The organism is Candidatus Kuenenia sp., from assembly GCF_027493735.1.
GTDB classification, from domain to species: Bacteria; Planctomycetota; Brocadiia; order Brocadiales; family Brocadiaceae; genus Kuenenia; species Kuenenia stuttgartiensis_A.
The window spans coordinates 1-57,671 of the sequence record NZ_JAOSKF010000021.1 but is presented as its reverse complement, the minus strand read 5'-3'; the positions used below and the strand labels follow the sequence as shown (position 1 = coordinate 57,671).

Genomic DNA, 57,671 nt, shown 5'->3' with positions numbered 1-57,671 from the left:
CACGTACAGTTAATTCTTTTATGCCGGTAGGGAAATAGCCTAATCCGCGGATTTTAGAAATCGCCTCCTCCGATGATGCCGCTTCTATCCTCTCCTTTATCTTCTTTCCTGTACTGTTTACCGCATAATATTGAAAAATGGACATTACATAATCTCTCAATTTAATTTAAAGAAACAACCCCCCTAAGCGGGTGCATTCCTGATTTTTTGCGACTTCCGCCATGTTTTAATAAAACGTTACCGTAGTGTTAACCCTGACAGGGTTTGTAACCCTGTCAGGGTTGTTTCGTCCTGACCCCATGAAATGAATGTCGGAGGATAAGAAAACTTCATAATTCGAAATTCCTTGTTCGATATTCGTTTTTCATTAGCGTCTATTTGCGTGTATTCACGGTTAATAAAGGAACCGCCAATGACGCTAATAAACGCGAATATGTAAATTTCATTACACGGTTAAATTAATCCGTAATGTTAACTTAGCGCTTATGTGGAAATGGTTTCACGTACAACCTCTTCAACCGTTGTTTGCCCCTCAAAAATTGCTTTTAGTCCGTTTTCGCGCAATGTATTCATGCCGTTTTTTCTTGCAACATTCCTTATTACATTTGTACTTGCCTGTTCGGTAATTAAACCCCGTATTTCTTCATTGACAGGCATTATTTCATATATACCCATACGTCCCCTGTATCCGATTTTTCTGCAATCACTACACCCTCTCCCCCGGAAAAATCTTTTTCCCTCCGCTATGGCTTTTGTGAGATTCAACTCATTTAACAATTCATCGGAAGGCTCATATTCTTCTTTGCATGATGCACATATTTTCCTTACCAACCGCTGGCTGATGACACATTCCAGTGTTGAAGCAATCAAATAAGGTTTAACACCGATATCAATTAAACGCGTTATCGTAAGCGGGGCGTCGTTTGTGTGTAACGTACTAAAAACCAAATGACCCGTCAATGAAGCCTGTATGGCAATCCTGGCCGTTTCCTCATCCCTGATTTCACCAACAAGTATAATATCAGGATCCTGGCGCAAAATAGACCGCAGGCAACTTGCAAAGTCAACGCCTATCGACGGGTTTACCTGCACCTGAATAAGCCCGTCAACATCATATTCTACAGGATCTTCAGTGGTTATTATCTTAGTGGTTATTTCGTTCAAATAGTTTAATGCGGCGTACAATGTAGTCGTCTTGCCAGACCCCGTAGGGCCTGTAACGAGAATTATACCATTCGGGATATTCAGCAATTGATAGATATTTTTTAATTCTTCAGACCTGAACCCCAGCTTGTCCAAACTAAGTGATACCGCCGACTTATCGAGCAGTCGCATCACAATGCTTTCCCCGAATTTTGTCGGAAGCGTAGAAACACGCAAATCTATTGACGCGCCGCCAACATTCAGTTTTATCCTTCCATCCTGCGGCAGTCTTCTTTCCGAGATATCCATTCCCGCCATTACCTTTATCCTGGAATTAATAGGAATGCCAAGCTCTCTGGGTGGGGACACCCTTTCATACAATACGCCGTCTATCCGGTACCGTACCCGAAAGCTATCCTCAAAAGCCTCATAATGAATATCGCTTGCTTTATCCAGAACCGCATATAAAAACATAAGGCCTACCCATTTCTTCACCGGGGCGGTAGACGCCATTTTCTTTAGTTCTTCAATATCTATGTAATTCCCTGAAACAGATTGCGCATATGACTTATCCTCCTTAAACTCCAGTAGCAACTGCTCCACAGACTCATGTTTTTTGGGATAATATTTTTCCAGGGCGCGGGCTACGGAATCTTTGTGGCAAAGTACCGGTTTCACGTTGAGTTTCAGCACCAATCGTAAGTCATCCAATGTTTCAATTGCAAGGGCGTTCGCCTGGGCAATCGTAATAACCTGTTTCTCCTGTTCATAACTTATAGGGATAATTCTATACAATTGCGCAATGGCAGCGGGCACTAAATTAATCACATCTCCCGGCACTTCTCTATCTTCTATATTTACAATTTCCACTCCCAGGTATTCGCTCAACACCTGCATTATTTGCGGATCCGTCACATAGTTCATGCTAATAAGAATATCTCCCAGCAACCCCCCATTCTGCTTTTGCACTGCAAGGGCTTCCTGGATTTGATCTTCTGTGGCAAACCCATTTTCTTTCAGCAATTGCCCAAAGAGTCTTCTTTGTGCGTCGCTTTTTGCATCCGGTTTTGATTTACTTTTTGCCTGCATCGTTTTCACTCTTCCGTTCCGGTCACCCTGAATATCTCTTCCAGGGTGGTCCTGCCTTCTTTTGCCTTCCTGATGCCGTCCTCTTTCAGCGTGGTCATTCCCGCTGTTTTTGCCGCTTTTCTCATTTCATCGGTAGAAGCTGCGTTGTACGCCATATCGCGCATGGTCTCATTCATCTCCAAAAGTTCGTATATGCCGATCCTGCCTTTAAAACCAATATTATTGCACTTCTTGCACCCTTTTCCCTTATAGAAATAATATTCCGTAAACATGCCTGGATCGAAACCCATTTGCGTGATTTGTTCCGGCGTATAATGCGTCTGTTCCCTGCAATCGTGGCATATCGCCCTCACCAGCCGTTGCGCCATGATTCCCTGCAAAGAGGTCGAAACAAGAAACGGTTTAATGTTCATATCAATGAGCCTGGTAATGGCGGAGGGTGCATCGTTCGTATGAAGGGTGCTGAGGACAAGGTGTCCTGTCAGGGCGGAAGCAATTGCAATATCCGCAGTTTCTGTATCACGGATTTCCCCGACAAGTATAACATTTGGGTCCTGACGGAGCATAGTCCTTAAAATCTTTGGGAAAGTAAAACCGATTTTATCATGCACCTCGCTTTGATTAACGCCTTTTATTGTGTATTCAACGGGATCTTCCGCCGTAACAATTTTTACGCCCGTCTGGTTGAGTTCATTAATAATTGCGTAGAGCGTTGTCGTTTTCCCGCTGCCGGTAGGGCCTGTAATGAGAAATATACCGTTTGGCATTTTAATAATCGATTGAAAACGCTGAAAATCACTTGTGCAAAGTCCAAGATTTTTAATACACATCAGCGTTTGTGATTTTTCCAGTAAACGCATAACAATGCTTTCACCGTAAATGGAAGGTAGGCATGATACACGTATATCCATATCCTTCCCTGAAAGATAAAGGCTTATCCTTCCGTCCTGCGGCCTCCTTTTTTCAGAAATATCCATATCGGTAAGTATTTTTATGCGGGAAATAATTGAATCCTGAAGATTTTTTGGTAAGACTTCCGCCTCCTGGCATACGCCATCAATGCGATAACGGATGCGCAGCTTGCTTAAAAGCGGCTCAACATGGATATCGCTCGCACGTGCAACAATGGCTTTATTTATAATAAGCGAAACTAATTGTATAACAGGGCTGTCGTCTTCTGCGGATTTGGCTTCACTCCGATATGCCCCGCCAGATTCACTCTCCGTTTGAACTATGGTGACATCGCCCATCCTTATTTCTTTCAGCAACGAACCTACCATTTCAGTTGATTCATTATGACAGTTTTTGCGAAAGGCATATGCAATCTGTTCAGCGGTGGCAAGAATAAATTTAATATCCGAACCCAATATAAACCGTAAATTATCCATAAATCCAAGGTCGGGAGGCCGACTCGTTGCTATGGTTATCACGCCGCTTTTTTTTGATATGGGTAAAATACCGTTTTTTTAATAATGTGCGTGGGCAGTAAATTAATTATTTCGTCAGGTATCTCCAGGTTCGCAAGATCAAGCACCGGCAAATCATAATGCCATGATAAACATTTAATTATCTCCTTATGGGTGGTATAGCCAAGCTCCACCAGTGCATCTTCCAGCCCAATTAGTTTTTTAGACTGTATTTCTTTCGCCTTTTTTAACTGGTCTTTATCTATTATCTTGTTGAGTAAGACCTGCTCTATTAAATGGGTAGAATTCTTCATGACAAATATGACTTGAATTTATTTACTGATATATATTAACATAGCGCAGCAATGCCGCATCAGATAAGATTTCAAACACAAAGCACACTGGGCAGGTAAATAAAAACCTTACAAAAAAGGCATTCTTCCGTGGCAATTCCATAAGTCTCACTATAAAAAAACTTACAACCGAATGCAACATATATACCCGCAAATGCCATATCTAAAACAAACTATCGAAAACATAGAAACCGTTCTAATTGACCCGCAGGGGCACATTAAGGCCAGGTTTGATACTCTTGCTATACCAAGGGGAAGTTTGGGAAGGCTGGAAGAACTGGCAACCATATATTATTCAATAAAAGGAAGCCTCTCTTGCGGAATAAGGCATAAAAAGATATTTACACTTGCAGGGGATCATGGTGTTATTGCGGAAGGGGTAAGCGCATTCCCTCAGCAAGTTACCCGCGAAATGGTACAAAATTTTATTCGTGAAGGGGCAGCTATCAACGTCCTGGCAAGGCAAACCGGTGCAAAGGTAATTGTGGTGGATTGCGGCGTCGCCTCAAACATTCCTCCTTCTCCGGGTCTCAAGATAAAAAAATGGAAACACGGCACAAATAATATGGCGTTGGGGCCGGCAATGTCCAGGGAAGACGCTGTTAAATCCATTGAAATGGGCATAGAACTCATCGAAGAAGAACTTCAGGACGGATTGGACATTATTGGACTGGGCGACATGGGGATTGCCAACACGACTCCCAGCAGCGCCATCTTTTCCGTTTTAGGGAATGTTGATGTTTCCGTGGCAACCGGACGCGGAACCGGACTAAATGATCAAGCGGTACAGAAAAAAATCGCTGTCATAGAGAAAGCAATCGCCATTAACCGTCCCGACCCGAATGACCCGATTGATGTCCTGGCAAAAGTGGGAGGCTACGAAATAGGCGGCATTGTCGGTTTGTGTCTTGGCGCTGCCCGCCATCGCATCCCCATCGTTCTCGACGGTTTTATTTCCACAGCAGGTGCAATAATTGCCAGTGCCTTAGAACCAAAGGCAGGCAATTATTTTATCGCATCCCATGTCTCCGGGGAACAAGGCCACAAACACATGTTAAAGTTTTTGGGAAAAGAACCATTATTGAATTTAAATATGCGCCTGGGAGAAGGAACAGGTGCAGCACTGGGAATCAATCTGATAGAAGCCGGCGTAAAATTATTAAATGAAATGGCAACCTTTCAGGATGCCAGTGTATCAGACCCTTATTCCTGATTGATGTTTGTTTTGCGATGATTTTCTAAAGGATTTTATAGTAATCATTTACTATGAAACATCCATGATCAGTTGCTCACAAAAGGGAATGAAAATAAACAATCCACAGATTAGTAAAAGATTAAAGAAGTAGGGTGGCGTATTCGGGGCATTCCCGATTTTTTGTGACTCATCTAATTCCCCTCTTGGGAAGGGTTAGGGGTGGATAAAAATGAATGCCGTTGGATTTTTGCATTTTAAAAACCCAACCTAATTTAAAGTGCGTACAATATAGGCTTCCATTACTTAGCTGGTGTTTTATGCGATTAAAAATATCCCTACTATCGGACAAAGAGATTATTTTACCAAAGGAGTTTAACGCTATAACCCAGGCATTGATCTACCGGCTTATCGACAGGGTACCTGCTCAATGGCTGCATGAAGGTGGTTTTAAGGTGGAAAACCGTTCCTTTAAGCTATTCACCTTTTCCTCCATTATTGAAAAAGGCAGGTATCAATCATCAAAGGAATTATTCATCTTTCCCCACATGGTTAGCTTTTACGTATCTTCCCCTGTCTTTTGGATTCTGGAACAGGTTGCAAAGAATACCGTTTTCAGTGAAAAGTTACTGTTTGGCAAGAATCTAATGAACATCTCATCGGTGGAGGTTATCAAGGATGAAGATATTAAGACAAATAAGATACGGGTCAATGCGCTAACACCCATAGAAACACATTCAACCTTATTAAAGGGGGATGGTACGAAAAAAACGTATTATTACTCTCCGACGGAATCTGAGTACAGCACATTAATAAATGAAAATCTCAGGAAAAAATGGTGTGCGTATCATAGAAAAGAATGTCCCTATAGCATTAAGACCGAACCTGTTCAAATGAAATATTGCAGGGAAAGGATAAGGTCTTTTAAGGATACCGTTATAAAGGGATGGACCGGCCATTTCTGGCTGGAAGGCGAGCCTGAGTTTCTGCAGTTTGCACTGGCGGCAGGATTGGGATCGAGGAACAGCGGAGGGTTTGGGTTTATTGAAAAGGTGAGGGAAAGAAAGGATATTTAAAGAATGCTGAAAGAAATTGTTGAGTTTTCAAAACAATTAGAGGATGCAGGAATTTATGCACTGGTGAATGAAGTAGAGAGGAAACTTGATAAACCTGTTATGGTTATACCGGTTAACGAGGATATGGCGACTATAAAACCTGATGATGCATATTTTGTTTTTAAAGATATTATTGAGAAAGATGCGGTTGAAAATGGGATTACTATAATAAAACAGTATGTTACCTTAGATGGAAAAAAGGGAAACGACATTTCATGGGAAATCAAAAATACTGGCGAACATCTATTAACCTTGAAGAAACTTTCTGATGCAAATATAGAATGGCAAGAGATTCTAAAATCGTTATCTCTTTACACAAAAAAACCTTCTGATGATCCTAAAGGTAATAAAAGTATAGGAAGCAACAAAGGCACAAATTCGTACAACCTGCTTATTTTTGAAGGCAAGTTTGATAGCGGCACATTAAGTACCGGGAGGTTTAAAGGTGATATTTTTAATTGCAAAGAAGGTTTTGCACAAAAACTTACAAATACATACAGAAAATCAAACATTCTGAAAGGTCTGCCGGAAGATTTAGATGACGAGTTGAAGGATAATTATATAAAGTTATTTGATTCTATTGGGTCGGACATCAACGTTACAAAGATATGGAATAAAATAGAAAATTTAAAAAATATTTTATCTGTTTTTGATGAAAAAAAGAATGAGTGGAAATTTCCAGGTAATTCAATGTTTGTAGTATTTAAGTTTCAGGAAAGCTTTTATGTAAATTATAAAAAATGGTATGAAAGGTATCTTTCAAAAAAATATTTGCAGAAGATAAACCGGAAAGATATTCAAAAGGGAAATGTTCTATTTGTAACAGAGAACATGTAAGTATATATATACCAAATGCATTTCATAATCTTGACTCAGGAAAACCTTTCTTAAGACACTGTAATAGATATATTGATTACAACATTGAGGTATGTGAAACATGTTCGCTTGATATTTATAAATTTCAGGAATATTTCCTGAATAAGCTAAGCATTACTTTATTCCCCTTATTTATTGATACAAAAGAAAGAGCCGCGATTGTTAATCTTTTTAAAAACGAAGGCAGATTAGAGAAAAAAGGATTCAAAGAGATTATTCAGGAAGTATATAGAACCAGTTCAAATGAAGAACTGGACTTTTACTTGATTATATACAATCGTGGTGAGAACATACTCGCTTTTGACTATATTACCGGTTTTAAATTTAAGATGTACGGAGAAAACCTGTTCACCATTGAAGGTTTAATAAATAGATATTTTTTTACCTATCAGCTTGAAAAAAGTTACTTCGTAAAAGATGTGGATACAGGTTCACCCCATATGAATATCATAATACACAAATACAGACAGCCGCTTTTTGACTATTTTTATAGAGCAAAATATGCGGGGTTATCACAAAAGATTTTGGCTGATATCTATTTTGATTCTTTGAAAGCTAGACTTAAAGAGTTTTTTGATAAGAAAAAAGATAATACAAAAACCTATTATAGCCTTAAAGAAATGAGCGATGTTTATCTTGACTTAGACAATATCTTTAGCAAAAGGGAGACAAAAATGGAAACTGTAGAAAGGATTAAAAGGGAAGGAAAGATTACGGATAAAGAGAGTTTCGCTTATTATGCAGGACAAATTGCCTACTATCTTTTAAACCAGTCAAAATCCTCCGAGAAAACACATACCATGATCGAACCTTTCATAAATATGCAAAATTTTGCATTGCTTGCGGAAAGAATTGAGAGTTTATTTAAAGCATACAAACATGCTATTCCGCTTAATGTTAAAAAATTCAATGAAACGTTTTCTGAAATGTGGGGGTTTCTTTATGATAACAAAGAAGAGAAATTCACTAGGGATTTAAAAACACTTTTTTATGCCGGTTATTTCAATAGTAACGAAAATATTTTCTATGCCAAATCAAAGGAGGATAAAAAATGAGCGAGATAAAAGAAGAAACAAAGGTAAAAAAACAAGATAACGGCGAATTCAAGAATAGATGTTATGGAATTGTCCTGATAAAAAGTGAAAACAGCAACTTCAATGCGGATTTTACGGGCAATCCAAGGAGACTGCCTGATGAGAACGGGACTATCTACGCAACCGATAAGGCTCTGAAATATGCCATGAGAAAATACTGGGTAGATAACAAAGAGAATGTCTTTGTGTGGAAAACCTTTAAAGAAGATAACGGAAAGTATCTGCCAAATACCCTTGAAGAAAGATACAACAACATGAAAGCTAAACTAAATAAAAACACTCCCTTGGAAGTTTTTTCTGAATGTATCGATACAAAACTATTTGGAATAACTTTCGCTATGAAATCTGGTGTGGAAGAAGATAATAAGAACATATCTCTAACGGGACCGGTTCAGATAAGTTATGGCGTAAATAAGTACGAAGAAAACATTATCTTCGCAAACGACATACTCTCTCCATACGCGACAGATTCAGGAGACAAAAGCTCAACAATAGGCAACGAAAACAAAGCAAAGGAAGTTTGCTATGTGTATGATTTTGTTATAAACCCACAAAATATACTTAACCACTATGAAGATAATTCAGAAGTGCAAGAAAAGATGAAGATTAATACCACAGATATAGACAAGCTAAAAGAAGCCTTGAAGAATGCTGTGACAAACCTGAATACCGCATCAAAAATAGGGTCTGAAAACATCCTTACTCTGTTTATAAAAATGCTTGAAGACTCAAAGAAACAGATACCAACCTTAAAAAACTTTGTTAAGATATCAAAGGAAAAGGGTAAAACATCCGTTGATTTGTCTACAATTGCTGCAACCCTTGGAAAATACCGCGATGATATTGAAAATGTTGAATTGGTTTACGATAACGATATGATAACTGTTGAAGGCCGTGACAAAATTATTAAAAAGGATCAATCCAATAATACGCATTAATTTTATTTCAGCTTTATATTGGAGGTGAACTTTATGGCTATTACGGCAATACAGGGAGTTTGTCATGATGGGAAAATAGAACCATTGGAAAGAATTCCTTACAAAACAGACAAGAAGGTAATTATTATCTTTCTTGATGACGAAGAAGACAGGCTATGGGAAGATACTGTTGCCGGGGATTTTATGAAAGGATATTCCGAAAAGGATGCCGCATATGACAAACTATAATTTTGGCGAGATATTACTACTGAAATTTCCTTATAGCGATGGAAAAGGAGATGCGAAAAGACCAGTAGTTGTCTTAGCACAGACAGATTTAGAAGATATTGTGACCGCAAAAGTGACCAGTATGGAACAAAGAGGCGAATATGATATAGCAATAGATGCTTGGAAGGATGTGGGCTTGTTATACCCATCCGTTGTTAGAATAGATAAATTGGCAACCCTTTCAAAACAGAGAGTGGAAAAGAGATTTGGAACGCTGGTGGGCTCATATAAACCCGAAATAATATCCAGGATAAAACAATTATTTAAAATAGAGAAATAAAACGAATACCGGAGAAAATCAATGAATGTATTTTCTTTTGAACTTGCGGGTGATATGGCTTTCTTCAAGAAAAACGATGCCAATGATATGGTGTATATAAGCTATAATTTTCTGCACAAACCGGCTGTGTTAGGCATTATCGGCGCTATCCTCGGAATACCCGGTTATTCTGAATCTAAGGCAAAGCAACATCCTGACTTTTATACAAATTTAAAGGATATGAAAATTGCAATACTTCCCCATTATGAGAAACCCTTGAAAAAAGTTATTACGGGTTTTAATAATGCCTCTTGCCTTGCATCCAAAAGCTCTGGCGGCCAGGGACAAACATGGCAGATAAGAGAACAAATCCTCATAGGAGAACAAGAAATCAGATATACGGTATTTGTTCTTGATAATAACGCAATTCAGGATGGCCTGATTAGTAAGCTAAAGAAACTTTTAATAAACAGAGAATCCGAATACCCTCTTTATTTCGGGAAAAATGAGTTTTTTGCTTATCATGAGAATTATCAGGAATATGAAGCAGCACCATTGTCTGCTTCCGAAGCATCTGTATGCGGGTTAGTTAAAGCGGGAGATAAGAACACAAATATTTTACGTGAATTCTCTTTTGAGGATTTCGACCCCTTTGAAAAAAAATTAAATGAAGGTTACACAATATATGAACATCTGCCATACGATTTTGATGCGAGAGGTTTTTATAAAAAGGATGTGTTCGTTCTGACTCAGCGGGAAATTATCATAAAAGATAAAACAGGTTTTTATACGCTTGTAAATAAAAACGAAGGAGAACCGTTCAATGTCCAGTTTATTTAATGTAGTTTTAAAAGATATTAAAGCATTTGCCCATTCAAAAACAGATAGCGTAAAGGAGCCTTTTCATACACATTGTGACAAAACATTATTTTATTTTGACAACATAATACAAACGTATGAAATTGAGGACATCTTCCACCGGTTAATAACAGATATAGATGTGGACAATAGTGTTGACAATGAAAAGCTATTAAAGATCATGCGGGAATTTGTGTTTTTTCATGATATAGGCAAATTAACTCCTGAATTTCAGGCAAAGCTGGATGGAGAAAAGAATAAAACGACACATAGTGATAAGAGTTTTTTTGTACTGGTGTATGCTGTTCTGAAATTGAAAAAAACTGATACGGTCAACAACAAAGAGTTCATGATTCTTTTTTTACTGCTTTATTCAGTATACAAACATCATGGCAGATTAAATGACATACTTAATGATATACAAAACTTTTCATGCAGAGCTGATGTAAAAGTTTTGATTGATATACTTCAACAGCTTAATGAAATACCTGACAATAATATTCTTGAAGCAGTGTCTGCGGGAGGATTCTGGAAAAAATGGAACGATCGGGGCATGAGAGAGCTTGTAAGAAAACTGTCGAAAGAATCCATGTCATTCTTCATTCTTGTAAAAATGTTTCACTCCTGTCTCATTTCGTCTGACTATTTTGCCACAATGGAGTTCAAGACAGGGCAAAAATTCAATCACGATATTCTACGCAATGAAATTAAAGAGGAGGTTTTTAACAATTTCCATAAAGTTGATGAGTTTGAAATTAATCAAAAAAAAGAAATAAATTTTAATGTAAATATTAGTAAAGATAGAAACTCCCTCAGGAATGTTAATATTGAGGATATTAAATGGTCAGATAATCAAAAAAGGAAAGAAGCCCTTAACAAGATTCGTTCAATTTTAAATGTTGTTACAGAAAACAATCTTGAGAATATCCTGGATGAACAATCTGATATCAGAACATTCTTTCTTAATATACCTACGGGTGGTGGTAAAACAAATATTTCACTTCGTTTAGCACTAAAGATTATGGAGAAAAGAGAGATTAAAAAACTCTTTTATGTCTTTCCTTTTATTAATTTGATTGAGCAGAGTTACGAAGTACTTGGAAAATTTATAGGTTTAAGAAATATGGCACGGCTGGATTCGCGGTTCATAGATTCGTCTGACAATGAAGACAATTATGAGGATGATACCTCTGTATTTGCAAATTATGTTGATAATTTGTTTTTCAACAAACCTGTCCTTTTCCTAAGTCATGTGAAATTCTTTGACCTTTTCTTTAGAAACGACAAAAACTCCAATTATAACTTTTACCAAATAGCTAACAGTGTCGTTATAATAGATGAAATTCAGGCTTATAAAGATACAGTTTGGACGGAAGTTGCTTATATGTTTGATGTAATAGGCCGATTTCTCAATACCCATTTCATTGTAATGAGCGCAACACTACCAAGGTTGGATATTCTCACAAATTCAACATTTCATCAAATCATACCTGAAGATACATCCAGCAAAGTATTCAAACATGAAGTATTTAACAGGACAAGAATAACACCTGATAAAAAACTAAAAATTAACGAATCAAATGACAAAAACAGATTCGACAAATTGGTAAACCGGATTAAAAAACTTAATAAAGAAAACAAGATTCTTATCGTTCTAAATACGGTAAAAGATTCTTTTGATATATACATAAAAATTCAAAAGGAAAAAACAATCTCTGAAGAATTTGAGGTGTACCTTCTTAATTCAACAATTATAGAAGCAAGGAAAAAAGACATACTTATAGCCTGTAAAGATGCAAACAGGAAGATTGTACTTGTATCGACTCAGTCTGTTGAGGCTGGTGTTGATATTGATTTTGATGTGGGGTTTAGAGCTTATGCGCCTTTTGACAGCATCGTTCAGGTAGCAGGCAGGATAAACAGGAATAGCGGCAAAGAGTGTTGTGAAATGTTTGTATTCGAAGACGACGCAAGTGAAAAAGTTTATGGAAAAGATTTAAAATCAAGAGAAACAAATAAAGAAGCGTTCTTTAGTAAAAAAACCATTGACGAAAATAGTGAATTACAAGAATTCTACAAAAGAGTTATAAATGGAATAGATCAAAAGAACAAGATGTCCTTTGTTGACAGTTCTCAAACAAACATATCAGACATAAGAAATCTATTTTTAAAACAGGTAGACCGAAATGTACATCTGATTGATGGCGATACGATTTCCATTTATATTCCTTATAATGAGAAAGGTGAAACATTATGGATCGAATACATGTCGCTTTTTGATGGAGAAAAATCCTTAGAGAATGCAATTAGAATCAAGGAATTTAAAAAGAAATTGATACCTTATTCAATAAATGTTTTCAACTGTTATACGAAACATGGAAAACTTAGAAAAATAATCGATGAAGAGATAAGGCACGGATTTTACTATTGTGAAAACTGGCATCAATTTTATAGCATAGAAAAAGGACTTGATCAGGAGGGATTTAAAAAGACTGTCGGAGAAAGAGAGGCTATTTTTGTCTGACCAGCTAAAAGTAACAGGGTCAATATTGCAGGCATATGTTGTTTGCCAAAGACAGGCGTGGTTGATGTCCAGGAATATATCGGGTAATCAGTATAATGAATTTATTGCTATCGGTCGCCTGCTTTCAGAAGAAACATACAAAAGGGATAAAAAGGAAATACTGATAGACGGTAGTAAAATTGACGTTATCAGACAGAAAGATGGCATTATTACCTTAATTGAAACGAAAAAGAGTTCCAGGATGATTGAGGCTTCCCAAATGCAATTGCTCTTTTATCTTTATAATGTTTCAAGAAAAGATCGAACCATCAAAGGGGAGATCCGGATACCAAAAGAAAAAAAGGTAGTGCCAGTAGAATTAACAGATGAACGCATAATAGAGGTCGAAAATTTAATCGCAAAAATCAAATATCTGATTCAACAAGAATCTGCCCCGGAAAAAGTTTGGGTAAAGTTTTGCAAGACGTGCTCATATCTTGAATTTTGCTGGTCGTAAACAATCATGAAAGAAACTGTATATATATTTTCAAACGGACGCCTTAAACGGAAAGACAATACCCTTTTCTTTGAAACCGAAGATGGAAATAAGAAATTTATTCCCGTTGAGAACACAAAGGAAATCTTTATGTTCGGAGAGACGGATCTGAACTCGAAGGTGCTTAACTTTCTATCCCAAAACGAAATCGTCCTCTCCTATTTTAATTACTACGGCTATTATGCCGGCAGTTTTTATCCCAGGGAGCATTACAATTCAGGCTTTATGATTCTAAGACAGGCAGACCATTATACCGACGAGACGAAAAGACAGTTTATTGCAAAGAAGTTCATTGAGGGCGCCGTAAAAAACTGCCTTAAGATTCTGAAGTATTATGAAAGACGGGGGAAAGACCTCACGCAGTACATAAACGGGATAGAAGATATTCTTTCAAAACTTGAAGAACAGGAAAGTATTGAAAAGGCAATGGCCATTGAAGGCCAGATAAAGCAATTATACTACAACGCCTTTAATTGTATTATTGACGATCCGGAGTTTTCCTTTGAAAGGCGTACAAAAAGGCCGCCCAGAGATTTTTTAAACACCCTGATAAGTTTCTCTAATTCAGTGATATATTCCTATGTGCTTTCCGAAATATACCAGACACACCTTGACCCGCGCATAGGGTTTCTCCACACAACCAACTTCAGGAGATTCACACTTAACCTGGATGTGGCAGAAATATTTAAGCCCGTTATAGGTGACAGGACAATTTTTGCCGTACTCAACAAAAAAATCATTACAGAAAACGATTTTGAAAAACAGTTGAACGGAATACTATTAAAAGACTCCGCAAGAAAACGATTTCTTCAATACATGGAAGAACGTCTGAAAGAAACGATTAAACATTCCGGGTTGAATAAACAGGTAAGTTATCGAAGACTCATGAGGCTGGAGCTTTACAAACTGGAAAAACATCTTATGGAAGAGGAAACATACAAACCCTTTGTTATGGATTGGTAATGTTTGTTATATTGTACTATGATGTCAACAGTAAGCATTGCGGAAAAATGGTGAAGGCTTGCCGTAAGTATCTTCAATGGGTTCAAAATTCGGTTTTTGAAGGTGAAATATCAGAAGCTGCATATGAAAAAATGATTTTAGAACTTAAAAAAATAATTAAAAGTGAAGATAACGATTCAATTATCGTTTATAAATTCAGACAAATGAAATACTATGATAGATGTGTTTATGGCATGGATAAAAAGGATGATATTCAATTTATTTAACATCTGTCGACCTTTGATACAGAAAAATCTATTAAAGATCGACAGAAAATGTATAACATTTTTAGAAATTTATGGCATTTTTCCTTTTAAAATTGTTTAAAAAGCGCTGCAGAACGTCTTATCTCGCTTAAATGGCTGGTTTTCATTCTACCTATGAGGAATTGAAACATATGCCTCCAGTAGGAGTAGGAGCGGCTGCGATAGCGTTTTCATTCTACCTATGAGGAATTGAAACTTTCCTGAACTGTAAGCAGTGAAACTTCGTACCGTGTTTTCATTCTACCTATGAGGAATTGAAACAAAATTGTTTAGAGCATATGTAAGAGATACGGCAATAAGTTTTCATTCTACCTATGAGGAATTGAAACATATTATTATATCTCCGGTCTGTATTGATTTTACTACGTTTTCATTCTACCTATGAGGAATTGAAACTCAAAACAATCTTGACAATAATCTTCCCCATCATGCGTTTTCATTCTACCTATGAGGAATTGAAACTTAGGCTTTTTCTCCTTTTTAAGATATTCTCTAACGTTTTCATTCTACCTATGAGGAATTGAAACCTAGTTTTGCAAAAACTTTTTGCTTTTCTAATAATTTGTTTTCATTCTACCTATGAGGAATTGAAACTGCTGTTGAAAAACCCCATGAAAAATGCGATTTTTTGGTTTTCATTCTACCTATGAGGAATTGAAACGGGTTTTCGGCATAGGCTTTTTTTGCCTTTAGTTTAAGTTTTCATTCTACCTATGAGGAATTGAAACAAAGCATCCGCATTGTATTCTTGCAAGGTTATATAGGTTTTCATTCTACCTATGAGGAATTGAAACCAAATATTTAGCTTTTCTTTCCTGCGTTTCTTTAAGGTTTTCATTCTACCTATGAGGAATTGAAACGTGCTTCAGTGCTACGCACTGCACTGCACTGCACTGGTTTTCATTCTACCTATGAGGAATTGAAACAAGAAACCGAACCATTTTTAAGACTTTTTAATGGCTTGCGTTTTCATTCTACCTATGAGGAATTGAAACAACATAATCTCCTTCTTGCGCAAATTTGACAAAACCGTTTTCATTCTACCTATGAGGAATTGAAACTGTAAATTTTTCGATCTTCTTTATGCGCAGCATACCGTTTTCATTCTACCTATGAGGAATTGAAACTAGACTATAATTATGAACAAACCAGAAAATATGTCCGTTTTCATTCTACCTATGAGGAATTGAAACCTGCTACCCTCGATGGTTTTCACCACTGAGTGAGTTGTTTTCATTCTACCTATGAGGAATTGAAACCTTTTCCATACTTCTCAAAAAGCATACCATTTTCATCTGTTTTCATTCTACCTATGAGGAATTGAAACTCTTGCAACTGAACCCAAACATAATCTCCTTCTTGGGTTTTCATTCTACCCTATGAGGAATTGAAACATATTAAAATAATAAAATAATAAAATAATTTAAAATGTTTTCATTCTACCTATGAGGAATTGAAACAAAAAATGGCATGCTTTGAACAAAGAAAAAGCAAACGTTTTCATTCTACCTATGAGGAATTGAAACTAAATATTACCGCTCAAAATCTCGCCAGAGTCTAAAAGTTTTCATTCTACCTATGAGGAATTGAAACTCGTACATCCTGTCTAATGCCGGCACCGGCACAGATAAGTTTTCATTCTACCTATGAGGAATTGAAACAACTTCCAACGGCAGCATTAACCCTTGCGTCTGTGTAGTTTTCATTCTACCTATGAGGAATTGAAACCCCGTAGAAGTACTTGTTCCGGTTACGCCAGAACCAAGTTTTCATTCTACCTATGAGGAATTGAAACCACCACAAGCACGCTTAAAATACGGTACGATTTCAATGTTTTCATTCTACCTATGAGGAATTGAAACCAAAGCGTGACTGGTAGCGGTACTACGGGATATTTATCGTTTTCATTCTACCTATGAGGAATTGAAACTTAACCCTTGCGTCTGTATAATATTTATTTGTACTGCCGTTTTCATTCTACCTATGAGGAATTGAAACTCGATTTTGCCGCTTCCATCTGCGATAGGGATACCAGTTTTCATTCTACCTATGAGGAATTGAAACGAGTGCAAGATCGAAGCAAAAAGTTTATTTAATTTGCGTTTTCATTCTACCTATGAGGAATTGAAACCCCTAAGTCCAAAGAATGGTTGTTTACTATCGGGGGTTTTCATTCTACCTATGAGGAATTGAAACACATAATAATTGGTCATTGCCATTCAAGTGCAATAAAGTTTTCATTCTACCTATGAGGAATTGAAACAATGCCTACAACAAAGTTAGGTGGAAAAACCATTCGTTTTCATTCTACCTATGAGGAATTGAAACTTTAATCTTTCTTTAGGAAAATCTTTTTTAGAATTGTTTTCATTCTACCTATGAGGAATTGAAACATATGTTTAATGTGGTTATTTGGGTGTCCAAAAAGAGTTTTCATTCTACCTATGAGGAATTGAAACAAAGACAATAAAGTCCCTGATGTAATGTTCCCTTGAGTTTTCATTCTACCTATGAGGAATTGAAACTAATTAATTCCACTAATAGTTTTAATTCCAATATCTAGTTTTCATTCTACCTATGAGGAATTGAAACAGGGAAGAAATCCGGTCTTGCAGCTCCATTCGGATTTGTTTTCATTCTACCTATGAGGAATTGAAACTCATAAAATTCCATATCAACCACGGCGTGAGAATTTGAAGGTTTTCATTCTACCTATGAGGAATTGAAACACAACCCGAAATCTATTATACTGGATTCTTTTGCCACAGTTTTCATTCTACCTATGAGGAATTGAAACTTGAAGTAATCTTCTACTTCTTTTTGAAATGCCGGTAGTTTTCATTCTACCTATGAGGAATTGAAACCCGCAAGCGTTGCTAATGCCTTTTCGCGGAATTGAGCGTTTTCATTCTACCTATGAGGAATTGAAACTTTTTCCTAAAAACCATTCTTGTGCGTGCAATGCCCGTTTTCATTCTACCTATGAGGAATTGAAACCCAGTCTTGCGGCTGTAAGCGTAATACCTACGCCAGGTTTTCATTCTACCTATGAGGAATTGAAACCCGCAATGCTTTTCTTTTGGCAATCTTTGCAGCAGGTTTTCATTCTACCTATGAGGAATTGAAACTCTAGATGTGCTGGAAAAGCTGTATCAAGCGTTTCCGTTTTCATTCTACCTATGAGGAATTGAAACATCGTTTGGGCGATAATGTTACTGTTTGTAATTATGTTTTCATTCTACCTATGAGGAATTGAAACTTTATTTCCAATTTATCAAAGAGTTCTGCATAATTCCAAGTTTTCATTCTACCTATGAGGAATTGAAACCTGGTATTATCCATTTGTACCTTAGTTACCATTTTAGTATGTTTTCATTCTACCTATGAGGAATTGAAACCTTGTTAATCTTAGCATGATTCAGCGAATCCGGGTACAAGTTTTCATTCTACCTATGAGGAATTGAAACTTCTTCCCCCTCAGCGATAATGTTGTGTTTGTAGTGCGTTTTCATTCTACCTATGAGGAATTGAAACAAAAACATAATATATTATGTTGGAGGAAAAGATATAGGTTTTCATTCTACCTATGAGGAATTGAAACAGTGTTAAAGAAAAAGACATATAATGTAGAACTGCCGTTTTCATTCTACCTATGAGGAATTGAAACTAAATTATTGCCGTGGCCGAAACAATGTTTGTTTTTGTTTTCATTCTACCTATGAGGAATTGAAACAATTCCTTTTGCCAATTCGAGCAAACTTTAGTTTTCATTCTACCTATGAGGAATTGAAACTAAGAATTATTCAAAAAATAAAATGATATAATATGATATGGTTTTCATTCTACCTATGAGGAATTGAAACAGAACCAAAATTTGACGAAATCCCAATGTTTATTTTTGTTTTCATTCTACCTATGAGGAATTGAAACATATTCCCTTTGCGAATTAGGCAATTCGGACATACTTTAGTTTTCATTCTACCTATGAGGAATTGAAACGGTTTGAAGGATCGGTTTAAAGGATGATTGCAGGGTTTTCATTCTACCTATGAGGATGTTGTAACATTATTATACTAATGCAAGAGGTTAACCCAGTTGGTTTTCATTCTACCTATGAGGAATTGAAACCTTCCTCTATCCCCCAAAATCTATTATACACTTCTAAAAGTTTTCATTCTACCTATGAGGAATTGAAACTTATCTTTTCACTTTTTTCAAGATAGGTGGAAAAGCAGTTTTCATTCTACCTATGAGGAATTGAAACGAATATTTTCAAGCATGGTACTTGATAGACGGTGGAAATAGCGTTTTTTTTTCCTTTGGGGAATTGAAACTAGTCCACCTCGCAACGTATTGGTACTGCATAGCCGTTTTCATTCTACCTATGAGGAATTGAAACAAGACAGAAACAGAACGAAAAGCTGAACAGAGGCGGGTTTTCATTCTACCTATGAGGAATTGAAACTATATTGATAATGATATATTAATGTTATGTGATTTATGTTTTCATTCTACCTATGAGGAATTGAAACGGGTCAGTACCCTGCCTGTTGCTAATGCCTCTTTACGTTTTCATTCTACCTATGAGGAATTGAAACTCGGGAAAATATTGGTAAAGAGATTCAGGATTTGTCTGGTTTTCATTCTACCTATGAGGAATTGAAACGCCTATCATACCACCTATCCAATCGTTGTTGTCTCAGTTTTCATTCTACCTATGAGGAATTGAAACCCTCACAGACGCGCTAAAAATTTCTTCAATTAATAAGTTTTCATTCTACCTATGAGGAATTGAAACCGGGGGAAATGAGCGGAGAGGAAAAACAAGCATCGGGTTTTCATTCTACCTATGAGGAATTGAAACCGATAAGGCGCAAAAGTGGTATAGTCCCCAGCAGTTTCGTTTTCATTCTACCTATGAGGAATTGAAACTTGGAAGATTGCATTGAAAACGCCTATACATGGAATACAGTTTTCATTCTACCTATGAGGAATTGAAACGAAGTTAAATCCCTGCGTCCTGGGATTTGAACTGGGGTTTTCATTCTACCTATGAGGAATTGAAACAGACAATGGACTGCAAACTTGAAAAGAATGGAGTTTATGTTTTCATTCTACCTATGAGGAATTGAAACATTTGTTCAAAAGCCAGTGCCCTGCCAAACCCAATCCGTTTTCATTCTACCTATGAGGAATTGAAACGCAATGGCTGGTTGATTATTTTACTGGCGGCACAAGTTTTCATTCTACCTATGAGGAATTGAAACTTCGTTCGGGGGAGGATGTTAGCGAGTATTTGTTTGTTTTCATTCTACCTATGAGGAATTGAAACTGGATTCTTAGAGACAACGCCGGGGAACGCAATCGAGTTTTCATTCTACCTATGAGGAATTGAAACCGAAGGGCATCTATTTTTGCCTTGAATCCTGCATCGTTTTCATTCTACCTATGAGGAATTGAAACCACCTTGCGCGTGTGAATAATTTTCCACCCCCGGCACGACGTTTTCATTCTACCTATGAGGAATTGAAACAGAGTTCGATTTTTCTTTTCTGAACTAGCCATTTTTCGTTTTCATTCTACCTATGAGGAATTGAAACCAGTGTAAGTAGTTTTATTATTCGCTATGATTTTAATGTTTTCATTCTACCTATGAGGAATTGAAACAAAGACAATAAAGTCCTTGATGTAATGTTCCCTTGAGTGTTTTCATTCTACCTATGAGGAATTGAAACCCATGTTTCTCGTAAAAATTTGTTTTACAGCGGTTGGTTTTCATTCTACCTATGAGGAATTGAAACAATGCAATGTCCAGTTTCCCAACATCTCTACAGTTTGGTTTTCATTCTACCTATGAGGAATTGAAACGCGCCTTTTCAAATTCCTTTTGCGCCTGGCATTCAGGTTTTCATTCTACCTATGAGGAATTGAAACTCCAACAAACTCTGTAACTGTCCAAATCCAGTTAAAAGTTTTCATTCTACCTATGAGGAATTGAAACGACACTTCCAGTTTTCGAGACGTCAAAAAAATCCTTGTTTTCATTCTACCTATGAGGAATTGAAACTTAAATGTTGCATTAGGGAATTTACCAAATATGCATGGTTTTCATTCTACCTATGAGGAATTGAAACTTTTTCAAAAGGAAATGCAGAAGCATTTGATTTTTGGTTTTCATTCTACCTATGAGGAATTGAAACTTCTGAGAATTCATTTTAATCATAATGCTTAATTCATGTTTTCATTCTACCTATGAGGAATTGAAACTACATTGCAGGGATATTAAGTGTCTCTCTATGTGAATGTTTTCATTCTACCTATGAGGGATTGAAACAGCCGCAAAAAGGACAGCAATGGATACGGACAGACGTTTTCATTCTACCTATGAGGAATTGAAACTAACTTTGTCCTAGTCCATACATTAACTCTAAACGAGAGTTTTCATTCTACCTATGAGGAATTGAAACAGATAGACGAATACAGGGAAATACGAGAGAAAGACGAGTTTTCATTCTACCTATGAGGAATTGAAACGTGCAAAAACCATTCGTTAATTTATGTTGACAGTTTTGTTTTCATTCTACCTATGAGGAATTGAAACGGATTATCCCAAAGCACATTGGATCGATGCCGCCTGGTTTTCATTCTACCTATGAGGAATTGAAACCGGGTACGTACCAGAGCACCGTCTCGTCATGGAAGTGTTTTCATTCTACCTATGAGGAATTGAAACTTTCCCATATCTCCTTTATAATGTGGCCTCTCCAGCGTTTTCATTCTACCTATGAGGAATTGAAACGCGTGCGCCGCGACATGCCTTGCCCATTCGAGCTGCGTTTTCATTCTACCTATGAGGAATTGAAACAAGATGGCGAAATCCACTTTCCAAAAGCGACAGGATGTTTTCATTCTACCTATGAGGAATTGAAACCAATAACTTGTTCGTCTTCTGCAACACAAAGATCGCGGTTTTCATTCTACCTATGAGGAATTGAAACAAACTTTCCCGATTGATACAACTTTCCGGCAACTTGTTTTCATTCTACCTATGAGGAATTGAAACAGGCCTTCACTAACTGTATTATTAATCTGCACGTTTGTGTTTTCATTCTACCTATGAGGAATTGAAACGGGTACGGGAGAATTACAAGTTGCACTATTATAATGAGTTTTCATTCTACCTATGAGGAATTGAAACCAACTATTTGAGTGGCTGTACCTTACCCGCCGCGAGTTTTCATTCGTAACTATTCAGCGTAATTTATTAAACTACCGGAGATCAGAACGTAATTGCACGGGAAACTTTGTTTCCGGTGAGGGTCTGACTTTACAAATTACAAACTGTCTTAACCCTGTGATTTTATTCCCTATCTATCAGCAAACAGGCGAGAAACCGGAGTTTCTCGAACAATTGCGTTCCCAAACTGGAGTTTGGGAACGAGCCGTGTATCGTTTACGCTGAATAGTTACTTTCATTCTACCTATGAGAATTTGAAACTGGAAAAACCCAGCCGCTATCCGCCCTCGTTTTCATTCTACCTAGTATGGCATTTCATTAAAATATCTACATTGATACCGTCATTGCAAGCGACAGCGAAGCAATCTTAAGTTTTTTGGGAACAAGAGATTGCTTCGTCGCTCCACCCCTCGCGATGACATTTTTTTACGTACACATTTTAACGAAACGATGTACTAGTATATCACATAATCGACTTCCATCCCCCACCCAATGCCTGGTAAATATTAACCATTGCGTTCATTTGCTGTACTTTCGTTTCAATCAGTTCCATTTTCGCTTCCAACGCATCACGTTGGGTCATTAACACTTCCAGATAATCGGCCCTGGCTGATTTGAACAGGTTATCTGCAATAGTAATCGACTGGGTAAGCGCCTGCACCTGCTTTGCCTTCAGGTCATAATTTTTTCCCAGGTTACTGATCTTTGACAGTTTATTGACAACCTCAATGTAAGCGTTCAGAACGGTACGTTCGTAATTGTAAACAGCCTGTATTTGCTTTGCGTTTGCATTGTTGTAAGTCGCCTTTATTGCGTTTCTGTTGATCAGGGGTACCGCCAACTCTCCGGCCAGGTTATACAGTATGGATTCTGGCGTTCTTATTAAATACTTCAGATCAAATGCCTGGTAACCTACACCTGCAACAATGTCTAAAGAAGGGTAAAACCGTGCTCTCGCCACTTTCACATCCAGCTTTGCTGCTGCCAGCTCCAGTTCTGCTTGTTTAATGTCAGGACGGTTGGTCAATAATTGTGATGGGAGACCGGCATGGATCGTGTCTGGCACCAAATCATTATATCCCTGAGAATTTCGCTGAACAGGCTGTGGGAATCTACCCACCAGGAAATTGATCCTGTTCTCCGTTTCCGTGATCTTTTGTTCAATATTGTACTGATAACTTTGGTTTTTGAGCACCTCTGCTTCAAACTTACGCACTGCCAGTTCGGTGGCTTTAGCTGCTTCTTTCTGTAGCTTTACGGTTTTCAGGGCATTTTTTTGGATTTCAATGTACTTTTTTACTACTTCAAGCATGTTATCGAGCGCCATCAGTTCGTAATAAGAACTGGATATTTCGGCAATCAGCTTAGTTACTATGAAATTTTTCCCTTCAATTGTGGACAGATACCTCAATGCTGCTGCTTTTTTGGCATTCCGCAACTTTTTCCATATATCCACTTCCCATGAAACATTGGCAGATATCAAATAATCCGGCAGTGGTTCAGGGAACTCCTTACCGGATTTAATATCAAGGTTTTCTTCAACAGCCCCATTTCTGGTAAACTCGCCCACCTTTTCAGCCCCGGCTCCCATCTTAAGATTTACAAAAGGCAGATATTCCCCTTTTCTGGCTTGTACTTCATTTTCGGCAATGATAATTTCCTGCAAAGTGATATTCAGTTCCTGGTTGTTTTGCAGTGCGGTATCAATCAGGGCTATAAGACTGGTATCGGTGAAAAATTTCATCCAACTAACCTCTGCCGTATTGACTGTATCCTGTACATTATTATAACTTTCAGGAACGCTGCTATTTTCTGTTTTTTGTGACAACATAGGCGCACAGCCTTTGAATACCAGCGAAATACAGATTATCCCTATATAGCTCAATATGCTGTTTCTTTTCATTGTCTTTAATTTCTTTGATTACTCTTTATTTCGACCTTAACAATTTTTTAATTAGCTTGTTAGAAGCCTTCCGCAGGTTTTTTGAGATCATGTTCTAACTTTCTTTTGTATGTTCATTTTCTTCTTCGTTCAGGCCTGTGGGAAAACCAGTACAAACGCTGAGATATTTGTCTCTTGAATGCACATATTCTTCGCTCAGGGGTTCTAAATATTCATCTTTTATGAGTTGACGGCCTTCTATGAGTTTACCGAATATGTAATACAATCCGGGAATAACGATTACCCCGAAAACGGTTCCAATAAGCATACCCCCAAGAGAAGATGAGCCTATGGTACGATTACCAATGGCGCCAGGACCGGTGGCAGTAACCAGGGGTATCAATCCCGCACAAAAGGCAAAGGAAGTCATCAGGATCGGTCGAAAACGCATCCTGGCACCTTCTATAGCCGCATCGATTATGGTCGCTCCCTGATGATGGTTCTGAACGGCAAATTCCACGATCAGCACAGCATTCTTTGTCAGCAAGCCGATCAACATGATCATCCCTACCTGGGCATAAACGTCGTTGGCCAATCCCGTGAGTTTGAGCAGTAAAAACGAACCAAATATTCCGATCGGCAGGGAAAAGATTACCGCTAAAGGCAAGACGAAGCTCTCGTACTGTGCGGCAAGCACCAAATAGACAAAAATGAGCACGATAGCAAAGATATAAATCGCTTCATTTCCCCGTGCGGCTTCATCAAACGAAAGGCCTTCCCAGGCGATGTCATACCCTATGGGCAAAACTTCCTCAGCTACCTCCCGTATCGCTTGTATGGCCTCGCCAGTAGTGTGCCCCCGTGCGGGAAACCCCCTGATGGCAGCCGAATTGTATAAGTTGTAACGGGTAATTTCATTGGGGCCCTGTGTTTTTTTCATCTTCATAAATGATGAATAAGGCACCATCTCATCATATTTATTTTTTACATACAGTTTCTCAATATCCGATGGGAACCTTCGGCTTTCCGGAACCGACTGTGTGTAAACTTTGAAAAAACGGCCAAATCGAATAAACCCTTGCTCATAAGTACTCCCTATCAGAATGTTGAGGTTTTCTATTGCTCTTTCGATAGACACCCCTTTCTGCATAGCAGCTTTGTTGTCTATCTCCAACTCATATTGAGGATAATTGGCCGCATAAAAAGTAAATAAGCCGGACAGCTCTTTTCGCTCGCGCATGGCGTCCATAAATTCACTATTTATTTTTTCAAATTCATGGTAATCTGTAGAATTGGTTTTATCGAGCAGGCGCAGAGAAAAACCGCCGGAAGAACCAAATCCCGGCACAGGAGGTGGTTCAAAAAACTCTATGATGGCTCCAAGATCCTTCGTTTTTTCTTCCATTTCCTCTATGGTCTCACGAACCGATTGTTTACGCTCCGACCAGTCTTTCAGGCTGATCAGGCATGTCCCCGCATTAGAGCCTCGTCCTTCTGTCATGATCTCATAACCGGCCAATGAAACAACCGATTCAACTGCATCAATTTCTTTGCAAACTTTTTGCAGTTCTTGGGCTACCTGATAGGTTAATTCCAGAGTGGAGCCTGGAGGGGTTTGTATAATGGCATAGATTGTACCCTGGTCTTCACCGGGAACAAATCCTGTTGGAACAACTGTGCTTTCCAAGAATATCCCGACACCAAATACCAGCAATATCCCGAAAGTGACCAATCTTCTGTTTGCTATTAATTTCAGCAATCCTACATATCTTCCTGTCAGCTTTCCGAACCCCTTGTTAAAATAGCCTAGCAACCACTTAATCGGTGATCTTTTTCTCGGTTTACCGTGCGTATTCTTCAATATAATGGCACACAGCACCGGTGTAAGCGTAAGTGCAACAATACCCGAAATAACAATGGAAGCGGCCATCGTAATGGAAAACTGCCGGTAGAATACACCTACCGGGCCCGACAAGAATGAGACAGGGATAAATACTGCTGTCATTACCAGCGTAATTGCAATAATGGCGCCACTGATCTCACGCATCACTTGTTGGGTGGCATTGTATGGCGACAGGTTTTCCTTTTCCATTTTGGCATGTACGGCTTCTACCACCACAATGGCATCGTCAACGACAATACCAATGGCCAGCACAAGGGCAAATAAGGTGACCAGGTTGATGGAAAGTCCGATAAACTGCATAAAAAAGAAGGCGCCGATCAGGGATACAGGAACGGCCAGTGTTGGAATTAACGTGGAGCGCCAATCGCCAAGAAAGATAAATACGACTAAAGCTACCAATATAAATGCGTCTCGTAACGTATGCATCACTTGTTCAATAGAGGCACTCAAAAATTGCGATACATCATAACTGATCTTATAATCCATTTTAGGTGGGAATTCCGCTTTTAATTCTTTCAGTTTGGCCTTTACCTGCTTAATGACCTCTTTGGCATTACTGCCGACTGTTTGTTTTAAAACAATGGATGCCGCCGGATGACCGTCAATGTTGGAATAGATGTCAAAAAATTCGCTTCCGAGCTCTACATTGGCTATATCTTTAAGGTAGAGTATTTCGCCTTTTTCATTGGCCCGAATGATGATATTCCCATATTGTTCCGGCTTGTTATACCTTCCCTGATATGTCAGCACATATTCCATCGATTGTGCATGTATTCCTGAACTTTGCCCTAATCTTCCCGGCCTGGCTATGATGCTTTGCTCCGACATTGACTTCATCACTTCTTCTGCCGAGATGTTATATGCACGCATCCGATCAGGTTTCAACCAGATGCGCATGGCGTATTTCCGGCTCCCCAGTATTTGCGCCATCGCTATACCGTTAATTCGTTGTATTTCCGGTATCATTTTGGTATAGGCGTAATTGTAAAGGAGCTTTTCATCGGTATTTTCATCTTCACTGTATAAGTTCACATACATCAACATACTGGGTTGTATAGGTGTGATGATAACTCCTTCCCGCTGAACCAGCGGAGGAAGAAGGGGCATCACCTGATCCACCCTTGTTTTCACCCTTATAACCGCTTGATTAGGATCAGTACCGGGTTCAAATATTATCCGGATGGTAGCTTCTCCTGCACTGGTAGCGTCAGATGCTATGTACCTCATTCCCTGAACACCATTGATAGCCGTTTCCAATGGAATAAGGGTGGATTTAACCAACACATCGGCATTGGAGCCAGGATAGGCAATAAAAATATTTACCGTTGTGGGAGCAATTTCAGGAAACTGTGATATAGGTAGCTGTGTTATGGACAATCCACCCATGAAAACAATGACGAGCGATATGACAATTGCAAATATGGGCCTGTGAAGAATGTTACTGAACATGTTTTTTTTCTTTCTTCTCTTTTCTAATACTTACATTATTCTGCATATAAATCCAGATGTGCCATTACCGAATCTGGATCCATAAATTCATAAGTTATTTCTTCCTTATCTCTTACTTTACGCAAGCCTTCTAAAAGTATCTTATCGTTTTCAGTTAAACCTTCTTTTACCACAAATAGGTGTGGCATTTCCGCTCCTATGGTAATGTGCCTTGTTCTTACTACATTGTTTTCATCTATCACAAAAACATATTTCTTATCCATGATCTCAAAAGTGGCTTTCTGCGGAATCAGCAGTGCGTTTTCGAGCGGTTTGGTCATTAGGATATTACCTGTTTCTCCATGCCTTAACAGCCCTTCCGGGTTGGGGAATGTTGCCCTGAAAGCAATATTACCTGTTTCGTTGTTAAAATCGGCTTCAATGGTGGTAACCACTCCGGGGTATTCAAAAAGCTGATTATTTGCCATTAGTAACTTTACTTGTACCTGGTTGTCTTTATTTATCTTTGTTTTGTAATCCAAATATTCCGCTTCCGGCACATTGAAATACACCCACATTTCACTGTTATCCGATAAAGTGGTAAGCAGTTCGCCTTCATCCAAAAGGCTTCCAAGCCTTACATGGAAGTGATCCATCAAACCATTAAAGGGAGCTCTGATATCCGTAAACCCTAAGCGTGCCTTAGCCAATGCCTGTTCAGCCTTTGCTTTATCAAATCTGGCCTTAGCCAGTGCCAATTCATTAGGAGATACTATATTGTTGTCTGCAAGCGATTTTGTATTTAAGTATTCAATTTCTGCCCCCTTTGCTTCGGCCTGTGCTTTGTGAAATTCGGCACGGTATATGACGGGCAGGACCTGGAACATAAGCTGCCCTTTCCTGACCAACTGCCCTTCATCCACAAAAATCTTATTTAAGTAGCCTCTTTCGAACGTTCTTATTTCAATATGTTGTATGGCATGGATTTGGCATACGTACTCCGTGGTGAGGGAAGTGTCTTTTCTCAACGGGCTGGTAACCAGAAATTTGACTTCCTCTTTTTTATGTTCTTCGTGTTCTGTTCCACAGCCTGCATGGCATAACAAAGCAATCAGGCTTACGAGTATGAGCATTCTTTTCATCAATACTCCAGACATTGAAAATCTTTATTATTAAACAATTAGAAAATTAAAACGGGTATATTTTGTGCTGAGTTTGTAAGCAAAAAGGGTAGATAGAGCCTCAACTTGAAAACCAGCTTAACCTGTTTACATCACCGATGCGTCCACATACTAAATGTAGCGCTTTAAGCAGTAAGTAAATTAATTAAACGCCAAGTAGCAAAGGCTCCTTGATTCAGAAAGAATCAAAGTAGGAATACTTCAAAAAGAAGGTAAAGGGAGGAATGGTAAAGGTAGCACGTTGATAAGGGGACAGACCGGAACGATGGTGCATTTACATTATGTGTTAATTGCTCCTCGTTGGAATAATATCCTCGAAGATTCTCTCGTTTCTTTTTCGCTTTTTTTTCTTCCAGTCCACATTCGTCTCCAGGAAAAGATGTGAAATAGATGTTCAGAGGATCACTGTGGTCACTAACAATAAAACCGGAAAAGCTATCCAGATGTGAATCAAGCGAAATCTCAACTTGATGATGATTTGACTGAGTATTAAAGGTAAAAGACTCTCCAAATCCAAAAAAGCAGAGAGTGCTACTTATAAAAATTAATGAAAGAATTATTTTTGAGAATTGTTTATCCATAAATATGCAACAGTGGCTTTTACTAAAAGTGTAAATAAAATTATTTTCATGAGTGTAGTAAAATATTCTCACAATTCAACTATTTTTTAAAATTATGCACGGTAATGAAACGACGGTAATGAAACGGATGACTTTCATCTCACAGCTACATTTTGGACAACATAATGGATCGATTTCACATATCTTTCCCCGCTGAAATACTGCGAGGACAAGCTTGATACAATCTCCCTGTTAACCCGACTTTCGCAATTCGCACCGAAAAACGATGATTTTTAGACATATATCGCCTTGAAACCCTTGATTTTGCTAAAGTAGGTTTTCAAAATGCGCTGTAGTGCCTACCGACCCTCTTGACGAGTCCAATAAAAACGGAGAAAATGCTTTCATGCTTTTACGAGCGAAATCAAGGATAAAGGATGGCAAAATGTACCGTTATTGGAGCGTAGTGGAGACCCGTCGAGTGCCTGGCATTGTTTCCGGATGACCCTAAAGAATTGCTCATAATGACCTGTGAGACCATCCATATACAACTGGACAAAAATGGAGGATATTCTTGTTTCTTCCGCCAATGCCCTCAATTCCGGTTTGGTTGCGGTGTATTTGCGCTTGAAGGTGGCAAAATGGGATAAATAAGTTCGGGTTGATCACCGGTCAGTGTTTTGAGAAACGCAACAATCCTGCTTGTTTCATTTTCAGTAAGTTTTATGCCTAACTGATATTCCGCCATCACATTCACCGCCTCACTCAAACTCCACGTGCTTGCATCATGAAAATAGGGCGCTGTGAGCTCAATATTTCTGAGCAGCGGCACCTTGAAAACGTATTTATCATTCTCATCCTTTGTCACGTTATAGCGTCCGAGCGTCTGGGTGTCTTTGTCATAGGGTTTTGCAATGCCAAATTTCTCAAAAGAGTTTCCTCCCACCCCGAATCCGTTATGGCAGCCTATGCATCCTTTTTCCTTAAAAAGGTCGTACCCCGCCTTTTCCTCAGCGGTGATTTTTTCGTCATAACCGTTTAGCCATGAATCGAACCGTGAGTTTGGAGTAGTCAGCGTTTCTTCAAATGCTGCGATGGCATCCGCAACGTTATCTATAGTAATCTTTCCCTCTCCATAGACATCCTTAAACCACCCCACATATTCCGGGATCGATTGCAATACATCTACCGCAAGTTGATAGTTCGAAGCCATTTCCATAGGATTGGCGATAGGGCCTTTTGCCTGCTCCTTCAAATCCTTGGCGCGTCCATCCCAGAATTGCGCCAGATTAAATTTTGAGTTCAGGACGGTTGGTGAATTTATAGGACCAAGCGTCCATTTATGTCCAATAGAAGTCGGCAGATTATCCGTACCGCCCGTAGAAAGATTGTGGCAGGAATTGCACGTAATCCATTCGGATTTAGACAACCTTGGTTCAAAGAATAACTTTTTCCCTAAATCCGTCTTTGCCCTGTTATCGTCAAAATTAATCGGGATCGGCTTGATGGGTTCTTTTGACCGTGAAGATACAGCGCCTCCCTGCATTCTTCCGCCTCTGCCATAGCCGATATTCCGGGGCGGTTCCTCCGCAGAAACCAGTACAGGTAATACAAAGGTAATAGCAGCAAATGCCAACAAACAACACATGGTAGCAAATCTAGTAATCTTCATATATCATCCTTTTTCGTGTGTAATGAAAACGTAGCCATTAAGTGATCCATAACAACATAATCCCATGTTACCTACAACGATTTTTATTTAATAATATTTATCAAATGCAAAATTGTCAACAGCATTTATTTGTATTCATAAATTAGTTACGTCACTATTTACCTGACTTCGAAGCTAATTTTATACACTACATTGAATATATATGCGGAAAGCCTGTATATTCAATAGTTTTCGCTTCCTTTAATAAAAACATAAACTATTCGTGTAGTGTATACAATATACACTATACATAATTCAATTAGTCGAAAAGACATTGATTTATCTTACTTTATTGCTCTTTATAATTTGTAGTGTATAAATTGAGCTTGGAATTTGGGTATTTAAATAAACAAATAAGATGAACCAAAATACAGAATAAAGAGACAAGGGAAGAATCATTTGTGCGTATACTATAGTATTTGGCGAAGCCGGAAGAATTAAAAACTTGCTATCTTTAACCTTTCTGATTTAATATCCCCCACACAAAAATATTCATATTGGCATTACCAGCAGCAAAAGTCCCCCCTTAAAAAGGGGAGGAAGGGGGTTGTTTTACGTATGACGAACCGTATATTTATAGTCAAAGAAATCAGATTTTGGAAATTCCTGGTAACCCGGCGTTTAATAAACATCCCGTCAGCTCCGCTGCCACCCTCTTTTTAGAGAGAAAAACGGGAAGTCCCCCCTATCAATACGCTTTTGACTATAGTTAAAGAAGATGCGACGGATTTAGAGCATCTGAGTCCGGAACGGTTTGCCTACATAAACTATATTTTTATTGTGGTAAACAACACACCGGAGGCATACCTTTCGGCGCATGAACTAGCTACAAGATTAGGCTTCAAGGAATCAGGAGATATAGAATACAGCGCAGACAATGCCATGTTCTTAATTCACGAGTGGAACACCCTGGTCCAGCATCTTCATTGGATAAAAAGAGCTTTTTATGGCTGGTTGCCAGCCGCGAAAACAATCCGGGCAAAATTGCCACTTATCAGTTAGAATACCCCTATTGGAGCTTTAAGGAGATGTAATTATGTTAAACAAAATCAACCCGATAAAGACAAAAAGCTGGAACAGCCTCGCTGAACATTTCAAAGATATTCAGCATATTCACATGAAAACGCTTTTTGCTAAAGACCCTGACAGATTTAAAAAATTTTCCATTAGATTTAACGACATACTTGTTGACTATTCCAAAAATATCATAACGGACGAAACCTTAAGACACCTTATCGCTCTTGCAAGAGAAACCGGACTCGAAGACGCTATCGAAAAAATGTTTTCCGGCAATGCAATAAATGAAACGGAGAATCGCGCCGTTTTGCATACCGCCTTACGAAACAGAGAAAATACACCCATCTATGCTGACGGCAAAAACGTAATGCCACAGGTAAATGCGGTGCTAAAGAAGATGGAAGCATTTTCGCGCAATGTCATTTCCGGAGAGTGGAAAGGATTTTCCGGCAGGAAGATTACTGACATTGTAAATATTGGCATTGGGGGTTCTGATTTAGGACCGGTAATGGTCACAGAATGTTTGCGTCCCTATGCCAAAAAAGGTCTATCGGTTCATTTCGTTTCAAACATAGACGGCACGCATATTGTGGAAACACTAAAAACACTGAATCCTGAAACTACCCTGTTCATGATTGCATCCAAGACATTTACAACACAGGAGACAATGACCAATGCGTTCTCCGCAAGGGAGTGGTTTTTACAATGCGCAAAAGATCACGCACATGTTGCAAGGCATTTCGTTGCAATTTCAACAAATACGGAAAAGGTGGAAGCGTTTGGCATTCACAGGGACAACATGTTTGTATTCTGGGACTGGGTTGGGGGCCGTTATTCGCTCTGGTCGGCAATTGGCTTGTCTATAGCCTGTTTTATCGGTTATGAAAATTTTAGTGAATTGCTGCACGGCGCCTTTGAAATGGATAACCATTTCAGAACTGCTCCGTTTGAAAAAAACATTCCTGTAATACTTGCGCTTATCGGGATATGGTACAACAATTTCTTTGGCGCACAAACAGAGGCTATTCTGCCCTACGACCAATACATGCACCGGTTCCCCGCATACTTCCAGCAAGGCAATATGGAAAGTAACGGGAAATCTACAGACCGGAGCGGCGATAAGGTAAATTATCAGACAGGACCCGTTATTTGGGGCGAGCCGGGGACAAACGGACAACACGCCTTTTATCAGTTAATCCATCAGGGTACAAAATTAATCCCTGCTGATTTTCTAGCACCTGCAATCAGCCATAACCCTCTTGGAGAACACCATAACATTCTTTTATCAAACTTTTTCGCACAGACGGAGGCGCTTTTAAAAGGAAAAACAAGAGATGAAGTCCTCGAAGAATTAAAGAAGGAATGCAAGAGTGATAATGAAATACAAAGGTTAGCCCCGCATAAGGTATTTGAAGGAAACAGACCCACCAATTCCATACTCTTCAAAAAACTAACCCCCACAGTATTAGGCAGTTTAATCGCCCTGTATGAACACAAAATATTTGTACAGGGTGTTATCTGGAACATTTTTAGTTTTGATCAATGGGGGGTTGAGTTAGGAAAACAACTCGCAAAAAAAATATTACCGGAATTAACGGATAACAAACCGATAGCCACTCATGATTCGTCAACAAACGGTTTGATTAATGCCTATAAGGAAATGAGGTAATATAGTTCACGCATAGTACCCTAAAAGGTATTTCTTTGCACTTTTTGGCAAAATATTTAATGGAGGAAACCGAATTTCTAAATTTGAAAATAATGAAATTGCAAAAATATTTAATCATGGTTATTCTTCTGTCAGCAAACAAGTAAGTAATATAAAGGTTTAGTTGAGCAAAAGAACCGCAAATAAAAAAAATATTAACCAAAATTAATTCACTATTCAAAATGTGACATCGGCTTTCCCTAATTCTCTATGAGAAGCATTTCCAAATATTTGTAAATTTAAAAATAGGATCACAACTCGTTCCAAAGCTCCAGCTTTGGAACGTAATTGCTTTAGAAGCTCTGCTTCTAAAATAGAAAGCATGAGCTTCCTTTACAATTGGTAAGATTTTAGTTTTTTGAAAAAACTCAATAAAATTAAGGATTCTGTATTAGTTTTGTTTTTTGAAAAAGATATTCACGTGTGCCTGTTATATAACAGGCACAAAACATTTTCCTTGTAGGCAAGGCGCGCACAGACTGGGTCAAATGAACTTTGTTATCTCAAAAGTGGTGGCAACTCCTTATATTTTACCTGTTTCATGCCCTATTTATTACTGTTTTTCCATTAAAGTAGGAAATGCATATCTCGAAATAGAGGAAAATTGCCCATTTGACCCAGTCTGAGGAGATCGAGAACAAGGATGGGGGATCTACAAATATTTGGGAATGCGCCCTTCTCTATAGGTCAACCTTCGTGAAACGACAGCGACTTCTCTGGAATGCTAATAGGCGGATACGAATGAAATCAAATGCACCAGGTCAGTTACTAGGGTATACAATTCAGTTTCCACGTGCATTGTACCACCTTCTTAGGAGTGGCCCAGGCGATGCTGTTTGTGTTGAAGTTCGGGGCGATGTAGCAACTCTTAAACCAGATGGAGGGGTAATTACCGAGGAAGACAAATCTTCAATAGTTGGAAATCCCCTGACCGACAAATCGACCGATTTGTGGAAAACATTTTCAAATTGGATAAAAGCAATCACAAGTAGAAACCTAGGTGTAGGAAAAACAAAATTTATCCTGTATTGTAATCAGTCTGGAAGAAGCGGTATTGTCGATAAATTTAGTTCTGCGCGAAACCAAAAGGAAGCGCAATCTGCAATTGATGACGCAAAAAAAGTGCTTAATGATATAAAAAAGGACCATGATATTTGGGAATACTATGATTTAGTGGTTAATCAAAACGAGTCTTTGCTGGTAAAAGTTGTGGAAAGATTTGAGCTTCAAATCGGAAGTGACACTGGTTATGATAACGTGCGCTACGAAATTCGGCGCAAGCATGTTCCAGTAAGCCAAATTGAATTTCTTATGGATCAAATCAGTGGTTGGTTACAGAAAGTAATCACTGAAAAAATTGCAGCACGGGAACTAGCAATCATAAGTTGGGAAAAATTTGATCAACAGTTTTTAGTTCTGTTTAATCGTGCTCGTTGTCGAGAACTTGTTGATTTTACATTGCAGTATCCTCTAAAGGACGAAGATATCCAAAGCCAGGTAAAAGTTCGTCCGGTATATCTGAAACAGCTTGATGTAATCGGCACTACTGATGATGATATATTAGAGGCAGTGTCAGATTTTTTGAGAGCAGATGTAAATCGTGAACGGTGGATAGAGAGCGGCATCATTGACGAAGATATTGCTTCTGATTTTGAGACAAAGTTAAATAACTTTTGGAAAAACCAAAGAATAAGAATAGACATTACTGAAAAAAGTTTAAGTGAAGAAGATAAAGGACAATTGCTTTTCAGAGATTGTAAGTCAAGGGCGGAAACAATCAGAGATATGTCGCCCCCATGCTCAACGATCGCTGGGACATATCATGCTCTGACTAATAAACCAGTTCTTGGCTGGCATCCTAATTGGGAAAAACTATTTCCAAAACAAAAGGAGGATTGATTATGGGACAATTAGTGGAGGAAGTAAAACTCTGGAACACTCCTCTGGTAGGTGCCTATTTGCTTTGGAGGTTTACTCAAGGATACTGCAATGGACATCCGCACGGGGATGCTCCAATTGGGCTGTTACATTTTGTGGCTAGTGCCATACTGACGAATAAGACACTTCTTAAACCAATAAGCAATAAAAGAAACGATCTACAATCATTTGCTCGTAGCTTTGAAGTCTCAAAAGACTCAGACATATTGTTAACCATACAGGAGCGGGCAAGAGAGAAGCGTGAGTATACCTTGGCGGCAATTGATATTGCTATTGCTGAAGGATTAATGGTCTGGGATGCTGATAGTGGCAAATTGTATCCTCGCAATTTAACACAACTCCCTGGTCGCAAAAAAACTTTGAAAGGGCAAATCAGGGATGATGGGAATAAGGCTGAGATTCTTGGGAAGTGGTTTTCTAAACACGACCTGCCTACTATTGCAGCTTATCTTAAGGTGGTATTCTGATGAAATTTCAACTATTAAAATTAATCGTTTGGCCAAGGTCTGATGAATTTCCGCCAAGAATTGTAGACTTTAAACCGGGAAAAGTGAACGTCATAACAGGGGCGTCACGTACAGGGAAATCTGCGATTATTCCAATTATTGATTATTGTTTAGCTTCAAGTGATTGTTTTATACCTATAGATACTATTCGTAATTATGCATCTTGGTATGGGGTTGTTTTCCAAACAGAAACAGAACAAATTCTGATTTCCCGAAAAATCCCTCTTGGCAATAAAGTTTCAAATGATTTTTATCTTTTGCGTGGATCCATAGTAAGCATTCCTCCTGCAATCAAAAAGGCAAACGAAAACACTGACGGAGTAAAGCATATTTTGAACACCATTTCATCTGTGCCCTATCTTCCCTTGGATGGTGGGGATGGGGAAAGAGCTTATCAAGCTCGATTAGGGTTTCGAGATCTGATGGCATTGGTTTTTCAAAACCAGGACATTGTGGCCAATCAAAACATACTGTTTTATAAAACTCATGCACATGAACATCGGGAACGGTTGCGGAATTGGTTTCCTTTCATCTTGGGTGCAGAGAATATTGAAATTTTAACGGCAAGACAACGTCTTCAGATTGTCGAAAAGCGGCTCAACCAATTGAGGAGAGAGTTTGAAAAATCTAAGGCAATATCTGCTTCCTGGATGGCTAATATGCTTGGTCATATAAAAGTAGCAAAGGAATATGGAATACTGGAAGAAGATGTTTCAGATGCGACTAGCCCAGAAGACTTGTTAGCGGCGGCAAAACGTATCTTTGAGCATATTCCTGAACATTCGCAGACAAAATTTGAAAATATCGAAAAGGCGAATAAAGAAGTCTTAGAATTGGAACTTGAAGAGGAACGGATAAGTGCAGAGATTGGTGTTTCCAAAAAAAGACTTAATGATGTTCAACGCTTAAAATCTAGCTTGCTCGATTATGGGAATTCTGTGCGAAAGAGGGTCGATAGATTACATATTTCACAATGGTTGGAAAATATAGTATCAGAATCGCAGGGATGTCTCGCCTGCGGGAGTTCTGAACACCCCAATAGCACCTCTGAATTTTTTAGGATTTCCTCTGCATTCAAGAAGTATGAAGATGAAGCAAAAAGCGTAGCGGCAGTGCCTACTTCATTTGCAAGAGAAGAAGTGCGAATCGAATTTGAATTGAAGAACCTTTTAGATCAAATGAAAAAGCATCAGAAACGATTTGATTTGTTGATGGCACGGGATAAAAAAGCGCAGGAAGAATTTCAGCGCAGGAAAAATATGTTTCTATTTCTTGGACATTTAAAAGCATCTATGGAAACATTTGAAAGTCTTGCAGATGGTGGTGAGTTTCAAAAAGATATATCCATCTTGCAAGAGGAATATAAAGGTCTGATAAATTTGGTCGACCCCAAAGGTGTACAACGACGTATTGACAACGCAACGGCCCACATCTCTCAGGGGATTCTTAACCATTTAAAGTCTTTGGATGTAGAGGATAAGTATCGAAAGATTGCCCCTAAATTTAGTGTTAAAGATTTAAATATTTCAGTACTGAGTGATGATGGTCATTGGCATTTTCTTGCTGAAGTTGGTAGTGCTTCAAACTGGGTGTCTTTTCATATTGCTTTAATGTGTTCTTTGCAAGAATATTTTTTGGAGCAAGCGACATCGTGTGTTCCTAGTTTCGTAATTTTTGATCAACCCAGCCAGGTATATTTCCCCAAAGTAAAGAGAGGTGTTGAGAATGTGGAAAATGATCCTAAATATGAGGGTGATGAAGATGTTGCCGCAGTAAAGAGCATGTTCAAAACTCTCGCCAAATCGGTTTTAGATAAAGAAGGCGCATGGCAAAGCATCATTCTTGATCATGCAGACAATAGTATATATGGTGGGATTGAAGGTGTCCATGAAGTCGAGGAATGGCGAAATGGGAAAAAGTTGATTCCAGCAGAATGGATTGAATGAACAAGAAAAAGAGGAAAATGGTGTCACATCTTGAGGCATATTATAATGCCCTGCCATGACAAGGCCATTGTGCATTGAATATTTAGGTGCTTTTTATCCTGTCCTATCGCCAAGAAATGAGCGAAAAGTGATCTTCCGGGAGGATAAAGCTAATAAGTGCGTTTAGGGAAATACATGGAGAAATGTCTTCAAGATTTTCAGTTGACATCTTTACTTATTTACACATGGGCAATCACTACCATTTATTGTCCATGAATATTTTAAAATCCATACAGTAGCTGGGAGTTACCTAGACACGATGGTTTAACATTAGGCATATACGTAGCGAGCATTTGTTTCATGGTTGGTTCAAATCATTTCTCGTTGAAAACGAGAAATACCTTCAGAACTCCTGAAGTTGAAGTTAAGCAAAGAACCATAAACAAAAAAAATATTTAGAAAAGCTAATTCACTATTCAAGATGTAACGGCGGCTAAAATGGGAAGGTTAAATGAATAAATTAAGTGGTCGAAGTGAAAAGCAGTTTCAATTGATATTAATCATCCTGTTATCAATAAGCTCTTTCCTGTTTATCTGCTATGTTTATTGGTTTGGCCAAACACGTTATTTTACCATTGATGAATATCAATATGGCTGCATGACTCATCTTGTTTCACAGGGAAAATTACCATATGTCGATTTTTATGAACATCATCCCCCATTTAGTCATTTTTTACACTCCCTTATACTAAAGCTTAATAACGGCAATTTTCAGGAAAAGGCGCTTCTTTTACGAAAAATATCATTTTCTTATTTGGTGTTGCTTTCTGTTTCACTGTTTTTCTATTTTTACCATGTAACTAAAAGATATTCTTATGCTTCGCTGGGCACTATTGTGCCGCTTAGTGTTGGATTTGGACTTCTTTCATCCATAGATTATAGGACAGACTGTTTCGGCGCAGTTTTTTTAACCATCTCAATACTTTGTATTGACGCAAACAGGCAATTGAAACGAAGATCACTCGCCGCCTTATCGGGTATTTTGTTTGGAATAGCGATCTTTATGTCTCAGAAATTTGTTTACTATGGAGGCATTGCGTTAATAATCCTTTTTATCAACAACCTGAATGTAAGATATCTCCGGAAGGAACACTCGCCTTGTCATTTGCCGTATCCAAAAACACTTATTATCGGGTTTGTTTCAGTTGTTGGAATTATGCTCATTCTATGCGCGTGTTTTGGACTGTTGCCAAAAATGATTCAATTAACCTTCTTTGACGCCATAAAACACGAACAAGTATACCCTGCAATACATTTCTCAGCCTATCTTCACAATTATTTAGACCAGACAAAGATTTCCACGCTTGTGCTTATCTTTTTAGCGGTATATTTTTTGATAGATCAGCGAGACCTGCTCTGGTCTGTTGTTTGTTTCTCCACTATTATTTCTGTTTTTCTGATAAAAGCCCAATATCCCTATAACTTTGTTTTCCCCTGTTTTATTTTAGGCATTTGCAGCTTGCGGGGAATGTATTGTCTGTCTCAAAAATTGTCTTTGTATAAAAACATAGCCGTAAGCAGTATCTTTTGCCTGGGCATGTTGTTTGTAATATATAACCAGGTAATTTTTACTACTGGAAAATCCAATAATACGCATCAGTTGAAATTACTCGATAAACTCGAAAAAATATCATCAGACAATGACCGTTTTATTGATAATGCAGGTGGCGCTATGTTTTTAGAACCGGCAACCTATTTTTTCCAAAATGGCCTGGCACAAATGGAAATCTATAAAAAATATTTCTCCGAACAGATTATTTCAGATTATCGCAATTCCGGCGCTCGTTTTATGATATACGATGCACGGCAAAACAATTTGCCTAAACACGTCCGGGAGTACCTGAAAAATCATTATCTTCACATGGATGGAGATCTTTATGTATATGGCTTAAAACTTGAAACCAATCCTAAAGAAACAAGTAATTGTGAATTTGAAGTAATAAATCCGGGAGAATACTACTTCTTTGATAATATGGATATCCACGCTGCAGCATCACAGAACAATGCCGATGCAAATAAATTAGCTACTCCAATTTTAGAAATACCTGATCGCTGCCAAACGGAAAAAATTTATGCTGAGTACCGCGAACTAGCATTCCCTTCGGAACTCACCGTTGAGTTAATGAGTGCCTTGAAGTATGGAATACCTGAGTGGTTGAAAATACCACCTCTGCGAGCCTAATCCTCGTAGAGAAGTTTGTGCCTATGCGCACACAATGGAGCAATCCGTATGCGTAGAAAGATAGCATATACCCGTGAGGGGTATGACGGAGTTACGAGGTACAGACGACCTTTTGGGGTGTATGAGTGTGGCGTGTTATTCCGTGCCAACTGCCATTTCTCAGCGAAGCACTGACAATGTCCTTTGTTGGAGATGGATAAACAGATTAAGTAAAACCATCTCTGGTTAATGCGTTTGAACATACATCACGAAGGGAAAAGGGGTAATCCATATGACCGGGGGAGGACTTACGTCTTGGGCAAAATTCCCTAACAGCAAGGTATAAGGAAATTCCGAAGTCCGAGCTGTATGAGATGGTGATAGACAAGCTTCTCTCACAAGTCTATCTTTGAAGTCGTCAGCATTGCTCATAATAGTTTCCGGTGTGAATCGGAAATGAAAGGGGCATAACCGTAGTGGAATTGATGAAAGTGGCAGATTGAATACGTTCAATGAGAAAAGAAACTCTTTTGCGTAGGTAAGCAGTAACAAGAGCCTCTCTTGTTTTTGCCTATGTTTGGGAGAATCCGTACCCAGGAAACACGATTGACAAGTCTATTATCCGTAATCAATCGAAAGGAATATATCGAGAGATGCTTAAGTATCATTCATTAAGAGACAAGGTGTTTAGTCTGAAAAACCTTTATGCTGCTTTCAAACACGTAAAGAAGAATAAAGGCAAAGCTGGTCTTGACAGGGTAAGTATTAAGCAATTTGAGTCCAATCTTGATGTGAATATCATGAGTATCCATCAGGAACTCAAGACTGCCATATACAACCCTGCGCCTGTCCTGCGGGTATACATCCCCAAAGGCAGGCATGACAAGAGACCTCTTGGCATTCCCATTGTTAAGGACAGGATTGTACAGCAGGCGTTCAGGCAAATCATAGAGCCAATATTTGAGAAAGGATTCTCAGATAACAGCTTTGGATTTCGCCCTGACAGATGCTGTCACGATGCTATCAAACGGCTTGAACAGTATAAGCAGGAAGGGTATACCAGCGTCCTTGATGCCGATATAATGGCATTCTATGACACCATACCCCATAAGCTTATTATGGACTCCTTACGTGAGAAAATTGCTGATGGATGGGTTTTGAACAGTATTGAGAACATGCTCAAAGCAGGGGTCATGGAGGACGGCATCGTGCACGAGACAAACAAAGGCACTCCGCAAGGAGGCGTCATTTCCCCTTTGCTTGCAAACCTTATCGGTGACATCATCGACAAGGAACTTGAAAAGGCTGGATATAAGTTTGTCCGATACGCCGATGATTTCGTTGTCATGACTAAAACAAAAGATGAACTCCCAGCCGCCCTCAGCTATGTCAAAGAAATCATTGCAGGGAAACTTGGAATGAAGCTGAGCGAGGATAAAACCAAGCTCACCAACTTCGAAAGAGGTTTCAGGTTTCTCGGATACGATTTCAAGGGCAAGTATAAGGGTATAAGCACGAAATCACTGAACAAACTCAAGAGCCTGTCCTGAGCCTGCCGAAGGAACAACATCAGAGACATCACCAGACGTACACAGGGCGTCAATCTGCAAGCCATTGTTGATACATTAAACCCTGTAATTCGTGGGCATGTCAACTATTTTCGGCTGGGCAATGTACAAAAGGTATATCGCTCATTAGACTGTTGGGTACGCATGAGACTGAGATGTTTCAAGTTCTCAAGAAAATGGAGAACAGACAACAAGCGTTTCCCTGTTCACCGATTCTTTAAAATGGGGTTACTCTCATTCGAAAGAGAATTTCTTAAGGCGTGTGCTAAAGCATGATGTTTGACTTTTCTCTGTTATAGAGCAACACGTCGGGGTCGCTAACTACGAGAAAGACGTATGGTTTAAAAAGGATGCTTTGTCACGTTGTCCAAAGTATCTGGCGACGAGTGGGGGTTGGAGGCTAATGGCCTCCAACCTACCAGCTAGTGGCAAATCCTGATGGAGAGTCCGTAAACTTTACAAATATTTTGATAAAGCGCATATTTCCACAACCGGGGACGAAATCCGTTGCTCCCTCCTGCGTCACAAAGAATAAGGAGTTCTTTTGCGCATGGATACCTCTTCCAACCAAATTCATCCAGCCAAATCTTAATTGACTCGACTGCAAATTCCGGTGTGTCATAGGACGTACCAACAATAACTGTCCCTAAATTAGTCAGCAATTCATAGATACCAAACGGACATCCAACACCAATTGCCTGAGAACGAAAATCATGGGCCAAAACTTCATTTACTATTTTTGTCCACGCCTTGCCCTCATTTCTGAAATTACCTATCAATTCCTTTTTCTTACTGTCAACACTGATTATTGGCTGACCAGAATCTTCAAAATACTTTTTTGTCTCATTAATAATTTCAAACTGTCTATTACGGTCCGGATGACGTGTCTCTGCTATCGTTTTGCGATTTACTCTCAGAGAATAATCCATGTCCTTAAGAAGCCTGCTAACTGTTGTTGCACATACGCTTACACCTCTATCACCGCATTCTTTTTTTAGAGTACGTGTGCTTCTTCTCGTCCATATTTTTCCTTTACCCATTGGGTCTCCTGCAGTATCGCCCTCCATCAATTCTTCAAGAAGTTTTACCACATCAGTTTTTTTTTAATCGAAGAACGACCTGCACCAACCTTACGTATCCGTCCCGGTGTAATGTTCTTACTCGAAAGTTCCCGACGCCCCTTGGCAATTGTTTTTACATTTATGCCGGTTAGCTGTGAAAGTCTTAAATCGCCGCCATGTCCCAGTTTCATTGATTCTAAACCAAGATAAAGCCGTTTCTGCCTTTCATCAAGTATGGAAAGAAATGTCTGCAGGCAATCCGTAACCACTTCACTCCCAAAGCCGGGAATTAATACCTTTTCTTCCTTACAAGCACACAACATGATTGACTGTTTACGTCTGGCGAGTTGATCCGTACCTAACACCTTGGAGATATACAAATATTCTCCGGCAATCTGCTCGCGCAAGACCCTTCCAGATACCACTAATTGAGTCAGTGCATTAAAGACTCGCACATGTACCAGCGTTTGAAGCTCCGAGGCAAAATAACCTTCCTGGGATTTATTAATGATGGCCTCGAGAGTATCTACAAGACTTCCTTGTTGAGAAAAATATATTTGATTGAAACTCCAAATGCCATATTTATTATAGCTTGCAAGTGTATCCAGTGTATGGTATTTGCCCGCATGGGAATAACTCGCACGATGTCCGAGCGATTTTAGCTTCCTGAAAACCGTTGCTTTTGAAGTCGTTCCCAAAGCTTCTTTGATACTGTCCAGAGTTAAAACGACATCCCTGCTGAATAGTCCCAAGAGCTTGCGATGAGAATACTTAGCTAAACGCATAATGACACCATTAGGATTAATACGCCGGATAAAATACCACTTAATCCTAATGTTATCATAATGGCTGGAGGGTGTCAATGCCTATATTTACTAGTTGTAACGGCTATTACCGTGACATACACAAAGACACTGCAACGATACTATTGGTACTATACAATACCATGTTATTTGTGGTCGCTCCCTAAGCAAAGAAATTAAGGTTCCTTCTTGTGTTGAGAAACCTACCAATGCAATTCTGGAATATTCCAAGGTGATTATTGATAAATATACAAAAGCATTTGTAACAAATTTTTTTCAACGTGATGAGTTTACTCCCTATGTTAATACTATAACAATTAGACGTTACTGGTTCTCCTCTTATAAAGGAAGTGAAGACATTGGTAATAATCTAAAAACAGAATTGAGATGCTTAGGATTTGAACCTGTTCTTTTTAAGAAACGCGGAGATCGAGAAAAAGGAGTTGATATAGCTCTAACCCGAGAAATGTTAATTAATGCATTTAACCAGAATTTTGATATTGGCTTTCTTATTACAAGCGATGAAGATTATGTTGTACTGGTTAAAGATGTTAAGCGCTATGGACAAATAGTTGGAGGCGGTTTTTTCAAAAATGGATTATCAAAGCATTTAAAAGTAGAATTTGATCATTTTATAGAGTTAAAAGTAAACACGAGTAATGACAAGAAATTTATAGATAATATTCTAAGTACAATGCATAAAAACAAACAATAACCTAAAACTACAGAGAAACCGTTTAGACGTGATGGCGGAGGTTATGGGTATACGAGGAGTCAAAAAACTACCCTGTCACCAGAATTATGGGAAAAGGTGAGTGTGGTAAATCCAAAGGCACTGGAATATATTTCGTTACACAACAAAAAGACGTGCAGCTTTTAGAAAGAGTACATAAGAAGCTATCATGTATGGAAGATCGATATATAAAAGTATATAAAGCAGATAATCAGAGATAAAGATTGAAAGAAAATGATTTCAAATATCAAAATTAGGTAATCGTATTTATCATACGATGATTTCAACTTATCTAAAAATTTGTTATAATATCTGCAAAATATTTTAGGAATAGTTAGTAAATATGAAGATATTGATATATACAGATTTTCGGTGAATGGTCTCTTACGTCCCTTAAGTTTCGTATTAATGCAGAGGAACCTTGAAATGGAGCCACCGATCCATGCAACTTAAATATCAGAAGCCATTATCTATCCGTTCGTGGGATGATATTCAGAAATACATCATACTCGGTAAAACTCATGAATCTATCATATTGGATTTTAAAAAAGAGATTCCCTTGAAAAACCCGAATAGTGCAAAAGAAACTGCCAGAGATATAGCTCAGTTTGCAAACACATGGGGAGGGTGCCTTCTTGTTGGAGTGGAAGAAATTAAGTCTCCGCAGGGGTATAAGATCGCGGGTGAGTTTTGTGGTGTTGAAGACTCCGAATCTCTAAAGAAGTTTCTCCATAATAAGGTGGTAAATTACCTGTATCCGTCAACTATCAGCTTTCAAGACGTTATCATTTCTGGTAATACATCCCTTCCTCTCAAGCGCCAAAATGGTGACACTTATCTCACACCTTTTTTATTCCCTAGTTAGGGTTTAAGTTTCAAACTCTTACGTGTTTGCAACCTGAACCCTTGATTTAGTTTATTTCAAAAATATTTCACCTTGTAAAATATTTGTTATTTTAGATTGAAAATGGCGTAAATCTGAAATCCTAAACCGTAATTTGTAAAATGCCGCAGGGTTTATCTGAGAGCAATTACTCGAAACAAAGGTGTTCTTATAGGCCCGAAAGGCCGTAAGGATATAGCAGAGGGTGAAGCCCTCTGAAAAAAGAGAAAAAAATATCAAGCCACGAAGGGACGAAAGAAAAAGATGTTTTGTTTTGGCTGATACCTTCACATTTCTCGGAATGCATTTTGTGGTTAGCACCAAAATGGCAGAATGGATATGGGGCTTTTTCCGTGAGAAAATCATCGGAAGAGGCAATAGTTCAACATATTCGAAGCCAACACGATCACCATCGTAAAAAATCTTTTCAACTTGAATTTAAAGAGCAAGAACGGAGGCAGACTATGAGCAAAAAAGAATTACTTATACGTGAAATTGAACAAGTTCCAGAACCTTTTCTTGATGAGGTATTAGATTTTGTCCATTTTCTAAAGACAAAGATACTCAGGGAAAAGCTCGATATCACTATTGTGAGTGAATCTTCTCTTAAAAAAGATTGGCTAAGACCAGAGGAAGACGAGGCATGGCAAAGTTTGTAAAAGGTGATGTCGTTGTTGTTCCTTTTCCCTTCTCCGATCTATAGCCAAATAAATATGATTTTAGAAATTTGGCGATAAAATGGCTTTCTGAAAAATAGATTTATTTGACTAAGCATACTATCAAACACACCCCTAAATCCCCTCTTGATAGAGGGGACTTCTCATCTCCCCTCTAAAAAGAGGGGCCGGGGGGGTGTAAATTTTTCGAAAACCTTATTTGTTTGACTATATCACAATCCCAAAGACGGCCTGCTTTAGTAATTGCAACCTTAGAAGGAGATGATGTAATTCTCTGTCAGATAACAAGCAAAACCATAAAAGACAATTATTCTATTTCCATTGATGATAGAGATTTCGAGACAGGGAGCCTCAAACAACCAAGTAACATAAGACCTAATCGGTTATTTACCGCAGATAGTCATATTATCTTGTACCGCATTGGCAATCTTACTAAAATAAAAATTAATGCGATTATCGGTAAAGTTATTGAAATAATTCGTAAGTAAAAGAACAACTTCGTGAGGGTTCGGGTTTACGTTTTTTTAGTTACATTATACATCTTTCTGAAACCTTATTTGTTTGACTATTTGATTCGATGGTATCTATTCAAAATGTGACAAAAACCTATAAGAGGGGAAACGAGGTAATAAGTGTATTAAAAGACATTTCCCTGAATATCGGACAAGGCGAATATTTAGCGCTTATGGGGCCTTCAGGTTCGGGGAAAAGCACGCTCCTGAACCTTATTGCCGGACTTGATCGTGCAGACGCCGGTTCGATAGAAGTGGACGGCATAGATATCGCCATATTATCAGAATCCGAACTCGCGCGGTGGCGTGCTACTAATGTGGGGTTTATCTTCCAGTTTTACAATCTCATTCCAGTTCTTACGGCATATGAAAATGTTGAATTGCCCCTTATCCTCACCAGCCTTTCCGGCAGAGAACGAAAAGAACATGTGTATACCGCTTTAAAAGCCGTAAATATGGAAGACCGGCTGTGGCATTATCCTTCCCAACTATCCGGAGGACAACAACAGAGGGTTGCGATTGCGAGGGCAATAGTAACAGACCCGGCGATACTTGTCGCCGATGAACCGACCGGAGACCTGGACAGGGTTTCTGCGGAAATAGTGCTTGAGCTTATGGATCGTTTAAACAAGGATATGGGGAAAACCATTATCGTGGTAACCCATGATCCCTGGGCGGGAAACAGGGCGCATAGCATGAAGCATCTTGACAAGGGAGTTTTGAGCAATGATGATCAAGATTCTCATTCGTAACGCCTTCAGGCATAAACTCCGCAGTGTTTTAACCATAGCGGGCATAGCAATCGCCGTGTTAGCCTATGGATTACTTCACACTGTAATTGACGCATGGTATGCCGGGGTTGCAGCTTCATCTGCAAACCGGCTGGTCACGAGGAATTCAATATCACTTGTTTTCCGTCTACCGCTTTCCTATCGCGAAAAAATCCGCTCTGCCGATGGCGTCAAAATAGTTTCCTATGGCAATTGGTTTGGCGGATATTATAAAGATGAAAAAGACTTTTTCGCAAACTTCGCCGTGGAACCCACCTCATATCTTAAACTCTATCCCGAATACAAAATACCTGAAAATGAAACGACATCGTTTCTTAAAAACAGAAAAGGCTGCCTTGTTGGGAAGAAATTGGCCGACAGATTTGGGTGGGCAGTTGGGGATAGTATTACATTGGTCAGTGCCATTTACCCCGGGAAATGGGAATTTGTCTTAAGCGCCGTTTATGAAGGGAAACATAAAAATGTGGACGAGACCATGTTCTTCTTCCATTGGGATTATTTTAATGAAACAATGAAAAAGGTGAGACCCTTTTCAGCGGATAATGTAGGATTTTATATTATTGGCATCGATAGACCTGAAAACGCCGCCGGCATTGCAGAGGCTATTGATGCTATGTTTAAAAATTCACTGGCGGAAACGCTTACCGAAACTGAAAAGGCATTTCAACTCGGATTTGTTGCCATGAGCGAAGCCATCCTTAAAGCGGTTCAACTGGTTTCGTTTGTGATTATTGTGATTATTCTCATCGTTGTCGCAAACACGATGGTAATGTCTGTACGTGAACGCACTGCGGAGTATGCGATATTTAAAACCATAGGTTTTTCAGGCGGATATATTGCTGCGCTTATCATTGGAGAGTCTATGATGATTACGCTAATCGGAGGGATACTGGGCATATCTGCAACATATCCGGCGGCTATCGCATTTTCAAATGCCGTAGGGACTTATTTCCCGGTATTTAATATCACCGGAAAAACTATTTTTATGGATGCGGTTGTTATCATAATCGTAGGTCTATCTGCCGGCATACTTCCTGCATGGAGGGCAATGAGTGTGCGAATATCCGAAGGGCTGAGAAAGATAGGGTGAGATGAGACTCCTTTTTTTTTATAGTTTTCGGAATTTATTGACCCGCCGGGTGACTACCGCGCTAACTGCATCAGGCATGGCGCTGGTTGTATTCGTCTTTGCCGCAATTATTATGCTCGCCGAAGGACTGCAAAAAACCCTTATCGAAACAGGGTCATACAATAATATCGTTGTGCTTAGAAAGTCCTCGTCTACAGAGGTGCAAAGCATCATCGAAAGATATCAGGCGTCTATTATTGAAACGCAGCCGGAAGTGGCATTGGATGAAAACGGGCGCAGAATGTTTGCAAAAGAACTGGTGGTTTTAATTACTCTTCAAAAAAAAGGAAGCAGCAGTTCTGCAAATGTTGTTATCCGTGGGATTGGCAATGCCTCCGTTGATATGCGGCCTCAGGTAAAACTTTCGGCGGGTAGGCTGCCTCTTATGGGAACATCAGAAATAATGACAGGGAATAGCGTGGCAAAACGGTTTAAAAATGCAGGGCTGGGCGATTCGATATTTTTTGCAATGAGGCCATGGAAGGTTGTGGGGATTTTTGACGCGGGCGATACCGGGTTCAGTTCTGAAATATGGGGAGACGCCGATCAGTTTATGCAGGCTTTTCGAAGAAACGCATATTCATCCCTTATTTTTCGCGCGGAGGACGATGCTTCCTTGCAGAAATTACAACGCCGTATTGAAAACGATCCGCGGTTGACCTTTGATGCGATGATTGAAGTAGATTATTACAAAAAACAGTCCGAGATGATGGCAAAGTTTTTAAGAATATTGGGTATTTCACTTACCGCGATATTTTCAATCGGGGCGGTAATTGGCGCAATGGTTACCATGTACTCGGCAGTAGCGAACCGCACTTCAGAAATAGGCACATTGCGTGCGTTGGGTTTTAGCAGGGTGAATATCCTTCTGGCGTTTCTGTTGGAATCGATTATTCTTGGTTTTTTAGGGGGATGTACCGGATTGTTTTTTGCTTCCGTGCTGCAGTTTATCAGTGTATCTACAACCAATTTTCAGACATTTTCAGAACTCGCCTTCCGCTTCAGGCTTAGTCCGGGAATCATTCTCAAGGCAATGGCATTTGCGCTCCTTATGGGATTTTTCGGCGGCATACTGCCTGCATTTCGCGCATCACGCATGAACATAGTGGAGTCCCTGAGAGAGGTATGAATCATACTTTGACAGCCCGCAATTTGTGATTGAATAACAAATGGCATATTCCCAGGTTTAGGTCTTACAAAAAAAACAAAACATCGCTTTGAAAAACATATCTCCAAATGGATACCCCCGTTTGCGTGTATTGACAAATTTAATAAATAGTAAATAATAGATGTCGTAATGTGCCCTCCTGAAGAAAAGCATGTTGTGTTGGAGAAAAACGACATAGCATAAATTTTTAGCGGTGAATTAAAAAAGAGCTGTGGGCAAAAGCCGCAAAACAAACCCGCCCATGGGTATTTGTTTATGGCAAGGCACATGTTTAATCAAATGGGAAGAAGGTGTTTAAAATTTAACCCCGAAGGAGGTGTAGAATGGTAGAAAACAATTTGCATAAATACGAAGCACCAAAAATAGAAACATATACGGATGAGGAACTTTTGGAGAAACTGGGACCAGCCCATACGCATTATGGTTGTCGTAGGAACGGCTAACCTTGTTGCGTTAGACCTACTGGTTATACACGTTGTACGAGGTAAGTAGTAAGAAGTATCGGGCGGATGTTTACCGTCTGTCCTTACAAATTTTGTTTAAAATAAAGACCCACAGCTCTTATAATATTTATAGCACCATTTTTATTTCAGATGAAAGAACATGTACGCGGCAGTCGCAAACCGCACTTCAGAAATTAGCACATTGCGTGCGTTGGGTTTTGGCAGGGTAAACATCCTTATGGCATTTCTTTTGGAATCGTTTATTCTTGGTTTTTTAGGGGGATGTACCGGATTGTCTTTTGCTTCCGTGCTGCAATTTATCAGTGTATCGACAACCAATTCCCAGACATTTTCAGAACTCGCCTTCCGCTTCAGGCTTAGTCATGGAATCTTTCTCAAGGCAATGGCATTTGCGCTCCTTATGGGATTTCTTGGGGGCATACTGCCTGCATTTCGCGCATCACGCATGAACACCGTGGAGTCCCTGCGAGATTTATGAATCATACTTTGGAGGCTCGCAATTTGCGATTGAATAACAAAGGGTGCATTTCCAGGTTAAGGTCTTAGGGGCAGTCAGATAATAACATGTACAACTTTGGATTGAAATATATTCTGGAATCGGCTAAAAAGTTTTTATGTCTACCGAAAAACTTAAAGAAAAAATCAATGATATTTTACCCTTTTTAAATGAAAGACAAAAGAGAATCTTTTTAGGGGCAGAAGCAAAATCTATTGGCTATGGTGGAATTTCTAAAATCGCAAGACTTGCAGGCGTATCCAGGCCTACTATCCATCAGGGGATATCTGATTTAGAGAGTGGAGGGAATAATGCCAGTGAGAGTGTGAGAGTTTCTGGTGGCGACCCTAAACCCAAACATGCTCAAAACAAAAAATTATTAAAAACAATTGAGTCGTTAATTGAAGATTCTACCCGAGGGGACCCAATGTCTCCACTGAAATGGACCTCTAAAAGTACGCGTCATTTATCCGAGGAGCTTTATAAAAAAGGATATGGAGTTTCTTACGAAACAATTCGAGTCATTCTTAAACAACTTGGGTATAGTCTTCAAGGTAATGATAAATCTTTGGAAGATTCTCATCCTGATCGTGATGCACAATTCAAGTATATCACCATGCAGGTAAAAAAGTTTTTAAAAGACAATCTTCCTGTTATTTCTGTTGACACTAAAAAGAAGGAATTGCTGGGAAACTATGCAAACAAAGGGCAAGAATGGCGGAAAAAAGGTTCTCCCCGAAAAGTTAATGGTCGAGATTTCCCTGATCCCAAAGGAAAAGAAATAGGCATCCCCTATGGCATCTATGATCAGGGTAAAATTTAGGAGTGGGTCAATGTCGGATGCGATCATGATACCTCAGATTTTGCAGTACAAAGCATTCATAGGTGGTGGACTTATATGGGAAGAAAGATTTATCCTGATGCAAAAAAGCTGTTGATATGTGCAGATAGTGGTGGCAGTAACGGCTATAGAGTTCGCCTATGGAAAATCAAACTACAAGAATTTGCAAATAAATCAGGCATGGAAATTACAGTATGCCATTTTCCTAAAGGAACAAGTAAATGGAACAAAATTGAACATAGACTTTTTTCTCATATTAGCATGAATTGGAAAGGCCATCCGCTGACCAGCCATGATGTTATGGTTAATTTAATTGGCGCAACAAAAACAAAAACCGGATTGAAGGTTGGAGTTAAAATTGACAAAAGGAAATATCCAACAGGGATAAAGGTTTCCGATCAGGAAATGGAAAAGATTAATATTGGAAAGCATAATTTCCATGGAGATTGGAATTATACAATTTCAAAAAATTGAGTCATTCACACCTTGTTATCCCATGCCATAGTTGTAAAAGTTATTATCTGACAACCCCTAATTGTACATTGTAGCACAAGCATCCTGCTTGTGGCATTTTACCCTCAAACTGGATACTTGTGTTACTATTCTTTCTCTCCCCCTTCCTGTTAATGATATTTTTACAAAAAATCGGGAATGCTCCCGTACGAAGGTACGAAGTTACGAAGGTACGAAAGATGCACTTGTTTAGAATTTCAAATCATTTTATCATTAGAATTTGTTTCGGATTTCGGATTTCGGATTTCGTGTTTCACCGTTACCGTAAATTATTTTAACATATATCCTCATAGTCACTTAATCATTGTCTATATTTATATTTTTATTGCTCTGTATGTACGTGTTTGATACAATTGCAAAACTTTTTGTAAATAATGGCAGATGCGTTCTCTTTTTAGTATAGAAAAGGAGTTGTTGAGATGGGACTTTTTTTGGGAAAAATCATAGGTCTCTATGAAATTGTTTTGATTATTAGAATCGTACTTTCCTGGGTACCGCATAATCCCTATAACCAGGCAATACAGTTTTTGTATAAAATCACTGACCCCGTATTGAATCCGGTGCGCAGATACATTCCGACGTTCAGAGGCATTGACTTCTCCCCTATCGTGGTATTCATCGGATTAGGGATTGTTAAAAGAATTATTATGGAGATGTTTTGAGGGGTATGCATTATCCCTGTCCGGGAGACAGAGGTTTTAGGCAAACAAAAAGAGATTGAAACCACAGATTGTACCGGTTCATCGTCCAAAATCTGTGGAATCTGTAGTTTCAGTAATTTCTTCTAAAATCTGACTCCTTTGTTAAAGAGAAATTCTCTGTAAAGATATAAATATCCTCTAATTTCGCTTGGAATCTCACCCTCTTCTAATCAATCCTTCTGGAAAATAAACAAAGAATTTTTTTAAGATGTTACCTGACCTGAACAAACTGAAAGTGAAATACAGGGTAAGGCGTTAGACAGGGAAGATACATTCATCATTCGTTAAATGTCATACTATTTTGTGTTCTGTTTTTCTATGATAACCGCTCCAAAAAATAAAATTATTATTTTTGATGTTGACGGAGTCCTTTTCAGAGGACATTTTCTTCTTCATTTATCAAGACGTCTTGGTCTTTTACTTTCTATCCGCACGTTCTTGTTATGCATATTGTTCAACATCGGCAAATTACCCTTCCATACCTTTATAAAAAGGGTATACCGTTCCTTTCGCAATATTCCGCTTGAACAGGCAAGGAAAGTATACGAAGAGATACCTCTTATCCAGAATGCGAAAGAAACAATTGAAATATTGCGGGGGCATGGTTATTTGGTGTTTTTAATAAGCAGCGGTGTTCCTGATGTATTTGTTAAAGACCTTGCAGCAAGGGTATCTGCAAACAATGGATATGGTATTACCGTTGGCATTGACAACGGCGCATTAACAGGGGAAATATACGGACAGCTTATTATGCCCGAGGGAAAGGTAAACATCATTGAAAGTGAATTGCAACACTATGATCTTTCATGGCATGATGTAATTGTACTGGTAGATGACCGCAATAATTCAGACATTTTGCAAAAATCGAATATAGGCATAGGAGTAAACGCTCAGTATTCAATCCGCAGGCAGGCAGATTATTTAATTGATAACAACAACCTGTCTGAACTGTTGGATATTCTGGATATAGCAGATGCAAACACATACAAGGCCCTCTTTTCAGGGATGCGTAAACAATTTGAGCATTCATGGTACCAGGAAATACGCAGAAAACTTTTACACATCATAATTGCACTTGTACCTGTTTTTTCCCAATATATCTTTATAACCACCCTATCGGTGCTTTTTTCCATAGTAGTTTTCTATTTGATTTCAGAGTTTTTGAGGGTCAACGGGCTTTCTTTTCCCCTGTTAGGCCTTGTTACGAAATCAAGTATACGTAAACGGGAGGAACGCGGCATTGCTTTTGGACCTATCACCTTAATATTGGGCGCAGCTTTTTCCATATTGATTTTCCCAAAAGAAATAGCAAGCGCTGTTATATGGATCGTCGCCTTTTCCGATGCTGCCGCAACTCTGGTGGGGAAAAGTATCGGGAAAATCAGGATACCTTATAACAGGCAAAAAAGTGTAGAAGGGTCTTTGGCGGCGCTGGCTGTTGCCATAATTTGCGGATGCATCTTCCTTCCTATTGCGCCAGCCTTAATTGCCGCCTTTGTTGCATGCTTTATTGAATCATTACCGCTAAGGGCAGCAGATAATTTACTGATGCCTGTTGGCGCCGGATTGATATTATTGTGTTTTTGAAATCCTGAAACATACATCTATGTACATTAGAAAGCCCGAATTGGTTGCCCCTGCAGGCGATATGGAGAAACTTAAAACAGCCATTGAATATGGCGCTGACTCTGTATACATTGGCGCAGAAGGTTTTAATCTTCGGATGGGCGCGGAAAATCTTACTATGCAGGAAATTCGAAATGCCGTTGATTATGTTCATGAAAAAGAGAAAAAAATATACGTTGCGCTCAATATTTATGCACGGAATTATCATATTCGCCGCATTGTCTCTTGCGTGAAAGCACTTGCGGAGATACCGGTAGATGCGGTAATCGTGTCTGATCCGGGAATTTTATTAACGATAAAAGAAATAGCTCCTCACATAAAAATCCATCTTAGCACACAGGCAAACACCACAAACTTTAAATCACTCGAATTTTGGCGTCAACAAGGTATAAAAAGAGCCGTCCTTGCCCGTGAATTAACACTTGGAGAAATTGAAGAAATTATTGCCAATACCGCAGTAGAGACCGAAGTATTTGTACATGGTGCTATGTGTATGGCGTATTCAGGGCGTTGTTTATTAAGCAGCTATATGTCAAACCGGCATGCAAATTTAGGCGATTGTTCGCATTCCTGCCGTTGGAAATATGTGCTGAAGGAAGAAAACCGGCCTGGGGAAACATTTCCTATTATTCAGGATGAAACAGGCACTTACATTTTAAGTTCAAAGGATTTATGCATGCTTGAATATATTCCAGAATTAGTGTCCGCAGGTATTACTGCATGGAAGATTGAAGGACGCATGAAGAGCCAATACTATGTAGCCTCCGTAACAAGAATCTATCGCGAGGCATTGGACCGTTATTTTTCTGACCCTGAAAATTACGTAATTGATGAGCAATGGTTATCTGAACTGGAAAAGACGAGTCATCGTGAATTTGGCACCGGATTCTTTCTGGGATATCGTGAAAATAATCCGCAAGTCAGCCACCAGGACCATGCCTATATTAAAGAATATGAATTCCTGGGGATTATTAATAATGTATCTAATGATAACATCGCAGAAATATTAGTAAAAAATACCATTAAGGAAAATATCCCTATCGAAATAATGGGCAAGAAATTAAAGGACGATTTTGAAGAGCCGTACCTGAAGATGAGGAATGAATTGAATGAACCAATAAAAATAGCGAATGCCGGACAGAAAATATTCGCAAAATTATCGCAGCCCGTTCATAAATATTTTATACTAAGAAAATGTGGTTAATTTAAAATCTAAATCGTTCCCGTGGCGGCTGGAGTTCCCCCCATGCCGCCTCTGAATTAAATGTAATATGATAGTAATCAACGTTTATTTTCTACATTTTTATTAAAAGAGAAAGAATATTAGAAATGAACCAAAAAATAGCCCTACTCCTTGTTTTATTAATAGTCTTTACTGGATGCAGCAGCAGTTCGAAAGAATATTTAAATAATCTATCGCCCTTTAAAAGCGAGGGGAAAACGCTCGAACCAAAGAAAGGCGCAAAGGTTACTGAGGCAGACAAATATGAACAAATATTTGTCTGTTCCGGAGACATTAACGTTGCCTATCAAAATATGGGGCAGGTGAGCCTTGGTGAGTATGGGTTTTCAGGGCATGATGTCCTGGCAAAAAAAATAAAAGAGAAGGCATTTCTGGTTGGAGTACAGGCGGTAATAAATGTGCAATATGATACAGGATACGCAAAAACCTACCGGTCTTACGGAGAACTTGGCGGCACTGATTATGGTGTAAATAAGACATCGTGGGTGAAGGGGACAGGCATTGTTCTTATAGAAAAACATGATCCCATTGGTTTAATTGTATGCAGCCTGACCAGGGAAAACAAAGAATGGTTTCGGTTTAAACCTAGTCAAAGCGGCGTTCTGGTTGTCAGCGTTCTTGAAGGAAGTGTTGCTGCAAAAGCGGGGATTAAAACGGAGGATCTCATTATGGACTGGAACGGAGAAAAAATTACGACGAAAAAACAATTTGCCATGTTAACGGAAACTTCCGCCAACAAAGAAGCAAAACTTACTATACTGCGTTCAGATGGCATTATTGTTGTTACTTTGCGTATTCCTGAACACGATTCTACCATTAATACTTCGCAGGTATCTGAACCATTGCGTAAGGAGATCGCTTCAACCCCGGTAACTGCCCCGCACAAACCGCCTATAAGAAAATCTGAATTAAAGTCCGCAGAGGTACACAATGAGATTGGCGACCTTTTACTGCGAAAGGGAATGTATCAGGAAGCAATGGAAGAATACAAAAAAGCTGTTGAAGCCGACCCATATAAAGCGCTCTCTCATTTTAATCTGAGCATCGCATATGAAAAGCTGGGTTTAAAAAGGGAAGCGGATGAGGAGTTTGCCCTTTATAAAAAATTAAAGGTGCAAAAAAATTGAATTGATATCATGAAATAAAAAATATGAAGAAATTACTGGTAAGTACTAATAACCATTTTTGTTGTAAAAAATATATGCCTTTCATTTTATTAAAAAGCATTTTTCTCTTTTTTTTAACGATATCCTCTTTTTGCCTGCTAAAAGAATCCTTTGGCGAGAATCTACTCAAAAATGGCGATTTTGAAACCGGCAATACTTCGGGCTGGATATGTTGGGAAACATTTCCATGGGACGGCGATGGCATTCCGGTGAAACATCCAGCAAGAGTAGATATTCATGTTCCGGGGACAATAGGAGTTCCCACACCACCGGCAATAAGCGGTTTATACGCTTTAACACAAGAGGTAACCGCTGAAGGAACAGCCCGCGGCGGTATTTATCAGGAACTGAATATCAATGCACATTCTACCTATGTGCTGACGGGTAGCATGGCATTCTACGGTGATAATATTGGAGATATTACTATTATAGGCTTACTTGACGGGCAGTGGAACCCTGTAAATACTTCAACCACTCCTTTTAAATTTTATATTGGCGGCGACACGGTTTCTTCATGGACTAAATTTTCACTCTCAATTATTCCGTCAAAAAATATTATTACCGTATTTACCGAAACATGCCAGGATTGGGGATATGGGTATGTGGCAGGCTGGTATGACAATCTCTCCTTACAATTTGTCTACGAAAACAGCAAACCTTTCTCATCGGAAAAAACTCCGCCAGAAGTCCAGAAGTAATAATAAAATCCAATCCAATCCAATCAGAAAATTCAATAGCATTTAACATCCTGAAATAAGACAATGAGTAATGATTAGTAACACTTTAGTTCTATGAAAAATAAAAAATGCTTGTTCCCATCACGGCGCTGTCAAAGTTTTCCATAAGCGCATAATATACAAAGATATGTAAAAAAACGTGGACATTCCCCCTAAAATATTTTATATTATAGGGCATGAACCAGCATACAACACCAATCGATAACACACACAATGAACTACTTTGTTCAATTACCGTTCGTCCTGTTTCACAAAACGACCAGGCAAATTGGGACATACTGATGCGCCAGCATCATTACCTTGTATTTCATTCTCTCGTAGGAGAATCAATTCGCTACGTAGCGGAATCACAGGGACAATGGCTTGCCTTGATCGGCTGGGCTGCCGCAGCATTAAAATGTACCGTTCGCGATAAGTGGATTGGA

General features: G+C 38.9%; 42 protein-coding genes, 2 pseudogenes and 1 CRISPR repeat array (1 of these 45 running past the window's edge). Of the genes and pseudogenes, 33 read left to right on the top strand and 11 right to left on the bottom strand.

The genetic code is table 11. The features are described 5' to 3' along the window. The 4 genes and pseudogenes from M5U24_RS14160 to M5U24_RS14145 form a co-directional block, all read right to left on the bottom strand. Nucleotides 1-145, bottom strand: the 5' portion of a protein-coding gene (locus tag M5U24_RS14160; protein ID WP_099325863.1) for a type II secretion system F family protein. Its footprint begins 1,109 nt before the window's first position; 145 of the gene's 1,254 nt are visible here — the first part of the coding sequence; it begins with the start codon at nt 143-145; the stop codon falls past the left edge of the window. Nucleotides 146-483: 338 nt separating this feature from the next. After that, nucleotides 484-2,232 carry an ATPase, T2SS/T4P/T4SS family gene (locus M5U24_RS14155; RefSeq protein WP_099325862.1) on the bottom strand — a complete coding sequence of 583 codons (1,749 nt, stop codon included), beginning with the start codon at nt 2,230-2,232 and terminating at the stop codon, nt 484-486. 5 nt (nt 2,233-2,237) lie between these two features. Beyond that, a complete protein-coding gene (locus M5U24_RS14150) occupies nt 2,238-3,482 on the bottom strand; it encodes a GspE/PulE family protein (protein WP_298202846.1) in 1,245 nt (414 codons plus the stop codon). 99 nt (nt 3,483-3,581) lie between these two features. Next, nucleotides 3,582-3,952: pseudogene (locus tag M5U24_RS14145) on the bottom strand (type II/IV secretion system protein); the annotation flags it as partial. A gap of 193 nt (nt 3,953-4,145) precedes the next feature. Here M5U24_RS14145 and cobT point away from each other — a divergent pair. The 12 genes from cobT to cas2 all read left to right on the top strand — a co-directional run bounded on the left by cobT (nt 4,146) and on the right by cas2 (nt 14,878). Beyond that, nucleotides 4,146-5,204, top strand: a complete 1,059-nt coding sequence (gene cobT, locus M5U24_RS14140) for a nicotinate-nucleotide--dimethylbenzimidazole phosphoribosyltransferase (protein ID WP_099325860.1) — start codon at nt 4,146-4,148, stop codon at nt 5,202-5,204. A 299-nt stretch (nt 5,205-5,503) separates the two neighbouring features. Beyond that, nucleotides 5,504-6,259 (top strand): CRISPR-associated endoribonuclease Cas6, encoded by a 756-nt coding sequence (gene cas6, locus M5U24_RS14135; protein WP_157820620.1) that lies wholly within the window; start codon nt 5,504-5,506, stop codon nt 6,257-6,259. 3 nt (nt 6,260-6,262) lie between these two features. Then, complete coding sequence (locus M5U24_RS14130) at nt 6,263-7,135, top strand: hypothetical protein (RefSeq protein ID WP_298202771.1); 873 nt, start codon at nt 6,263-6,265, stop codon at nt 7,133-7,135. 563 nt (nt 7,136-7,698) lie between these two features. After that, nucleotides 7,699-8,229 carry a hypothetical protein gene (locus M5U24_RS14125; protein WP_298202768.1) on the top strand — a complete coding sequence of 177 codons (531 nt, stop codon included), beginning with the start codon at nt 7,699-7,701 and terminating at the stop codon, nt 8,227-8,229. Next, nucleotides 8,226-9,206 carry a type I CRISPR-associated protein Cas7 gene (locus tag M5U24_RS14120; RefSeq protein ID WP_099325857.1) on the top strand — a complete coding sequence of 327 codons (981 nt, stop codon included), beginning with the start codon at nt 8,226-8,228 and terminating at the stop codon, nt 9,204-9,206. Before M5U24_RS14125 ends, M5U24_RS14120 begins: the two co-directional genes overlap by 4 nt. Before the next feature lie 33 nt (nt 9,207-9,239). Next, nucleotides 9,240-9,434 carry a hypothetical protein gene (locus M5U24_RS14115; protein WP_099325856.1) on the top strand — a complete coding sequence of 65 codons (195 nt, stop codon included), beginning with the start codon at nt 9,240-9,242 and terminating at the stop codon, nt 9,432-9,434. Continuing rightward, nucleotides 9,421-9,753 carry a type II toxin-antitoxin system PemK/MazF family toxin gene (locus M5U24_RS14110; RefSeq protein WP_157820619.1) on the top strand — a complete coding sequence of 111 codons (333 nt, stop codon included), beginning with the start codon at nt 9,421-9,423 and terminating at the stop codon, nt 9,751-9,753. Before M5U24_RS14115 ends, M5U24_RS14110 begins: the two co-directional genes overlap by 14 nt. A gap of 21 nt (nt 9,754-9,774) precedes the next feature. Further along, nucleotides 9,775-10,572, top strand: coding sequence for a CRISPR-associated protein Cas5 (cas5, locus tag M5U24_RS14105; RefSeq protein ID WP_099325854.1), 798 nt, complete (start codon nt 9,775-9,777; stop codon nt 10,570-10,572). Next, nucleotides 10,556-13,114 carry a CRISPR-associated helicase/endonuclease Cas3 gene (locus M5U24_RS14100; protein ID WP_099325853.1) on the top strand — a complete coding sequence of 853 codons (2,559 nt, stop codon included), beginning with the start codon at nt 10,556-10,558 and terminating at the stop codon, nt 13,112-13,114. Before cas5 ends, M5U24_RS14100 begins: the two co-directional genes overlap by 17 nt. Further along, complete coding sequence (cas4, locus tag M5U24_RS14095; protein WP_099325852.1) at nt 13,107-13,610, top strand: CRISPR-associated protein Cas4; 504 nt, start codon at nt 13,107-13,109, stop codon at nt 13,608-13,610. The genes M5U24_RS14100 and cas4 overlap by 8 nt, the downstream gene beginning before the upstream one ends. A gap of 6 nt (nt 13,611-13,616) precedes the next feature. Next, nucleotides 13,617-14,612, top strand: a complete 996-nt coding sequence (gene cas1b / locus M5U24_RS14090) for a type I-B CRISPR-associated endonuclease Cas1b (RefSeq protein WP_099325851.1) — start codon at nt 13,617-13,619, stop codon at nt 14,610-14,612. Beyond that, nucleotides 14,612-14,878, top strand: coding sequence for a CRISPR-associated endonuclease Cas2 (gene cas2, locus M5U24_RS14085; protein ID WP_099325850.1), 267 nt, complete (start codon nt 14,612-14,614; stop codon nt 14,876-14,878). The genes cas1b and cas2 overlap by 1 nt, the downstream gene beginning before the upstream one ends. A gap of 138 nt (nt 14,879-15,016) precedes the next feature. After that, nucleotides 15,017-22,180: a CRISPR direct-repeat array (repeat unit 30 nt; unit sequence GTTTTCATTCTACCTATGAGGAATTGAAAC). A 437-nt stretch (nt 22,181-22,617) separates the two neighbouring features. Here the strand turns inward: cas2 and M5U24_RS14080 are convergent. From M5U24_RS14080 to M5U24_RS14065, 4 genes are all read right to left on the bottom strand, one after another. Then, on the bottom strand, nt 22,618-24,057 hold the full coding sequence (locus tag M5U24_RS14080) for a TolC family protein (protein ID WP_099325849.1): 1,440 nt from the start codon (nt 24,055-24,057) through the stop codon (nt 22,618-22,620). A gap of 94 nt (nt 24,058-24,151) precedes the next feature. Beyond that, nucleotides 24,152-27,388: an efflux RND transporter permease subunit gene (locus M5U24_RS14075; RefSeq protein ID WP_099325848.1), complete on the bottom strand. Its 3,237-nt coding sequence runs from the start codon at nt 27,386-27,388 to the stop codon at nt 24,152-24,154. A 35-nt stretch (nt 27,389-27,423) separates the two neighbouring features. Continuing rightward, entirely contained in the window at nt 27,424-28,509 is a 1,086-nt protein-coding gene (locus M5U24_RS14070; protein WP_099325847.1) for an efflux RND transporter periplasmic adaptor subunit, read from the bottom strand. Nucleotides 28,510-29,703: 1,194 nt separating this feature from the next. Further along, nucleotides 29,704-30,780 (bottom strand): cytochrome-c peroxidase, encoded by a 1,077-nt coding sequence (locus tag M5U24_RS14065; protein WP_197705206.1) that lies wholly within the window; start codon nt 30,778-30,780, stop codon nt 29,704-29,706. A 738-nt stretch (nt 30,781-31,518) separates the two neighbouring features. On the opposite strand from M5U24_RS14065, the gene M5U24_RS14060 reads away from it, so the two are divergent. Further along, a complete protein-coding gene (locus tag M5U24_RS14060) occupies nt 31,519-31,821 on the top strand; it encodes a hypothetical protein (RefSeq protein WP_099325845.1) in 303 nt (100 codons plus the stop codon). A gap of 34 nt (nt 31,822-31,855) precedes the next feature. Beyond that, nucleotides 31,856-33,505 carry a glucose-6-phosphate isomerase gene (gene pgi / locus M5U24_RS14055; protein ID WP_099325844.1) on the top strand — a complete coding sequence of 550 codons (1,650 nt, stop codon included), beginning with the start codon at nt 31,856-31,858 and terminating at the stop codon, nt 33,503-33,505. Nucleotides 33,506-33,721: 216 nt separating this feature from the next. Here pgi and M5U24_RS14050 read toward each other — a convergent pair whose 3' ends face one another. After that, a complete protein-coding gene (locus M5U24_RS14050) occupies nt 33,722-33,868 on the bottom strand; it encodes a hypothetical protein (RefSeq protein WP_157820618.1) in 147 nt (48 codons plus the stop codon). 417 nt (nt 33,869-34,285) lie between these two features. Here M5U24_RS14050 and M5U24_RS14045 point away from each other — a divergent pair, with 417 nt between their 5' ends. The 5 genes from M5U24_RS14045 to ltrA all read left to right on the top strand — a co-directional run bounded on the left by M5U24_RS14045 (nt 34,286) and on the right by ltrA (nt 41,684). After that, nucleotides 34,286-35,443 carry an ABC-three component system protein gene (locus M5U24_RS14045; RefSeq protein ID WP_157820617.1) on the top strand — a complete coding sequence of 386 codons (1,158 nt, stop codon included), beginning with the start codon at nt 34,286-34,288 and terminating at the stop codon, nt 35,441-35,443. A 2-nt stretch (nt 35,444-35,445) separates the two neighbouring features. After that, on the top strand, nt 35,446-35,949 hold the full coding sequence (locus M5U24_RS14040; protein WP_099325842.1) for a three component ABC system middle component: 504 nt from the start codon (nt 35,446-35,448) through the stop codon (nt 35,947-35,949). Further along, complete coding sequence (locus M5U24_RS14035) at nt 35,949-37,934, top strand: DUF3732 domain-containing protein (RefSeq protein WP_099325841.1); 1,986 nt, start codon at nt 35,949-35,951, stop codon at nt 37,932-37,934. The genes M5U24_RS14040 and M5U24_RS14035 overlap by 1 nt, the downstream gene beginning before the upstream one ends. Before the next feature lie 490 nt (nt 37,935-38,424). Beyond that, a complete protein-coding gene (locus M5U24_RS14030) occupies nt 38,425-40,155 on the top strand; it encodes a hypothetical protein (RefSeq protein WP_099325840.1) in 1,731 nt (576 codons plus the stop codon). 632 nt (nt 40,156-40,787) lie between these two features. Continuing rightward, nucleotides 40,788-41,684 (top strand): group II intron reverse transcriptase/maturase, encoded by an 897-nt coding sequence (ltrA, locus tag M5U24_RS14025; protein WP_099323530.1) that lies wholly within the window; start codon nt 40,788-40,790, stop codon nt 41,682-41,684. 440 nt (nt 41,685-42,124) lie between these two features. On the opposite strand, the gene M5U24_RS14020 is transcribed toward ltrA, so the two are convergent. After that, a complete protein-coding gene (locus M5U24_RS14020; protein ID WP_099325838.1) occupies nt 42,125-42,793 on the bottom strand; it encodes an ISAzo13 family transposase in 669 nt (222 codons plus the stop codon). Beyond that, nucleotides 42,787-43,548 (bottom strand): hypothetical protein, encoded by a 762-nt coding sequence (locus M5U24_RS14015; RefSeq protein ID WP_099325837.1) that lies wholly within the window; start codon nt 43,546-43,548, stop codon nt 42,787-42,789. Before M5U24_RS14015 ends, M5U24_RS14020 begins: the two co-directional genes overlap by 7 nt. A gap of 250 nt (nt 43,549-43,798) precedes the next feature. On the opposite strand from M5U24_RS14015, the gene M5U24_RS14010 reads away from it, so the two are divergent. The 14 genes and pseudogenes from M5U24_RS14010 to M5U24_RS13945 form a co-directional block, all read left to right on the top strand. Continuing rightward, nucleotides 43,799-44,281 carry an NYN domain-containing protein gene (locus tag M5U24_RS14010; RefSeq protein WP_157820616.1) on the top strand — a complete coding sequence of 161 codons (483 nt, stop codon included), beginning with the start codon at nt 43,799-43,801 and terminating at the stop codon, nt 44,279-44,281. Between the two features lie 460 nt (nt 44,282-44,741). Beyond that, nucleotides 44,742-45,164 carry an ATP-binding protein gene (locus M5U24_RS14005; RefSeq protein WP_099325835.1) on the top strand — a complete coding sequence of 141 codons (423 nt, stop codon included), beginning with the start codon at nt 44,742-44,744 and terminating at the stop codon, nt 45,162-45,164. A gap of 482 nt (nt 45,165-45,646) precedes the next feature. Then, the gene (locus M5U24_RS14000; RefSeq protein WP_099327069.1) at nt 45,647-45,841 is read left to right on the top strand and encodes a DUF2281 domain-containing protein; all 195 of its coding nucleotides are present in this window, start codon (nt 45,647-45,649) and stop codon (nt 45,839-45,841) included. Nucleotides 45,842-46,436: 595 nt separating this feature from the next. Then, complete coding sequence (locus M5U24_RS13995) at nt 46,437-47,123, top strand: ABC transporter ATP-binding protein (RefSeq protein WP_099325833.1); 687 nt, start codon at nt 46,437-46,439, stop codon at nt 47,121-47,123. Beyond that, complete coding sequence (locus M5U24_RS13990) at nt 47,098-48,252, top strand: FtsX-like permease family protein (RefSeq protein WP_099325832.1); 1,155 nt, start codon at nt 47,098-47,100, stop codon at nt 48,250-48,252. The genes M5U24_RS13995 and M5U24_RS13990 overlap by 26 nt, the downstream gene beginning before the upstream one ends. A 1-nt stretch (nt 48,253) precedes the next feature. Then, complete coding sequence (locus M5U24_RS13985; RefSeq protein WP_099325831.1) at nt 48,254-49,420, top strand: ABC transporter permease; 1,167 nt, start codon at nt 48,254-48,256, stop codon at nt 49,418-49,420. Nucleotides 49,421-50,062: 642 nt separating this feature from the next. After that, nucleotides 50,063-50,401: an ABC transporter permease gene (locus M5U24_RS13980; protein WP_099325830.1), complete on the top strand. Its 339-nt coding sequence runs from the start codon at nt 50,063-50,065 to the stop codon at nt 50,399-50,401. Nucleotides 50,402-50,537: 136 nt separating this feature from the next. Then, nucleotides 50,538-51,734, top strand: a pseudogene (locus tag M5U24_RS13975) (ISAzo13 family transposase). A 458-nt stretch (nt 51,735-52,192) separates the two neighbouring features. Beyond that, a complete protein-coding gene (locus M5U24_RS13970; RefSeq protein WP_099326870.1) occupies nt 52,193-52,435 on the top strand; it encodes a YggT family protein in 243 nt (80 codons plus the stop codon). 357 nt (nt 52,436-52,792) lie between these two features. Next, nucleotides 52,793-54,061: a haloacid dehalogenase-like hydrolase gene (locus tag M5U24_RS13965; protein ID WP_157820775.1), complete on the top strand. Its 1,269-nt coding sequence runs from the start codon at nt 52,793-52,795 to the stop codon at nt 54,059-54,061. A gap of 19 nt (nt 54,062-54,080) precedes the next feature. Then, on the top strand, nt 54,081-55,304 hold the full coding sequence (locus M5U24_RS13960; RefSeq protein WP_099326872.1) for a U32 family peptidase: 1,224 nt from the start codon (nt 54,081-54,083) through the stop codon (nt 55,302-55,304). Nucleotides 55,305-55,429: 125 nt separating this feature from the next. Next, nucleotides 55,430-56,470, top strand: a complete 1,041-nt coding sequence (locus M5U24_RS13955) for a PDZ domain-containing protein (protein ID WP_099326873.1) — start codon at nt 55,430-55,432, stop codon at nt 56,468-56,470. A gap of 23 nt (nt 56,471-56,493) precedes the next feature. Then, nucleotides 56,494-57,207 (top strand): hypothetical protein, encoded by a 714-nt coding sequence (locus M5U24_RS13950; protein ID WP_099326874.1) that lies wholly within the window; start codon nt 56,494-56,496, stop codon nt 57,205-57,207. A 215-nt stretch (nt 57,208-57,422) separates the two neighbouring features. Continuing rightward, the coding region (locus M5U24_RS13945) for a Druantia anti-phage system protein DruA (RefSeq protein WP_298202752.1) at nt 57,423-57,671 on the top strand (249 nt) is incomplete at its 3' end.

Excerpts from the sequence above, each read along its gene's own strand:
- M5U24_RS14155 (WP_099325862.1), bottom strand. The coding sequence starts at position 2,232 with ATGCAGGCAAAAAGTAAATCAAAACCGGATGCAAAAAGCGACGCACAA.
- M5U24_RS14150 (WP_298202846.1), bottom strand. The coding sequence starts at position 3,482 with ATGGGCGATGTCACCATAGTTCAAACGGAGAGTGAATCTGGCGGGGCA.
- cobT (WP_099325860.1), top strand. The coding sequence starts at position 4,146 with ATGCCATATCTAAAACAAACTATCGAAAACATAGAAACCGTTCTAATT.
- cas6 (WP_157820620.1), top strand. The coding sequence starts at position 5,504 with ATGCGATTAAAAATATCCCTACTATCGGACAAAGAGATTATTTTACCA.
- M5U24_RS14130 (WP_298202771.1), top strand. The coding sequence starts at position 6,263 with ATGCTGAAAGAAATTGTTGAGTTTTCAAAACAATTAGAGGATGCAGGA.
- M5U24_RS14120 (WP_099325857.1), top strand. The coding sequence starts at position 8,226 with ATGAGCGAGATAAAAGAAGAAACAAAGGTAAAAAAACAAGATAACGGC.
- M5U24_RS14115 (WP_099325856.1), top strand. The coding sequence starts at position 9,240 with ATGGCTATTACGGCAATACAGGGAGTTTGTCATGATGGGAAAATAGAA.
- M5U24_RS14110 (WP_157820619.1), top strand. The coding sequence starts at position 9,421 with ATGACAAACTATAATTTTGGCGAGATATTACTACTGAAATTTCCTTAT.
- cas5 (WP_099325854.1), top strand. The coding sequence starts at position 9,775 with ATGAATGTATTTTCTTTTGAACTTGCGGGTGATATGGCTTTCTTCAAG.
- M5U24_RS14100 (WP_099325853.1), top strand. The coding sequence starts at position 10,556 with ATGTCCAGTTTATTTAATGTAGTTTTAAAAGATATTAAAGCATTTGCC.
- cas1b (WP_099325851.1), top strand. The coding sequence starts at position 13,617 with ATGAAAGAAACTGTATATATATTTTCAAACGGACGCCTTAAACGGAAA.
- cas2 (WP_099325850.1), top strand. The coding sequence starts at position 14,612 with ATGTTTGTTATATTGTACTATGATGTCAACAGTAAGCATTGCGGAAAA.
- M5U24_RS14080 (WP_099325849.1), bottom strand. The coding sequence starts at position 24,057 with ATGAAAAGAAACAGCATATTGAGCTATATAGGGATAATCTGTATTTCG.
- M5U24_RS14075 (WP_099325848.1), bottom strand. The coding sequence starts at position 27,388 with ATGTTCAGTAACATTCTTCACAGGCCCATATTTGCAATTGTCATATCG.
- M5U24_RS14070 (WP_099325847.1), bottom strand. The coding sequence starts at position 28,509 with ATGAAAAGAATGCTCATACTCGTAAGCCTGATTGCTTTGTTATGCCAT.
- M5U24_RS14065 (WP_197705206.1), bottom strand. The coding sequence starts at position 30,780 with ATGAAGATTACTAGATTTGCTACCATGTGTTGTTTGTTGGCATTTGCT.
- pgi (WP_099325844.1), top strand. The coding sequence starts at position 31,856 with ATGTTAAACAAAATCAACCCGATAAAGACAAAAAGCTGGAACAGCCTC.
- M5U24_RS14050 (WP_157820618.1), bottom strand. The coding sequence starts at position 33,868 with ATGCTTTCTATTTTAGAAGCAGAGCTTCTAAAGCAATTACGTTCCAAA.
- M5U24_RS14045 (WP_157820617.1), top strand. The coding sequence starts at position 34,286 with ATGAAATCAAATGCACCAGGTCAGTTACTAGGGTATACAATTCAGTTT.
- M5U24_RS14040 (WP_099325842.1), top strand. The coding sequence starts at position 35,446 with ATGGGACAATTAGTGGAGGAAGTAAAACTCTGGAACACTCCTCTGGTA.
- M5U24_RS14035 (WP_099325841.1), top strand. The coding sequence starts at position 35,949 with ATGAAATTTCAACTATTAAAATTAATCGTTTGGCCAAGGTCTGATGAA.
- M5U24_RS14030 (WP_099325840.1), top strand. The coding sequence starts at position 38,425 with ATGAATAAATTAAGTGGTCGAAGTGAAAAGCAGTTTCAATTGATATTA.
- ltrA (WP_099323530.1), top strand. The coding sequence starts at position 40,788 with ATGCTTAAGTATCATTCATTAAGAGACAAGGTGTTTAGTCTGAAAAAC.
- M5U24_RS14015 (WP_099325837.1), bottom strand. The coding sequence starts at position 43,548 with ATGCGTTTAGCTAAGTATTCTCATCGCAAGCTCTTGGGACTATTCAGC.
- M5U24_RS14005 (WP_099325835.1), top strand. The coding sequence starts at position 44,742 with ATGCAACTTAAATATCAGAAGCCATTATCTATCCGTTCGTGGGATGAT.
- M5U24_RS14000 (WP_099327069.1), top strand. The coding sequence starts at position 45,647 with ATGAGCAAAAAAGAATTACTTATACGTGAAATTGAACAAGTTCCAGAA.
- M5U24_RS13995 (WP_099325833.1), top strand. The coding sequence starts at position 46,437 with ATGGTATCTATTCAAAATGTGACAAAAACCTATAAGAGGGGAAACGAG.
- M5U24_RS13990 (WP_099325832.1), top strand. The coding sequence starts at position 47,098 with ATGATGATCAAGATTCTCATTCGTAACGCCTTCAGGCATAAACTCCGC.
- M5U24_RS13985 (WP_099325831.1), top strand. The coding sequence starts at position 48,254 with ATGAGACTCCTTTTTTTTTATAGTTTTCGGAATTTATTGACCCGCCGG.
- M5U24_RS13980 (WP_099325830.1), top strand. The coding sequence starts at position 50,063 with ATGTACGCGGCAGTCGCAAACCGCACTTCAGAAATTAGCACATTGCGT.
- M5U24_RS13970 (WP_099326870.1), top strand. The coding sequence starts at position 52,193 with ATGGGACTTTTTTTGGGAAAAATCATAGGTCTCTATGAAATTGTTTTG.
- M5U24_RS13965 (WP_157820775.1), top strand. The coding sequence starts at position 52,793 with ATGATAACCGCTCCAAAAAATAAAATTATTATTTTTGATGTTGACGGA.
- M5U24_RS13960 (WP_099326872.1), top strand. The coding sequence starts at position 54,081 with ATGTACATTAGAAAGCCCGAATTGGTTGCCCCTGCAGGCGATATGGAG.
- M5U24_RS13955 (WP_099326873.1), top strand. The coding sequence starts at position 55,430 with ATGAACCAAAAAATAGCCCTACTCCTTGTTTTATTAATAGTCTTTACT.
- M5U24_RS13950 (WP_099326874.1), top strand. The coding sequence starts at position 56,494 with ATGAAGAAATTACTGGTAAGTACTAATAACCATTTTTGTTGTAAAAAA.